Here is a 56,346-nt window from a genome sequence, read left to right on the forward strand (position 1 = left end):
TTTTGAGGACAAACAATGAAAAAACCCCGCCTTTTTTAGACGGGGTTTTGTTTTTTAGGCTTTTTAGACAGCCTCTTTTTGTTGTATCTCGAAAGGGCATTTTTTCTTTCGTCCACATTGCAATTATGTTTTACCTGTTATTCTTTATTTAATTCGTCTATTGTTAATTCTACTGCTTTTTCATTAGTTGTTGGTTTAAATCCAAAGGCTTTAGTAAACTTCGTGCTATCAAAAAAGTAGTCTCTATCATATTGATAAAGCATTTCGTAAGTTTCGGCAATAAATAAATCCTGCTTACCATACTCTTTTATATCCGCTTTGGTCAGTATTTGCACATCGCCAGGTTGTTTCATTTTTGAAGCAAAGATATTGATCCAGTCTTTTCCTGTTATCTTTTCCTGCTCAACGGGTAAGTTCCATATCTGATTGAATGCTTTGCTTGAGTTTCCAAGTATAGCTGTTCCCAACGCTAAATCAGGTACATATCCTGTTGTATGGATAACATCAGCATTACATAACCATTGTGCCGTTTTGTTATTGGATAAATTATCATAAATCAAGTTCATCAATAGACTTTTTTCTTTGATTGGCCCGAAAAAATCAGGTGCTCTCGCAATTATGGCATCTATTTTTCCTTTTTCTACGGCTTCTATGATATATTCATCTACCCAAGCTCGTACTCTTCCTTTGTCACTTGTAGGACTTATTGGTGAATTTTCGGTGATGTGTTCAATGTGTTTTTCACCTATGGCATACACATTGTCAAAAAAGACAAGTTTGGTTTGGTTTTTAGCACAAGCTTCTACAACATCTTGTATGAGTTTCGTCCATTTCTCTTTCCAAACTTTGGCTTCATACTCAAATCCAACCGTTAGATAACAGACCTGGCTCCCTGCAATAGCTGCTTTTACTTCATCTGTTTTGGTCAAATCCGCAGAAAAGAGTAGATCTGTGTCCTTAATTTTCTTGGGATTTCTACTCACAAGTTTGATTTCATCTGTAAATTGTATTAAGGCTTTGGCTAATTCTATTCCGATTGCTCCGCCTGATCCTAATATAGTTTGCATAATTGGTTATATTTAATTTGAGTCAAAAGTATCTCTATATTTTACTTTTGGCAAGTATGTACTTTTTTGTACCTTACGAACCAAAAAGAATGTAATATTGATAATGTGTTACTTAGGATGGAAAATAAAGTAGAAATATGTCCGCCAAACTGTTCTGTTGATTATGCTTTCAAACGCATAGGTGGAAAATACAAGGGAAGAATACTTTGGTACTTGTACGAAAACGAGTGTTTACGCTATGGTGAGTTGAAGCGAATTTTGTATGATGTTACCACCAAAATGCTCACGCAAACTTTGCGTGAATTGGAAGCTGATCACTTAATCAACAGAAAAGTTTATCACGAAGTACCGCCCAAAGTAGAGTATTCTTTGACTGAAACGGGGAAAGAGTTAATTCCTTTTATTGATTATCTAAGACAATGGGGCGACAAGCAAATTGAGAAAGAAAAGAATAAATCTTAATTGTGATCACCACCTCCTGTCTTGTTTTTATTTTTCGGCCATCTTCAAAAGAAAAGCTAAGAATCTCAGCAAAAAAAGTTAAGCTAAACTAGCCTATTGAAATAAGTTCTAACTACAACAAATACACAACAAGTAGTTAAAGACGGACTTTTAAATACAAGGAATATGTGCTGTTTTTTCTAGCTACAAAAGCTTGGATGTCAGATTCCTGAAATAATACGGTTCCTAACGGAAAATGCTAGAAATAAATTGAAGATTATTTTGTTTTTTTATATTTTAAATCAAATAAATATCTTAAAAAATACCACCAGGATTGAAAACAATAAACTTCCTAAAATATAGGCAAATAATATCTTTACATAGTTTGCGGGCTTCGTTCTCTCAAAAAAATCAGCGATGGCAAAGGTGGTATATGCTATAACTGAAAAGCTCGAAATTCCCAACAAGTCAAAATGTATGAGTTCTTGTAAAAGTGCAAATACGGTAAAGATTAACATTCCAACTCCCATTATATAACACAGTAAGATTAGAATTTCATAAAAGTTATAATTGTATTTTCTAAAAAACAATTTAACGAAAAATGCAATCAACACACCCAGCAATATATTGGAATACCCGACGTGGTCTTGCATCCACTTTTGTATAATCTCTGTTTTTTGTAGTTTTAAATTTTCATATTGACCATCAATGTTAAAATATTGATTTACTAAGGTGTAAATAAGAGAAGTTACAATGATGAAAGTAATCGGCTTCATGTACTTGCTTCTGTTTTCAGTTAAAAACGTTCTTACACTTTGACCGGGTCTGAGTAGAAGTTCCCTTATTGTATAGAAAAATCCTTTTTCAAAATGGAAAAGATGTTGGATTTCGTATTTAATATAATGCCCATTAATTCTTTCAAGTTGGGCTTTTTGACCACAATTTGGACAAAACTTTGAAATTACTTCTATGTTACAACTTTTGCAATTCATTTATTCGTCAATATTTTGTCTGTTTGTTTTTTTACGCAACAAAAAACGGCGTAATTTCGTAACATCACAATTCTATGCGTATTTAGTTAAATTTCCGACTAATATAATTAGTTTTTTGTAATAAGGATAACGAAATAAAATTAGCTAAAAAAACTTTATTTAAGTCTGGATTGAATCCATTACTTAATTTCAAAAAATTAAATGAAGATATATGTCTGTTTTTGACCGAAATAGGTGGCACGGTCTGACCGAAATAACCAACTTTTTTTATAATTCCTTACTATTCCTTGGTATTTTTGAATGATTATAAGTTATACACAAGCAAAAGGGGAACTCCTTATCATAGAATAGGCGCGTATTCATCTGTTTTTTTAATCGTTTCACCGAAGTAAAATGTTATACCTCCCCCGATGCAATAAATCACATCCTAGTATTCATAGGGATTCATCGTCCATTTTTGTGTTTTTGTACCACACTTTTTTCAAAGGAATTCAAACGAAAATCAACGGTGTTTCTTTAGCAGATTAATGGGAGGAAAAAAAGGAATTTACATTTCAAATTATCATCAGTATTTTTTTAGTATTTGCTTTTTATAGCTCGATTTGTTTCATTTTATTTAGAACGATCAACTTGTAGTTTTCTTTGTATTCCTCTGTCAAAAAACTATGATCAATAAAATCATATACTTTTTCAATTTGTTTAGTAAAATCCACATAGATATTATTTCTTACAATCGCTGTTATACCTAAGCTTATAGCAAGTTGATCAAAATCAGCACGCTTTATTTTTCTTTTGCGTCCGTTTAATGTTAAGGCTAGGTCCTCTTTGTCTTCAGGAAAGATTAGATTCACATTTAAAAGATCATACGCTGGTGAAAATAAAATTCCTTGATCCGTATGCATCAAAGAGAAGTTCTTTAAGTGCATGTCATTATTGCCTGTTATAAAGCTAAATAAGACAAGTCTAAAGTATTTAATTCCATCTAATCCCGAATTGGTCGTATAGTATTTAATAAGCCTTCCTACGCGTTCGTATGAGCTTTTGTATTTTTGTTCCGTTAACAAGTCTGATAACTGACATAAATCTTCTACATGAATTTTCTTGCCTTTCACTCGATCAAAACGCTTGGTAATATAAGCGAGGTCTCCTGTTGACGTTCGAATCAAGGCATGAGCTGCGGTATCGATTTTAAATAGCTTGGCTAAATGCATGGTCAAGTCTTCTACCTCAGGCATAAAAGCAAAATTAGGAGATTGGGGCTTGAGGATATAATCCCCCCATAAACCAACTAAAGTCAATCGTTTACTACCGTTTTCACTGTTTAAACTTAAGGATATTTTAGGTTGTACTCCTGTTAAGGCTAATCGTTCATTTACTGTAATTTGGGCTAATTGATCTAATTTTTCTTTATCTAGTTCTAATATCGGAACTTGTGTGGTACCAAAGAATTTTTTTGAACAAGCAGGATGATAGTCGCCGGTTTCGACAGGCTGATAACAAAATAAACAGTTATTCATGATTTGCCGCCTCCATCGGATAAACGGAGACCGCTCCAATCGTGTCTCTACATAAGTTGATTAATAATTCAAATCGATCACGAGGATTGAGCTTCCAATGTTTTTCTCCGATATCCAATAACCACCCTTCGGGAATTAGTCCATCAAAAAAAGGGAAGAGTACATTGCTTTGATACGTTTCTTCAGATAGAGGTAAGGTTAAGCTAATTGGCTTAGAAAAAGGTGCTTCTAGGTAATCTTGATGATAGTAAAACGAATATCCATCATCTCCTTCAAGTAGATAACCTGCTAGTTGATCTTGAAAGTATATTTTCGCTTGTCGTGCCATTATGCTCTAGTTTTATCAATTACACCAACCTCTTTACCAAATAAAGCTAATACATCGTTTACTTTATCTAAACGTAGTGTTTTCTTCCCTTGTTCTAAATCGCGTACAAAACGCAAACCTACACCAGCATTTAGTGCTAAATCTTCTTGTGTAAGCTTTAATTCTTTTCGCTTTTGCTTTACAAATACTTGTATTGAATCCATATCTATACCTTTTCAGGTATAAATATACGTAAATAATCTAAATAATACCTTATCGGGTATAATGTTATGTGTGTCTTCTTTGATTATACCCTAAAAGGTATAATTATTTAATATTGACATTTACTGATGAATAAAAAGTACTTTAAGTATTGTGGTTTATTCCCTACAATTGCAATTGAAAATATTACAAACTAGCATGAGCTGTCATTTTGGGTAACAGAAAACTAGGAATCTTTCCAATACACCAAAAATCAACAAACTTATGTTCCTGTTTTATATTTGCGTAGGCTGAGTTTGCCTCGCTGTTGAGTTATTACAGAGCTCTGCAATAACCATGAAGGTAGTTCTGCACTTTTTTAACTATAAACCAAGATACTATAAAATCTATTCGTATAAATAATCCTACTGTTGATTATTCCAATAAAGGCAAGGTGAAAAAAGTAAGTAACAGAAGGAAACCTATAGCGAATAGAAAATTTCAATAAAAAAAGCCAAGAAATACTTGCGTATCCCTTGGCTTTGGTCTTTTATTTAGCATCAGAAGTAACCTACTTTCTCGATACAATATCTTATATGTATTGATTTACAGGATATTGAAAGGATTATGTGATGCGGATGTGGTGAGATTTAGTTGGGAAAGAAAGTTTTCATAATTTTGATTTGTTTCATTGTAACTTCTATAGCCTCGTTTATATCAGATAGTTTTTCTGAATCATTTAATTTGTAACATATATAATCTGTTTTATCTTCGTGAGAGCTAAACTTATTACTACCAATTTCATTTAATATCTCAACTCTTTTAGCAGTATCTTTTATATAATAATATACAGAAATATAGAATTTAGTATCATTACTAAAAACTAAGGTAACATTACTCAAATCATTAAGAGGATATGCTCTTATAGCGATTTCATTTTCACCCCAATCCTTATTTATTATATTAATACTTGCTAAACTAGCATCTTCAAGGATTTTATTTGCTATATTCTTTATTGTAATATCTAAAACTTTCTTAGATTTCAAGATTGTAATAAAATTTTTTCCAATAAAATCAATGTCTTCTTGTTCCATAATGTAGATGTCTTTATTTTTAAAATGGTTTATAAAATCTGTAATATAATAGTCCCAGGATGAAGATTTGAGTTGACCATTAATTACATCAAATATATTGTCAAAAGTCTCTTTTATTGATACAAATTTCCAAAGACCTGATTCTTTTTCTTCTTTATAAGATAAAATTAGAAATTTCTTGTTATCAACATGTGGGAAGTATCGATTTATCTCTGTTTCATAATCATCAAGCGGATTATTTAATACATGATTGATTTTAACTTCTATAGCTACAACAATGTTTTCGTTATATAATATCAGGTCGATACGATTGCCTTCTAGTGTTCGATGTTCTAATTTTACTTTGCAATTTGCTTTTAGAAGATCAATATCAGTTGCAACACATATACCATTTAATAATTCTTCTAATATAACTTCTCTAAAATTTGATTTACAAGTATCGGAAAGTATGAAAGACAGTATTTTTGTGAAAGGATTTTCGTAATAAGCCTTTGCACTCATAGAAAAGAAATTATCTGAAGAATTATCTTTGTTTAATTTTTCATATATTCTGTCTATATCTTCAATAATGGTTTGAAATATCTTTTTAGTTCTTATCATGGCATATTTACATTGGAATTATAGCTTCAGTGATATCAATCTTTGGGTTTATTGAACTAATAATTTTTTTAATAAATTCTTTATCATTATAGCTCATTTTACTTCCTAATATTACCTCACATACTTCAACTTGAATAAACTTTTTACTTCGTATAAAAGCTCTTACTTCTTTCTCATACTCCCAAATTTCAAGTTTACGACTAAGTATATCGATTACAGATTGAGATGTGTAATCTTGATCTTTTAAAGTAGTTAGGCCAGAATAATTAATATCCTTTATTTTCAATGAGGGGTCTTGATCAGTAATCTTTACGCCAATTGCTACTCCTTCATGACCGTTGGCATAATGTGACCACATTAATTGGTTGTCGTGTGTTTTTGATAAAGAACATATTTTATAATTTTCTTTTTCGCTATATAATTTGTCCCGAGTTTCTTTCTGTAGCTCACCTTCTATATAATAATATTGACCTTCTTGAGGATCATTTAAGTCTTTATAGTACGCAGCATATAAACGATTGTTTAAAATGATATCTAAAAAGTTTTTTAGATTATCTATACTACGGTATTTATATAATGTTTCCATATTATTAGTTAATTATAGTTTCAGTAGGATTAATACTTGTATCACTTTCAATCCCCATCATCATTTCATAATGACCGATATTATTTGTATGGACAAAAATATCTTTAAATACTTTCAAATAAGTTTCAATTGATTGATCTGGTAGTTCAACAAATAAGTCATCAGGTAATGTATGTGAGCCTTCATTAATCCAACTGAGCAGTGATCTAAATATTTCTTTTTCTTGTGGGTTTTCAAATTTAGATAGGAGAGTATCATCTCTTTTACTCCCAAGAATACTAAAGTAATTTTCTATAACCCTTCTCATGGCATTTTGAACTGTTATTCCAGAGTTGTTACTGTATTCCTTTATTTCATTCCAAAGTAATTCATATGAAGATGAAATAGGGTTCTTTTCATTATATGGAAAAATATTAGTTATAGAATTTATCTTTCTTAAAATATAATAGTTGTTTTTTTCTCCTTTACCTCTGTTTAATCCCTCAAATGAAGCTTCTTTATGAAAATAAATATTGTGAGTTAATAAAATAACTTGTTTTATATTTCCTTTATCTAAACGAATGTCTTTTAAAATTTCTTTAATCAAGGTACTTACGATAAATAATACGTTACTATCTAAACTTGAAATAGGATCATCAATAATTAAAATACGTTCTTCATTCACTGAGTTTTCATCATGTCCACCTTTAGTAAGTTGAAGATAATATAGAAAAGTAATAAATGTAACTTCTCCTTCACTTAACGTATGCTCAGCAATTTCACCGTTTTCTCTTTCAATTTGATAAAAGCCAGATTCTGTTGAAGGTACAATTTTGAAATTTGTAAAACCATACGATAACAACAATCTATTTATTTCATCAATTGTAGGTTGAATACTTGTTACATTTTTACTTAATTCTTTTATTTCTAGATCTAAAGTTTTGTATTTAGCTAATTCTTGATTTAATTGAGTTTCTAACTTTGCTATACCTGTCTCTAAACCTCCTTTTATTGATGTAAATTGATTAATTTCAGTTTTATATTCTTCAACAAGAAATTTCCAAATAGAATTAATTAAATTACTTTTTTCCTTAATAAAATTAGCTACTATGTCATTATGTTTTACTATTTCAATATTAGCATTTGAAATTAATGCTTTAATTAGGTCGAGTTGTTCTTTTAAAAGTGTCATTTCGACAATTCTACTTGGCTCTTTTATTTTATTATTTAGAAACTCATTATTAATACTTATTTGACTTATCAATGTTTTCAGATAAGCTGAAAATTTATCTGTATCTAACTTTGTCTCTTTAGAACTTTTTTCTCTTCGCTCAATCTCATTAAGTTGATTAATCAAATTTTCAGTTAGTGAGTTATATTCGCGTTTGTAGTCTCTAATAGAATTAATATCGTTTAAATAGTTTTCATCAAAATAAGTTTCTAGTTGGTTCTTGAAATCTTTAGTAATAGTTTGTTGTTGACAAAAAGGACAAGTATTATCACCTTCTTGAATATAACTTCTTCCTTGATTTATCCAGTCATTAGTATTAAGTTTCTGAATTAACTTTGCTATATCTACATCTGCTTTACCTACAATTATTTTTTTCCAGATTAAATTACTTTCTATTTCAATTACTCTATCATAATCGATTAAGTTTATTAAAGAGATATTTTGGGGGACAGCTCCAAAAATAGTTTTTGCTTTGTCTCTCAAATTTTCTATTGGTTCCAAAGTTGCTATATTAGTAGAAGATTCGTTCAATAATCTACTTTTAAATAACTCTTTTGACTTCATTGAACCCACAAAGGCTTCCTTAAATTCTTTATCGTACTTTTTAAAAAGTTTATTCCAACAACTTTCTGTAAACTCATTTTCTAATACTTCCTTTTTCTGAATTTGAGCTTTTTGTACATCACGTTTTTTAGTTCCCTCTTCTTTTAGTTTTTTTAGTTTTTCTGTTTTATCTTCAATAACCTGAATTTGATCTGTTGTAGCTTGTCCAAGAGTAAAAACGCCATTTAATTTTCCGTTACCAAAATTCCGTTTTCTAAATTCCTTGTTATAAACTAAGGTTTTAAGATGGGTTTCATTCTTCCATTCTATCGAACAGTTCATAAATTTTTCATCACTTGGATTTAAAAGGAAGTTGGACAGAGTTGTTTTTCCACATCCATTTGTTCCATATATAAAATTTATTTTTTTTAAATTATCTATCGTAACTCCATTTGTAGAGTCATAGGTAGCTATATTTTTTATAGTAATTGATTTTATCATATTTTAAGTTTTAAAAAGTATTTTATCGATGTATTTTTCCTATTTTAAAACCTCTGCAATATGCCAAACTAAACGTTCTCTTGTGCCTAAATCTAAGGCCCTCTGGCCACTAAGCATGCTTGTAAAGAAAATCTTAGTTCCTTTTAATTCTGCTGGCTCAGATACAACATGTGTTCCGATAGTTTTATCAAACTCAGTTTTAATCCAATTACCTAACCAAACAGCAACCTGGTGTCTGTTCAATCCTAAAAAGGTTCTTATTAAAGCATTACTAGCCACAATTACTTTTGGTTTTGTACGCAATAGTCTTTCTTTTAGAATTTCGAGCTGTTGAAAAAGAAAAACACGTCCTTCTTCATTATTCATAAATAGCTTTTCGATGTTGGCTTGTTTGGTTTCTCTAAAAACAAATAAGTCATAATGAGTCCAATTAATATCCATATTATATTGAGACTTAAGCTCTTCTTCAATGGTGAAAAAAGGTTTAAAATAACTTAAAGTTTCTGAGTATTGTCGTGTCCAAGGTAATATACCGTCAATTACTCCATTTATAAATGATGGATTCATTCCAAGAAAAAGCAGATCAGCATCTTTTTCATCCTCATCATATTGAAAAGTAATACCTCTTTTTAAAATTTCTTGAATTTCATTACTCAAATGATTGGTACAAATAGTAATTGATTTATATTTCTCAATTAACTCTTCTAAATTTTTATACATATTCTACGTTAAATAAAGTGACGTGTTTTAACGTAAAAATATCAAAACAAAACATAAGAAACTAAAAGAAAACAGTGAACACTCTATAATTCTGAGTAAAAACAACAACAGCCTTCTATTCGAAGGCTGTTATTAATGTTAAAATACATTTAAACTATATGATTTTGTATTTTTTTATAAATTATTTTTTATCTGTTTGTTACATATGTGTCTTAAGACATAATCTAAACCGCTATCTATATCAAATTTTTTTATTTACCTTATTTTTTAAATTCTAAATAATCTTTTAATTTTTGATACTCTTGATATTTCATATACTGCTCCATATACTCGTAGTCTGGAGAACCTTCTGCTGTTATTGGTAGCATGATTTTTTCTTTACTAAGCCTTGTATCGTTAATTTCACGATTAAAAGAATATTTTTCACTTAAACGTGTTAGCATAGAAGCCATAAATAGATATACATATTTATTGAATGTCTTGTTTTGTAACATCGTAACATGGTCACTGGCAATTACTTTAAAAGGTTGATAAAAAGTACATCCTACGCTACCACTATTAGCTAATGTCAAGCAATTGTCAAATAACCTAACACCAATTTCATTACCAATAAAATCATCAATACCGTTATTTAAAGAAGTAGAAGAAGCATAAGGTACTTCACCCATAATATGGTCATCTTTTTTTAAACGCTTCCCTCTTTGAATCATATCAAAAATAGTAGTTGTTTTAAACACTTCCCACTCTTTTTCTTCTAAAGCAATAGGCTTTGGTGTATTGGCTAATTGCGTTACGCGGTTTTGTATGTAAGCTAAATATTCGTCTTGTTTTTGTTGAAAAATTTTTTTACTATATGATTCCATATACTCATAATCAGGCATACGGTCTGCTTGTGTTGGAAGAAGGATATTTGATTTTATCATCCTTTTAGGCCTCCATTTTCGTGCATATTCAAAGCATACCTTTTGTTGCTCTATACATGTAATAATGAATGATCCTAAAAAAACATTTAATTTTCTACCTTTTAAATATAGAGGATTAATGTCATGAGAGCATGTATAAGGGATATGCTGATAATAACTATGACCAACACTGCCATTATTGGTAACCACAATCGATTTGCCTTCAAAAATTTTTCTATTTAAATCTTCATTCTTACCGTAACCTACTTTGGATGCTTCGTCAATATCTTTTATATTATAAAAAGTAGATATTCCATTATTAAAGGCTGTTGCACCTAAGAATGGTATGGTAGGATTATTATGTTTATTATCAGGTTTTTTATTATAGAATCCTTTCTTGATTATGAAAATTTTCGGGAAAAGAAATTTAACCCAATTATTTAGTTTACTCTTCTCCATTTTCAAACAAATATTTACGTCCTTGCATTACCATACTAAACTCAAAAGTTAGGTAATCGCCAATTGTCTTTTCAAAATCAGCTTGTGTTGGTATTTCGTCGTTAAAGTAATAAAAAGAGTGTAACCATTCATCGTCTGCATCTACCGTTGTTGTTACACAAAACTTTGTAGGTGCTTCTAGTCGATTAAACCAAACATCTAATAAATGTTGTTTTTTGTCTTTAGCCTGAATAGTTTCTACTAAACCTCGGTGTTTTTGTACCTCAAATCCATCAGCTTCAAAGTTAATAAACTTCACTTCTTTATCAGCATCATGTGGTACACCGGCAGTAAAAACTGCAATACAAGGGTTGGTACCTACACCGTAAAAAGTGTTTTTGTTTAGGGTGATTACTCCATCAAGAGTATGATGTTTTAGAATATTAGCTTTTATTGCTTGTTCTTCTTTGGTTTTGCCTGTCATCGAAGATTGCGGTACAATAACAATTACTTTACCGTAAGGCACTATACTATTTAATAAATGCTCGGTAAAGTTTATTTCATACAAACTAGGATTAGCTTTTGTACCCATGGAATACGGTGGATTCATCATCCCAACATTACAACCTTTTTCTTGTAAAACAGCTGGGTTTTGCTTCAAGAAATCTTCTTGTTCTAGGTTACTTTTACCATCGCCACGCAATATCATATTGGTAGTAGCAATGGTAAACATATAAGGTTGCAGTTCTAAACCGTGCAATTGTTCTCTACGAATTCGTCGTTTATCGGCTTCTTTATCTACTTGTTGTAGCATATTGTGCATTGCTGCAATCAGAAAACCTGCAGTGCCACAGCAGCTATCCAACACCTTGTCGGTAGGTTTTAACTCTGCTAAATCGCAAAACAATTCAGTAATATGTTTGGGTGTAAGTACAATACCTAAGTTTTGTCCATCTCCTCCTGAATACGACATAAATTCGCCATAGAAGCGTCCCAAATAGTCTTCGGCAGAATGTATGTATTTAATATTATTGTAAATATTTTTAAACAAAAACTCTGTATAATGTTTTAAAGGTGTTTTACCTAAGTACTCATTAACCTCATTTATAGCTTTTGTGTCTTTAATTACTAAAAACTGACTTAATAGCTTATCTCGCTTAACTTCTGGGCTAACATCAGCACGACGTAAATTTCGTTCTATAGCTTGATAAATAATATCTCCATCTGTAGTAATGTTATCACCTATTAAAGAATCTATATTAAATCCTTTTGTTTCCGTCTCTCGCAAAGCAAGTAAAATACCCGAAACAATTAAAGGTTTGTCTTTGTCTTGTATAGTACCATAGTTACGTAAATCCTCATGCAACTGTTTGGCGTCTTTTAGAATTTCTTCTGTTGTTTTTTCTTGCGGTGTTGCTTCTTTTAGTATGATAGTTGTATAAAATTCATCAATATTATGCTTATTAAATAAAGTAAAAGTTTCTACTTCATCTAATTCTTTATAACCACCGCGATCATCAACAAAAAGAGGGGATATGCGATGTTTTTTTTCATCACCAGAAATGCCAAAAGCTAATACTTTTTTATATGAAGTATTTTTTGCTAAATGTTTACCATAGAATAAAGCACCATTAACAGCATAATCTTTAACACTTTTAGTATCAGAAGCAATTACGTCTTGTTCTGTTCGTTTTATATGTTTTGATAAATCAGCTTTATTTTCAATGACTATCAGAAAATCTTTTATTACCCCTGTAAATTCAGGAAATCCAACATTTCCTTTTCCTGATTTAGAAGCTGTCTTAAGAGCTTCATTAATTTCTTTAATAGTACTTCCTTGAGGATCTAAATTGATATTAGCTTCTTTTAATAGGTCATACACCCAGAGGTCTGTTGCAGCTTCTTTTTTTGCCATTTTGAATCGTGTGAACTTTGTAATATAATTTGGGATTAAATATACAGCGTAAAAAATAAGTTAACAAAGGAAACTAAAAGAAAACACTAACATTCAAATATTCCCCACCATCAATCCCCATATAGCCACAACCACATCGAATGAAATCGTGTGTATGAGTAGAAGTCAGTATTTCTAAACATTTAGGGCATATCCGTTGATTTTTAGCCAGTCCTTTATCTCGATACAAGCGATCAATTTCTGCGAATTTAGCCTCTTCTTCAGGACTGAGTTTTCTAGCCGTTTGAAGTTGTTTCATAAAATCATTCATAAGCCAGTTGTTTAATTGGTTGTATAATAAGTTGAAATATAGCGTTCTATTCCATTGATATCTGAAGTACAGCTGTCTTTTTCAATGTTTAAAACCAATGCAGTAATTTCCGAAATAAAGATACCCAGGTTTTTCCATTCTTGAGAAAGAGTAGGGTGATTGTCTAAAAGTATTTCCTCCACCTGGTTGAAGAGCGGATTACTATAGTTAGCGGCTAGCCATGCAGCTAATTCAATTCTTTGAAGATTAGCGGATAACGGAGGAGATTGATTTTCTATTCTACTTAAAATTGTAGTTGGATCTATTGTAGCCGTTGGATTATTTTCTAAAAACCAATTGTTGATGTATTGTTTTGCTTGCATAGTATTTGATTTTTTTCTTTTCTAAGATAAGGATTGTCTGTTTGAATTAACTAGATATTCTCTACATTTGTATTTGAAAATATTACGAACACGCGTGAGCTATCGTTTGGGTTAACTGAAATTGCGACCTTCATTAAACAACCTAGAAACGATGGGCTTGTGCCTGTGCCTTATACTGGCGTAGGCGGAGTCTATTGGGTTGTTGGGTTGTCGCAAACCTCAGTTAACAGTAGTACCGAGCTTGCGCCTTTTTATTTGGCTATGAAAACCATTCCTTTACTCTCCGTATTCAATCAGCTCTTATTCAATCGCTCAACGGTTACTTTTGAAACTAATGATCATCTAGACTTGTCAGCGGATTTTATCCAAAACATTCCATTGCTGTTGAAGCATCAAGTTTCTTCTTATTGGCTTTTACAAATTCATCAATTACTTCAAAATTTAGATTCTAATACAAAGACCGAAGTACTCCAATACACTTTAAATAGAGAATTGCACCAAGTCGTTATGGCCAAAGCTATATTTGGAGTATATCCCGAGTCTATTGGAATTGTTGATTTTGATTTAGCAAAAGATGGATATGCGTTTGTTTATAAAAATGAAGTATCGGATGCTTTGTTGTACTTAGTGTATGAGGTTCTTTTTAAATGTTTATACGATTCTATTTCCGCTGACGATCAATTCGTATCAAAAGAAAAATATACTGTGTTTTGCCTTCGTTTGTCCGAATCGTACCATCTCTAGTTAATTCGTTTTGACATTACAGCATTATAACTTCTGATAAAAAATTCATATTCGTCTCTACTGATTAGAGTACTTAGTTTCTCAACAAAAGCATCCTGGTTCAACTGGCACGACTGTAAAAGTAAAATCAGGTTTTTGATTACAAAATCATAGTGAAATTCTAAGGGATGAGAAATTGTATCGTCATCTGGATCTACTTTGAAAATAATATCACGTCGGGTGTTTTCTACTTTTTTATCAAGCGTCTTTATAAAACCAATAACTGTATTGGTTCGCTCTTTCATCATATTTGCTAATTCCTTTTTTTGCTCTTGTAAGGAGTTTGTTAGCAGCTCTCGATAATTGATGGGTTTTGTTTTGGCTTCCAAATCCAAATCTTTGACAAAATCATTGGCTATAAATGTATTGACAATCGTACTCACGATATGTAAAATAGGTTTGCCTGTTTCCTTGGAAAGCTGTTCTAAGTGTTTGTATGTTTCACTGTATATTTTAACTGTTTTTCGGGTGTGGTTACTCATAAGTGATTGTTTTTTAAGTTGTTAATATATTTAGACTACTATGTGTTAATTTTTAATCTGTGATTTTGAGTTGCAATTAATTGATTTTTAATCGATTACCTCCCGAATGGGCAAGTTGGGTCGAACTTTTGTACGACGCCGTCTTGCTCTATTGCATAGAAGTGTTTTATACCTGGAAAAGGAATTCGGAGGAAAAGAAAAAAGATAAAGTATGGGGTAAGCTAGGAGGGGGAAATAAGAGTTGAAGCTGCTTTTAATTTATCCTATTGATTCGCTTTTAAATAGTTCTATCTATCAAATTTTGACTAGAATCCCTTTAATTTTCTTTAGTTCCTAAATGATCCAAAATGGTAATTGTGTTTGTCGTAATTATTTCTCTATATTATATCCTCTGCTCTAAAACGTATATTTTACTTACCTAGATACCTAATGGATTTAATTTATTGATTATTAAGTGTTTATAATCAAAGGTAAGTTGTTTTTTGTGTTACCTTCTTACCTAAATAGCAGTAAATAGGTAAGTAGAAATTTATCTTACCTACCTAAGTAAGTTGTTGTAAATCAAATTAATATAAGGCTTTAGGTAAGTAGGTAAGATAAATTGGGGTATTGAGCAATTATTCCTTAAAGCCCCATGGAGAGTCTGTAAATTTTGCTTTAGCCAAATATCCATATACTTGTCTTTTTGCATGCTTAATTCTATTAAATCCGTGTTTTCTTAAAGCAGTTCCAATTTGCTTATGATTGAGTTTATGTCCCATGACAGAAAGTTCTGTTATTATCTCTGTTGCTGTTCTAAAATCTTCTGAATCTTCACTTGGTTCATAGAATCGGAGGACAAATTCACTTTCAACCGTTTGAATAGTAAACCGTTCATTTCTTTTTTCATTAGCCATCACTTCTTCTACAGAGAGATCTGACTTAAAAGTAGGCTGATGTTTATAGATATGATAGGCTTGTGCCCAAAAGTGATCTATGTTGAATTCTTGGCTATACGCAAAATTGATTCGACCGATAACATCAAATACAATCCAACGTACACTACCCGTTTCGTCATTTAGAAATTCAAGTTTATTTGTGCTTCCAACAAAGCTGCAAATGCGATACAGTAAAGAGGATTTTTCTGCATAGGGTAAACGCTCGTTTACTGTAGTCTGGGAGATAATTGACTTAATGGAATTGATGTCATATTTTCCCAGGATATCCAATTCTTCAATGTTAATGATAAACGCTTTACACAGTTTAATGCGATCGTCTTTGCTGACTCCTATGTTTTCATAGTAGTAACGTTTTAATGGTTTAGGACAAAGATTTTCCAGATAGGTTGATTTACCCGCATTTTGCTCTCCATTTCCCAAGATAAGGCAATGCTTGTTAATCTGTTCCGGGTGAATGATTGTTTTTACAGCTCGAACGGCCCACTTTACCAGATGATGAGCGAAGAGCGCATTGTCATCCGTATTGACATAAGAAGCATAATGCTTAATGTGGTCTTTGCCATCCCAGGTAGGTAATTCTTCAAAGTAATCGACAATCGGATTATATTGCTCGATGAAATGGCTTTTTAAATACGTTTTTAAAGCCTGTGGACTGACATTTAGCTTTTCTCGGTGTAAATGGATCAGTAAAGATGATTCGTTAAATTCAAGGGTTTTATGTGATTTTGAACTGAATATCTCAAATTCCAAAGAGATCTCGTTGAATTTTATTGTGAAATACTTGCTGAGTTCTTCGTGAATTTTATCATACACAGAGTCCTTGCGTGATGATACGTCATATACGCTTGCTTCTTCCATTAAATAAATAGTTGATTGATAAGAGTATAATGTGTACATTTGCACCATACTCTTAGGAGTGAGACAATAGTAATCTGAAGCGTTCAAAGGGCAAATTTGAACGCTTTATTTTTTTCTATTTTTGAAGGAGTATTCGAGGGCTTGTTTTTCAAGCTGAGATACGGATTGGCTTTTATTCTGAAGTAGCCATTCGTCTATTTCTGACTTTAAAAAGAACAGAAATTTACCATTGGGTTTGGAGTAAGGGATCACATTTTTATGCACTAGCTTGTAAATGTGCGAACGTGTGAAGCCTGTGTAGTTGATTAGATCCTCTACATTAAGTATTTCTTTTGTTGAATCAACGATTAATCGCTCTAATCGATTTAACTTTTCTAGAATCATTTGATTTTCCATTACTTTCTTTTTTTAAGATTATGAAAGCAAATGAAAGCAAAAACTACCATGACAATCAATAGTAAACCCTGACTAGTCATGGTATTGGTCTAAAAAGTCATGGTTTTACTGAATAAACATTTCTTCGAATAATTCTTTATGTAAAGGATAGGGTTGAAGAACGCCATTTTTTACTGTACCATAAAGAAACGATTTACCATCTTTTCGTTTAAAGTAGGTTATGAACTTAATAAGTGTAATGGAAAGCGGACACTGTTTCATAAAGTGCTTTTCAAATACTTTATGAAAGTAATAAAGAGAAGGACCGTGTAAGTTTATTTGTAACTCCTTCTTAAGAAGGTTTCTTTTAAAATTATCAAAGGACAAATCTTTTATAATACCTTCTTCACGGAAACTTGAATACATTTTTTTTAAATCATCTTCTTGAAGATATTGAAAAAAATTATCATTCGAGTTTTGATCCTTAGGCGTGTGCGGATCTTCGTTGTTTGTTTTAGAATGTTCTTCTTTTTGTTCTTTGATAAAATTAATAGTTGCCTGAATTTTCTCCTGGTATTCTTTTACTTTTTGTTCAAAGCGAATCTCTTCTTGTTCCAGGGCGATTTGCTCTTTAATTTGCTCTTCTATCTTTTTCTTTTCTTCCGAATTTTCTGCCAAAGAGGGCGTGTTGAATAACATTTTATTTCGGCTATAGATGATGTAAAATAATATATTACTGACTAACAGAATAGCGTATAGTATAATATTTAGTGCTTTAAAAACAGTTCCAGCTGCCCAAATACTTTGAAAAGAGAAATAAGCGAAAAAGAGTGTAGTTAAACCAAGCATAAGTTTTAAGCGGTCGTTTTGTTTGTCCCAAAGAATTGTTTTTCCAAGTAAATAAGGATAAATCTTGTTGAAATAATACTGTCCAAAATTTAGTAGTAAACAGGTAAATAATACAGTTGCTGTTGCAATTAAAAATACGATCATAATCTTAAAAGTTTAGTTCAGGGATTAAATTAGAAGCTTCTTTCATTTTCTCATCTACGATCTTCGCATAGATAGCAGTAGTACGGATTTCACGGTGTCCTAAGCGTTTAGATACCGTATAGATATCCGCTCCGTTCTCAAGGAGTAGGACAGCGTTTGTATGTCTCGCACTATGAAAAGTAATATGCTTTGAAATACCAGCTTTATTACACCACAGCACAATAGCGTTGTTGTAAACAGCCGAGTATCGTAAACCAATAAATACCCGATCTCGATTGCCCTTGCGTTCTCCTAATAGCTCTCTAGCTTGTGTAGAAATGTAAAGATACTCAACACCATCAGTTTTCTCTTGTCTGAAGTTTACTCGACTTGAATCATCTTCATCGCGTACTTCAGACCAGGTCATGTTGTGGATGTCTGACCAACGCAAACCTGTAAGACAGGAAAACAAGAACGCGCGTTTTAATACTTCATATTTACATTCTGTATTGGCTAGTTGTTGTACTTCATTAAACGTTAGGTATTCTCGTTGGCTTTCTGCCTGTTCAAATGACTTGATTTTAGCTGCATAGTTCAGAGCTAAATAACCCTCATCAAAAGCTGCACGCAAACAAGCTTTAAACTTATTAAAGTAGGAGTATTTGGAGTTTAGGGATAGAGGAAGATCACTCTTAGTACGGGCTTCCTTGTCAAAATAAGTACGTACCCGTTTTATAAACTTCTCATCTATATCGTCAAAGATTGTGTTAGGGGAGATACAACGCTTTAAGTGGATCATTGTTGCCGTCCAATTACCATAGTTTTTAGGACTGTCAGATTTCTCTTCCGTTTTCTCGTGAAAGTAGTCTAAAAAGGTTCTTTTGCCTTTGGTGGTATTCTTTAGTTCAAAGCGACCTTGGTAAAACTCAGCTTCACGAATTGCTAAGATTTGTTTGGCAAGTGCCAGGGTTTCTTTATTCTCTTTTCTTTCACCAGTATTCTTAGGTTCGCTATGTAAGAAGAGTTTTAAGTTTTCGTAATCTCTAACGGTTTTGCGTTTACCGTTCGGTTGTTGTATGGTGCCTTTATAGTATTCTATAGATAGGTTGATTTTACCACTGGGCAATAGACGTTCTCTTAGTGTAATTTTCATTATGTGATGCAATTTGCTACATATCTAAAATATGTGATGATTTTGTTGCAACGAATATACTAAGAAAGGAACATAAAAGAAAAGACTATCAGTGTTAATTTACTGATAGTCAATTAAAAGAAAGTATATCTTAACAAGGGAAACGTAATTTATTTACCGATACAAAAATTAGCAAAAATATTCCCTAGTAACTCATCATTGGTCACTTGACCAGTGATTTCTCCGAAGAAGTAGAGTGCTTGGCGGATATCGATAGCCATAAGATCGGCGGATAGATTCGTTTGCAGTCCCCATTTCACCTTTTCGATTTCCTCAAGTGCTTTGAGGAGGGAATCGTAGTGGCGGGCATTGGTCACGATGGTTTCATTATTGCGGAGGGCACCTGTATTTACAAAGCCTAGTAGGGTTTGTTTCAGCTCTTCAATACCGAGGTTGGCTTTGGCCGACATCAACATCAGGTTGTCGATTTGCGATTGGAATAAAGCAATTTGGTCCGCAGTGAGCAAATCTTGTTTGTTGCACACCACCAATAGCGGTTTGAGTGGATATTTGTTTTTTAGTTTTTCCAGCTCAACGTTGATTTGTTCGATCGACTGATCCGTTAATTTGCCGCCATCAATCAAGTAGATCACCACTTGAGCTGCTTCGATTTTCTCAAAGGTTTTTTGAATACCGATGCTTTCTACCACGTCTTTCGTATCGCGGATTCCAGCCGTATCGATAAAGCGGAAGCCGATACCGTCGATGACTAACTCATCCTCAATCGTATCACGGGTTGTTCCTGCAATATCGGAAACGATCGCGCGTTCCTCGTTTAATAAGGCATTGAGTAAGGTCGATTTCCCTACATTGGGTTCCCCTACAATAGCCACGGGAATCCCGTTTTTGATGACATTTCCAACGGCAAAGGAGTCGATAAGGCGTTTGAGTACAAACTCAATACGCTCTACAAGAGCTTTAAATTGAGTGCGATCTGCAAATTCCACATCCTCTTCGGAGAAGTCCAATTCCAGTTCGATTAGCGAAGCAAAGTTGAGTAATTGCTCACGGAGTAGGGCGATCTCATTGGAGAATCCCCCGCGCATTTGCTGCATGGCAATTTGGTGACTCGCCTCGTTATCAGAGGCGATTAAATCCGCTACAGCTTCTGCCTGTGACAAATCGAGCTTGCCATTTAAGAAAGCGCGCATGGTAAATTCGCCCGGTTGCGCCATCTTTGCCCCATGGCGTAGACAAAGTTGGATGATTTGCTGTTGAATGAAGGTCGAACCGTGACACGAAATCTCAATCGTATCTTCTCCTGTATAGGAATTCGGACCTTTAAAAACAGAAACCAATACCTGATCGAGCATGCGCTCTCCATCCACGATATGCCCCAGGTGTAGAGTATGCGTTTTTTGTTTGGTTAAATCTTTGTTTTTGATCGATTTAAAGATGCCGTTTACCAAAGTAATGGCGTCTTTTCCCGATACGCGTATAATAGCAATGGCACCTGCTCCCGAAGGAGTCGCTAAGGCGACAATAGTATCTTGTAATATCATGGTATACCTCTATAATAAGGGACAAAGATAATACTTATTGAGCAATCTCAGCGAGGAAGATGAATGGTGGACGTGAATGACCTAGGGGGGGGGAGACTTAGCTAGGAGATAACATAGAGAAAGAGAATAAATAAAAAGGAGAACCGCTATTTTTTGGCGACTGGAAACTAAAAACTTAATCTTAATTGCGTACCTTTATAAAAATCAAAATTTACGCTACTATGAAAAAAATACTTTTTCCAACGGACTTTTCGGAAACAGCAAATAACGCTTTAATCTACGCCTTAAAAATGGCTGAAAGCCAAAACGCAACACTTTTTGTACTGCATGCGTATGAGATGCCTGTTATTTCTGCAACTGCAAATCCCGTAATGGTTCAAGATGTTTACAAATCAATCGAATTGAGCAACTTCGAGAACTTTAAAGATCAGGTGCCATTTATCCGCGATATTGCCAAAGAAAACAATTTAGATCACGTGCCAATGCACTTCATCTTAGAAGAGGGATTCTTGAATACCATTCTAAAGAAAAGAGTAGAAGAGGAAGAAATTGATTTGGTGGTAATGGGGACAAATGGAAACTCAGGTTGGGATAGAAAACTACTAGGATCCAATACCGTTAATGCTATTAACTCCTTGAAAGCTCCTGTATTAAGTGTACCGCATGACGCTGTGTTTAACGGAATCAATTCTATCGCTTTCTCTACCTTATTCAATACAAGCGACAAAATCGTATTGGATAAATTAGTGAAAATTGCAAAAGGATATGATGCAACAATCAAGTGTATTCACGTGATTGAAGACGTGGAAAAAGTAAATCAAGAAGTGGTAGAAAGCTGGTTAGAATACTACGATGGAAATCCAATTACGTTTACTTTGGTAGAAGGAAAAGATGTAGAAAAAGAAATCTTCTCTTTCTTAGATCGCGAAAATATTGACCTTCTTGTATCAGTGAAGCGAAATAGAAGTTTCTTAGATAAATTGTTCACTTCGAGTATGACCAAAAAATTAAGCTATCACAAGCATGTGCCAATCATTGCTTTTCACGAAGAATAAAAACATAAAAAAAGTCGTAAAGTTAGTGCCTTACGACTTTTTTAGTTTATACTCCAGTAAAATAGCATTAATCTATTTTGTTTTTGTTGATCTCATCTTGAAGTTGTCTTCTGATTTTTTGCTCTCGCTCTAAAGATGATTTGCGGAACTCCTCCAGTTCTTCGTCCGTATCCTGTAGCTTACGAAGCGCCTCTTTGGTATCTACATTTGATTTTTTAAAACGGTAGTAAAAAACACCTGTCATAGCCAATAGAAAAGCAATAAGCGCTAGAATAAGGGTCTGAAATGTGTTTTTATCCGCTGCAATACCCAAAAACTTAAAGTTTTCCTCTTTGGCTAATGATGTTTTTAACTCCTGCTCCGCAGTTTCTAGTTTCTGACTAACGCCCGCCAACTCTTTCTTATGTTGGGCAACAAGTGCTTCTCCTTCAGCAAGCTTACTCTTGTATTGGCCAATCGAATCTTCTACATTTTGTTGAAGATCGAGTAAACTTTGTTTGTCGACAATTTTATAATTTTGGTAATTCGAAGATTTATTAAATAAAGAAGAGAATTGATTGTTGATGGTTTTAACATTGCCTTGCGCAAAAACTGTACTTGTCAGTGCTAGGGTGGCAACCAGTAAAATACGTTTTGTTCTTTTCATTGAGTCGCTATGTTTTATTACAAATTTTTCTAGAGCTCTAATATAAGTTATTTATTAGGATAAAAAAGCGTAGGTAAATAGATTTTTTAAGAAAATTTTATTTTTATTTTTTAGTCTATTAGTAAAATAAGTGTTATTAATATAAAAAATGAGATATTGTGTTTGATTATTTAATTGATTGAATAAAATAAGTGCGACTTTTATACCATTTTTTATCCTAAAGCGTTAGTTTAGAAGTAAAATTGAGAACAAATGAGAGTAAACTATTTTTCCACGGTGCTTTTACAGCTATTTTGTGTCCTTCTATTCTTCCTGGGATCAGGGACACACTACGGTCAATCTTTAAATCAAGATGAGGTAACTGCTGTAAAAATGTGGTTAGATGAAGATGGAGACAATAGTCTATATATTAACGTTAAGGCGGCTTGTAATAATTATGACAGTAAAAGAGCTTTTGAATACATCGGTTTACCTTCCTCAATTACACTAAAGCTAAAGAACGACCTCACCGATACGACTTTTGTTTACGAACATCCGCGTTATGATTCTTCCATGTTGATGTTTTACAGTGAATCGGTTTGGTTTAAAAATTACGGATGGAAGCAAGCAATCTTTATACCCTTATTTTACTGCAGTCAAAAACACGGAGCGACTATGCCCTTGACGTACCTTATTTTATTTGATCAACAAATGAAAGTCGTTCACCTGTCCTTTCAATGTAAACCGGAAGTGTGGGGGAGTTGTACGCCTTTTTTTAAGAAACGAGCAATAAAGTCGCAACTAGCTTCATTACCAGAGGCTCTACAAGTGGATTTTATTCAATATATTGAGAAGACCTATACCACACGAGAGGATCTCTATCCCAATCATATGACGTTTAAACAAAAAAAGTACAAGGATTGGAATTTAGCTTCTGTTGTATCAATTGTAGAAGCGAGCTATCCACATGAACTTTTACATCGATTGCACACCTTTATTGAAGACCAAAAATGGGAGCTTGCTACGGCTTATCTCAAAGAATTTGAGTATCTCTATGTCGATGCAGAGGGAATTGTCGTAATCGCAGGTTTTCGCACGAGTAAGCAAACGTTTAAAGAGCAGGCAGAGCGTCTAGCAAAGCAAGTAAGTGCACAAGAAGAACAAGTAGTTGCAAAGGCAGCATACGCTGTTGAACAAGGTGATTTTCAGCAGGCCTATAGTTTGTATAAAGCCATTCTAGAAGAAATAAAGCCGTAATTTTTGTCAACCAGTTCAAAGGCGTATCGTTTAACTAAATGAGAAAGAATCAAAAGACAACCAAAAATAAATAGTGACATGCAAAAAGCAATTCAAGATCTATATCCAGAAAATTTAGCCCATTGTTATGGGTGTGGTAAATTAAATCCTGCGGGACATCAATTGAAAACCTATGTAGAGGGAAAAGAAGAAACAATCGCACATTTTACACCAAAGGCCGAACATACTGCATTGGCAGGAAGTGTGTATGGTGGACTAATTGCCTCTTTATTAGATTGTCATGGAACGGGATCTGCGGCCGCATTTAGCTGTATGGCAGAAGGTTTACCCCTCGAAGAACCCCTTGGTGTTCGTTGTGTAACCGCTTCTTTAAAAGTTGATTTCAAGGCCATGACCCCCATGGGAGTGCCCTTAGTACTCAAGGGAAAATTGAGAAGTATAGAAGGGAGAAAAGTCTGGGTAGATATGACAATGTCTGCGAATAATGTGATCTGTGCAACAGGAGAAATCCTCGCTATTCGATTAAAAGAGGAGTAAAAATAAAAACGAGCGATGGAAAACTATCGCTCGTTTTAGTAACATTATGGATGGTCTACTATTTAGTAGGAAGTGTTCGCGTTAACCAACCTCTTCGATTGGCTGTTACAATCGCATAAGGTGTGATCCAAAATAGGGTGAATGTATAGAAAATACTATAGGTATACGCCCAAAATGAATCTTTAATGGTGTATTTATTGGCATAGAAAATAACTTGAATCGATGAGAAAATTAGAATCCCAGCCAAAGCACTACTGATAAACATAATCGGGTAGCTCAGGATCAGATAAAGCATTAACATCATCATCGGATAGGCTAAAATTACTTTGAGCCATTGATTCAGTAGCAAAATACGCGGACCAACTGTTGATCCTTTTCTGAACTTTGTAAAGGCGAATTTACTCATCATAATATTCTCGCGTACATTACTGCGTTCCCAACGAATGAACATTTTGTATAATCCCTTAAAGCTATTTGGAGTATCCGTTAACACATAGGCATTCTTTTGAAACAATACATGATATCCCTGTTTTAGAATCATATTCGTCATGGCGCGATCTTCTCCAATATCGGAAGGATTTCCCATAAAAGTTTGCGTAATCCATTGTTCTAAACAGTTCATCACTGCCTCTCTACGGTAAGCAGCCAAGGCACCAGGGGTACACAATACGGTATTCAATGCACTTTGAGCAGAGCGAATAAATTCAAAACTGAACACAAAACTCACATTGAGCATTTTGGGAATAATACCCTCTTCTGTATTTAGAACGAGTACATTACCACCAACAGCACCACATTGTGCATTGTTTACAAAGGGACTAACAAGCTGTCTTAGAGTGTCTTCTTTTACAATCGAATCACTGTCAACGGTAACAAAAACTTCTCCTTTACCCAGTTTGAACCCACGGTAAAGCGCATGTCTTTTTCCCATGTTTTTCGGTTGTTGATAAATCGTTACCCGATCACCTAATACTGCTTTGGCTTTTTGCATCCAAGCCCAAGTATCATCTTTACTACCATCGTCAAAGGAAATGATCTCCAATTTATCCGCAGGAAAATCACTTTGTGCTAAACTGATAAGTGTATCATACACCAAACGCCCTTCGTTATAGGCAGGTACAAGCACCGTACAGGTAGGTAATTCTTCATCTGATACGGGAGGTACAGGTTTGTATTTAAAGTATTGATAAAAGATATACAGCAAGAATAGAACTTGTACAGCTAGTAACCCCATGCTGATACCAAAGAATACTTGACCGCCAAAACCTTCTAAACGTTTCAACTGAATATTTGCAAAATAGGGCTGAAAACGATAGAGTATAATTACGCTACTGAATAGCAAGATAAAGGTAAGGGCTAAAACGAAATAGTCCGTTAAACTAAAACGCTTTTTCTTATTCAATTGCTGCGAGGATTCGCTATCTGAATAGGTTACATTGGGGACTTGGTTTGTTTTCATAATTTTGAGTTTTAAGGGAGAAGGGACTGAAATAAAGGCGATAAACAAGGTGTCTACTCGCGATTATCTTCTTCACTTATATCAGTGCAAGATGCATGCCAAGTGAATTTGCTGGGCTCAAGGCCCCTTTTTAATCTCAAACTTCCACACATTGTTGAATTGGACAACACTTTTATAGGGATAAAAGGAATTTGTTGTGTTTCTTTAGACATAAAATCACGCAATAGCCTCCCTTTCTCTATTATTTGCGATATAGGAGTCAATTGACTAAGGCAAAAGGAGAAGTTCCAAGGGGTTAGGCCACCACCTCTACTAGGGTATACAACCTTAAGCCCACGCTCTAGGTAATACAAATCTCAATGGGATCGTCCTCGTCGTCGTTTATTTTCAATCCGTTCTCCAATTAAAACCTTGGTGAAGTTATTTGATTTTGCATGGAAATTTGAAAATAAAACTGCTTAAAATCTGTTATCTTTGGATATTATATTAAATGTATCACATGAAAATACTAGTGACCGGTGGTCTAGGATTTATAGGTTCTCATACAGTTGTAGCTCTACAGCAAAAAGGATATGAAGTAGTTATCATTGACGATTTGTCGAATGCTTCTGTTGATGTAGTCCAAGGCATTAAGGCCATCACAGGGGTTCAGCCAACCTTTTATCAAATAGACCTAAGAGAGAAGCAAGCAGTGTTTGATTTTTTTGAACAGCACACAGACCTTGCAGGAGTTATTCATTTTGCCGCTTCTAAGGCTGTAGGAGAGAGTATGGCTAAACCCTTGCTATATTATGAAAATAACTTTTTCTCTTTAATTAATGTATTATCTGCCCTGCAACACTATGGGATAAAGAAATTCTTATTTAGTTCCTCCTGTACCGTATATGGACAAGGGGAGGTAATGCCCATCACAGAAGAGGAGTCGATTAAATCTGCTCTTTCACCTTATGGCAATACCAAACAAGTAGGTGAGGAGATCATCGTTGATTTGGCAAAGGTATTTCCTTTACAAGCCGTTTTGTTGCGTTATTTCAACCCGATAGGGGCACATGAATCAGGACATATTGGAGAATCACCACTAGGGGTTCCCTATAATCTGATTCCCTATATTACCCAAACAGCAGTGGGAATACGCGAGTATTTATCCATTTATGGGCAGGATTACGATACGCCTGATGGTACCTGTGTACGCGATTATATCCACGTAGTAGACCTTGCTGATGCTCATGTACGCGCAATGGAATACCTCATTCAAGAAAAAAACCAGCAGCAAGTAGAAGCATTTAATGTTGGCAATGGTCAAGGGTATTCTGTCTTGGAACTGCTACATTCGTTTGAACGCGTTAGTGGCTTAAAAATCAACTATAAAATAGTAGAACGCCGTCCAGGTGATGTGGATAAGGCATGGGCCAATACGGATAAAATTCAACGCGTATTAGGGTGGAAACCAACAAAAACATTGGATGATATGTTAGCCAGTGCCTGGAAATGGGAACAAAAGTCAAGAAATAACAACAATTGATCGAAGGAAACCAATGAATAAAATTAGCATTGAAATAAAGTGGGGAATTATCTTTTCCCTTGTGGGATTACTGTGGATGGTACTCGAAAAACTAAGTGGCTTACACGATACCTACCTCGATTATCACCTGTATTTAACCAATTTATTTGCGATTCCCGCTATCATCGTCATGGTTTTAGCACTAAAGGATAAAAAGAAAAACTTCTATGATGGCGATATGACCTATAGCGAAGGAATGCTTTCAGGAGTTGTCTTGTCTTTGGTGATCGCCATTCTCAGTCCACTAACTCAATGGATTACCTCTTATGTGATCACGCCCGACTTTTTTCCTCTTGTTATCAAGCGATCTGTCGAACTGGGATTTTATGAAACAGAACAAGATGCAGCTAGTTATTTTAACTATGGCAATTACGCCAAACAAGGGTTCTTAATGTCGCTTATGATGGGCGTAATTACAACCGCGATTTGCATGATCTTTATTAGATCAAAAGCAAAAAAAGAGTAAGTAAATTCTTTTTCTAAATATAAAACACTGGTCTATCTTAGATTGGTGTTTTTTTTCACTTTTTCTAAAATAATTGTTAAATAATTTTATTTAACTACCTTTGCCAAGTTGTTTTTAAAAATGCTAAAAAAGGGCAAAAGATAGCGCGTACACTGGTGATGTATGACTGGAATATACGCTAAATTAATTCTCTTGTTGGTATTTTGATATTTTCACCTTATGTCTGTAAATAAAAAAAGAAAAGAAACCTATCTTTTACTCCTTTTGTTTGTGTTGGTCTTTTTGCCCAACATTTTTTATTTTCTCCACTATACGATGTTGGAGTTTCGAATGTTCTTGAATAATGTCGTGTTTTTATGTCTGATCTTACTCTGCTGGAAAATACCGAAAATAGGAGCGGGAATAGGAGCGTTGTTACTCCTTGTTTTTACGCTAAATAACGGATTGAGTATTATGAGTTTTCTCATGTATAAGGAGGCATTTAATGTGGCGTTGGCTTATAATTTCTTAACGACAAATAAATCGGAAGCCCTAGAAGCCTTGCTGACATTTAAAACGGTGATTGTACTGCTTACCTTGTACTATTTTGCGCTAGGGTATCTTGTATATCAGGTGGCTAAACGGCAATGGAAAACGAAATATCTACTGTTGGTGGCTGTGGCCTTGTTGATTTATCCCATTGGATTTAAGTCCTATAGCTTTTATAAAAAAGACAAAGAATTAACAGGTGAATCCTTCGGATGGATGGCCAAGTATAACCTATGGACCAATACTCCTTTGTACAATATGGCCTCTTTTTATGAAGCCAATCGCTTTATAAAAGAGTTAGCCCTTATTAAAAAACAAAAAATGACTTATCCAGCCTTTGATGTTGAAGAGACTGATCTGGAGACCATTGTCGTTGTTTTAGGCGAGTCGGTTCGAAAAGATGTAATGGGAATTTATGGAGCTCAACAAGAGACGACTCCTTTACTTGAGAAGCGGATATCTAACCTCTTGGTTTATGAGGAAGCAGTTGCTCCGAGTTCTTTTACCAATACAGCCCTGACGTTTATGTTGTCTAAATCCATTCCTGTAGAGAAAAAAGATTTTCAATTGCAGCAGTTAAATGACAATATCATTGGATTGGCTAATAGTACAAATCTATGGAATACGTATTGGCTATCTAACCAAGACGAAATAGGAATCTATGAAAACCTCTATAGCATTATCACAAAAGACGCACAATATAGACAACATACAAAAGAAAAGAGCTATGACGAAGTCGTACTTCCTATGCTTGAACAAGCGTTAGGTGATTCAAATCAAAAACGCCTCATTTTTATTCATTTACAGGGAAGCCACATGAAAGTAAGCGAGCGTTATCCTGAAGCGTTTGAACGCTTTAAAATCGACGATCGCCCGTTGGTTAATGCCTACTTTAATAGCGTATTATACACAGATTATGTTTTAGATCAGATTATAAAAAAGGTCGAAAATAAAAAGAGTGTAGTTTTGTATTTGTCTGACCATGGACAAACGATGAAAAAGGATAAATATATTCACGGGTTTACCAAAAAAGGCTTAGAAGTACCTTTTGTGATTTGGCATAGTGATGCAGTGTCAGAACAATACAAAGTAACAGGTAGGGTGAACACCCCACTGTCCACAACAAACCTATATGCGATACTCAGTGATCTATTGGGAGTAAAAGGACTTGAAAAAAAGAATCCCAATACGGAATTAAGAGCACTTTCTCCTCGTTTTGAAATAGTGAGATACGATGAGGTAGAAAGTGATTAACTATTTTATTTAAGTGAAATTAATACTGAAATTGTTTATTTTTTTAAAATTGGTGAAATAAAATCAAAACTATTTCACAACCTATAATAAAGTTGTATCTTTAAAAGAAAAGAAAACATGAGCAGTATTATCTTAAATCGTATCAAGCAAAATGTAAAGCATTGGTATCTTCCAGTAATTCTAGGTGTAGTGTTTATTATCGCTGGAATCTTTATTATGATGACGCCCGTTGCGTCTTACCTATCCTTAGCCTTGTTATTTAGTTGGCTTTTCTTCTTTGCAGGAATCGCGGAAATAGCATTTGCCCTGAGTAATAGAAAAGAATTAGATGGCTGGGGTTGGATTTTATTTTCAGGTATTGTCGATGTGGTCTTAGGTCTTATATTATTAAGCCAACCAGCAATCACCCTCCAGGTATTGCCTATTTATGTCGGATGTGTTTTACTCTTCCGTTCTGTGCGCAGTTTGAGTATGGCAGTGGAATTAAATCGATATGGGGTAAAGGGAATTTCTTCGCTTGTTCTCTTTGGGATCTTAGGATTACTTTTTGCCATTTTTATGATGACAAACCTCGAAGCAGGAGCCTTTACGATTGTGTATTGGACTGCATTTTCCATTCTAACCTTAGGTTTGTTTAGTATTCTTTACGGTGTAAAACTAAAGAAACTAAAAAATAGAGGCGCTAAGATTAGTGAAGAACTAACTAAAAAGTGGGAAGCTATTCAAGAAGAAGTGAAAAAAGCAATGGATCGAGACTAGAGCAATTGAACATATAAAAAAAATAGGATGTCCCAAAAAGGACATCCTATTTTTTTTATATGTACTAACCGTCAACTGATTAACTGCTAACCTTATTATAAGCATCATAGATTAATTCTTCTATAGCATCGGAAATTTGTTTCTTTCCTTCTTCTGTATTGATATCGATGCCACAAAATTTACTTCCATTGTTTTTGGCGTGTAGGGATAGGTAGTAGATACCACTGATCACCAAGGCAAGGCGCGCTCGGATATCAACAGCGGAATGCTCAAAGTAGGGAATAACCTTAGAGAATAAGTTTTCCCCTAATTCCTCTCGGGCATCTGCTATTTTTCTCAAAATATCATTGTGTTCACCTACTTCCCAGTGAATAATACGCTGTAAAGAACGATCGTTTAACAGCGTATCAAATTGATTTTGCAAGAGCGCATTGATGTCGTTCTTGGTCAATTGATCCGGGTTTAGTAGTAAATGCTGTATACCCTTATTGGTTGTACTTTTGAAAAAGTCTTTTTGACTAATGTAGGCTTCTACTAGATTATCTACACCACCAAAGTACGTCCAAACTAGTTTCTTATCAACACCAGCAGCTTTCGCAATATTAGGCGCTGTAAGTCCTGTATATCCCTTCTTTTGCAGTACCTTACCCACAGCAGCAATCATCTTGTTCATCGTTCTGGATTTATCTCGTATGGGACCAGAAGAAACCTTCCTAACTTTTTCAGGTGTTTCTTTTTTACTTTCTTTTGGGGTGGATTCTTTTTTTCGCATCAGTTGTTGATTTTAAGGGGTAGATCGTGTGCGTTGTACCGTTTTTTTGGAATAGACAAAACAGAATCTACAATTTTATTGTACTTGATTCAAGTGACCAGAATAGTGTTTAAACTACTTCTTGTGACTTTTACTATAAAACTCGAATTTAATGTAAATATAGTTATAATAAAAGCGTTTGCTTTCGCATTTTAGCTGTTTTTTAAGATCAAGATAAAAACCCTTTGATTTTTTAAATAATGTAAAAAAGGTTAAAAAATACTTAAAAATATAAAATTAGTATGCTATTTGTATTGGTTTGGTAAAGTAATCAAAACAATGAACATAAAAAAAAGAATCTATATCATTTTAGATTGGTTAGGTATTGGCATTTTTCTCTTGTTGCTTGTTTTTAAAGGAGGAGCAAGGCGAGAAATTACCGCTGCTCGCTTTTTTGTTGGTCGATATCAGGGTGTTGTCGTATTTGAAGATCAACATCAAAATATTCAATGTGATACCACATTTATTGAGGTCATTAAGATAGGACCTAAAACTTCCTTTGTGTTTTCAGGTGCTATACCGACAATTTCCAAAGTCATCTTTGAAGAAAATAGAGCCAAAAACCTGCTAAATCAAAACGCCTTAGATACCAATTACATCCGAATGGATACCAAAAAATTAGAGATTTTGTTCACAGAAGGAACAAAAAGTTGGACGGTATATGCAGGTCGAAATTAACATCGAGGTTGATGATCTTTCGTTTCTTTTTTAGGTAATAAAGGTATGATTATCAATGGATATAGCGTGTATTTTTGGCGTTAGATCCAAAACATTTCGCTGTTTGATGATGGGGGAAGCCGCAGCGGAAAGACTGTGCTTTCGACCTTCGATCAACTGCTTATCCGTTACTTTTTTGAGTAAAAGTATTTTCTGTTTTTCCTTTTTTAATTCGATGAGTAGGTAATTCACTGTAGGCAAATCACCATTTTTTAAGGGCTGATCATCTGTTATAAATGCCTCCTGCTGGAAGTATAGGTCTTCAATGGATCCTAGAGCAGCTTCCATCTTATTTTTGTTTTTCTCTAACAGCTTTACTAATTGCTTGTTGTATAATAGACTTAAGTGCGTGGATTCATCTCGTGTGAGAAAGAGCGGAGCTATTTTGCAATTGCTGTGGTGAATGGCAAAAACTTGAAGAACAATTGGATCACTGAGATCCAAGAATAATTCGATGGGGCGGGTTAATTCTAATTCTTTCATGGCAATGGGTTTTTTATTTACTCTTAAATATACGTATTTTAATGCGTATTATTCTTATGAAAACGATTTATTTGTTTGGATTATTGTTGTATATATCGGGTAAATGACAAAAAAAACTCAAAAACCTAGTCGTTTTTTGATGCTGACCTACCGTCAAACAAGAAATGGCCCCACCTACTGGGCTTATAGGTTTTTAGGAAGAAAAATTGAATTTAGAACGACAAAACACCCTATTTTGTGCTAAAAAAAAATTGGAATCAAAGGTTTGATTCTCATGAGGTTAGTTTAATGCTACCTTGTTGTATTACGCAATTCGTAAAGCGTATTTCTTTAAATTAACGAAAGTTTGTTAAATATTTGTAAAAGGAAAGACTGCAAATATTTTTCTTGTTATAAAATAACAAATTTATGAGTTAGATTGAAAACACGAAAAGAATATGAGTAATAAATCGTCGATTAAAAAATAGATTCAGGTCCCCAATTTGATTTTTGTGTTACTATATTTGTGTTTGATATTCAGCCTATGTTTTTACATAGGCTTTTTTGAGTTGCTTTAAATGTAATACTCCTCCGGTGAGAACGCATCGAAGAATGTAGCCTATAGCAAAGTAGTACAGTCTATAAATTTCTATTATAATAAATATAAGCCATTCTTATCCTGAATTAGCTTAAAAAGTGCGATTTAATGAACTTTAGAATAATATTTTGTATTCTGGTTACTGTTTCTGGCTACGCTCAAAATAATGCATTCGATAGCCTTTATTTACATACAACGAAGGTTGTTTTGACTGATACACCCCAAGATGTTTTGATGCATATTTCTGATTTAGAACAATTAGCAAGTACGCCTGTGCAACAAATAGAGGTTAGCCTGTTAAAGGCATCTTTACTGCGACAGTACGGGGTGCGGGATAAAGCGATCTTAACCTTAAAAAAGGCGGATAGCCTTGCTGCAAATGCACGTCATATCAATCTGCAAGCGAGAATTCAAGGGGCCTTATCCACCCTGTATCGCGAAAATGGAATCGAAAGTTTAGGTAAGTTGTCCTTGGTGAAAGCCAAACATTGGAGTAAGTTGATGAAAGATCCCTTAGAATTGGCTATTTTAAAGGGAAATCTACAACAAGAACAAGCGTACTACCACATGAGAGGTACACGGTTTGCTGATGCAATCACCTCGTTAAGTAAAGGACGACTCGAATTTGAAAAAGTGGAAAATGTTGAACAGCGCTTTTTTTATCTCGCAAGTACCGATCAATTAATTGGGGAAAACTACATGAAACTCGGAAAAGTGAATCATGCAGTGAAAATACTTGAACAAGCCTTGGCTGAACTGCAAGCTTCTAATAACCCTCAAAGTCCATTAAAAGGCTTTATATACAATAACTTAGGTGTTTCTTATTTAAAAAGCCAAGATTATGAAACGTCCTTATTATTTTTAACTAAGGCTAATGAGGTAGCCGAACAATCAGGTTTTCTCGCTTTGAAAAAACAAGTTTTTGCATCTTTAAAAGAGTATGCAAAACAGATAGAAGATACAGAGCAGTATGTTAAGTACAATGAAAACTATGTGCAACTTGTGGAACAAGAATTTGCCGTACAAGCTAAAATTGCCAATTACCTCGTAGAGTCCTACTATGAGAAAGAAGGCGAAATCTCTGTGGCTTACAAAAACTACGTTTTATATAGCCTATCCATAGGAGGAGGGATTCTGCTGTTTTTATCCTTGTCTTTGTATCACAAGCGGCAGTTGACTAAGCGAAGTCGCAAGAGCCAAGCAGTTGCTGCTGTCGAGCCAGAACCAAGGACGGAGAGCGAAGCAGAACAAGTGAAAAGCGACAAAAGCGTGGATTACAACTATATTTCCAAAGAGATGGAAGAATTGATTCTCCAAGGAATTAAGACCTTTGAACAACAACAGGGATACTTAAAACACGAAATTTCACTGAGTAAACTCGCAAGTCAAATTGGGGTCAATCACCGCTACTTATCCTATGTGATTAAACACCACAAGCATACTGACTTCTCTAGCTATATCAATACGCTTCGCATTGATTATATCGTTGCTGTACTTGAGGCAAATCCCGAGATGCTCAAGTATAAAATTAGCTATTTGGCTGATTTATGTGGATTTGCTTCTCACAGTCGTTTTACCATAACATTTAAGCGAATTAAAGGCCTATCACCTTCCACTTTTATTGAACAAATCAAGGACAAAAACTAGTTTTCTTTTGCAATTGGCCTGTTTCTAGCGTGTTACCAAAAAGTTATCTTATTGTGTAGCCGTTGGTGGTATTGTTTTTTTTGATGAAATTTAGTATATCAAAAGAAAGCATATGGAACAGTATTATAAACATAGTTTTTTTGTGGATGCTGGTGTAAGCATTCCCACTGGCAAGGAAGTCAATAAATTGCAAGTGCGATTTGGATTTTCTGATGAGATGCGAAAATTGTTACTCGTTCAAAGTCAAGGAAAAGGGATGCATAACCTGGTGCGTTCAGCGATTTCCTTGGAAGCAGTAGAGGGGATAGTAGAATGGTATACTTTTGATGGGATAGATGATACACTGGATGTTATTGAACGCAATGAAGACTGTATCCTATCGGACTATTTGTTTGTCTTTGCTCAAGATCATAAAGGAAATCAATATGCCGAAATTACCAAAGGACGATTGACAGGACATATTGTGTGGCTCAATGCCTTGTTTTATGACGATGTGGATAGTCTAGAAGAATTGTTAGAAGAGTATCTCGATTCAGCTGAAACTGAAAGGGGATGTGTCGATGATGAGTTGGTCTTTCAGTTGCTGTATACCAGCCAGCAGCTAGTTGCCATACAAGCTCCTTCATTGGAAATGTTTCTGTGTTAAAAGATAAAAATAAAATTGCTTATTCCTTTGAATAAGAATTGATGCGTTTTTTTAGTTTGTCAAGCCTGTATAATTTTTTTATACAGGCTATTTTGTAAAAAATAAAAGAGAACAGAATCACGTGTTCTAGCTGCTGGTAGAATTGGAAGGGAATGATAGGCAATGGGTCCATACTGAGTCCATACTGAGTCTATTAAAACAAGACTTTTTTATAGTATCACTATGGACTCACTAAGCAGTTACTAGGGAAGTACAAGGGTGCACTACCGAAGATAACTGGTTCATAGGACGGTAAAAAAAGAGGGTGTCCCAAAAGGGCACCCTCTTATGTATATGTTTATTTTGATCGATTAAGGCATTGGTTGAGCCAAGTGATCAAAGAAGTATTGCGCAATTTTTGTATTCAAATGCACGCGATCTAAACCTCTAACATTGTGCTCGTGGTTTGGATACAAGAAATAATCCACTTGCTTATTGGCTTTGATACACGCTTCAATAAACAACATGGAGTGTTGTTGTACCACTACAGGATCTTGTGCCCCATGAATAATCAATAGCTTATTGTCTAGTTTTGAGGCTTTGTTTAATAGACTTGTGCGCTCGTACCCTTCTGGGTTTTCTTGAGGCGTATCCATGTAACGTTCGCCATACATGATTTCGTACATCTTCCAGTCCATTACAGGTCCACCAGCAACACCAACTTTAAAAATAGAAGGGTAGTTCACCGATAAAGTTGTTGTCATGAATCCACCAAAACTCCATCCATATACCCCTATTTTATTCTGATCTACATAAGGTAATGTCTGTAAGTATTTCACCCCAACCAGTTGATCCGCCATTTCATTTTGTCCCAATTGACGGTGAATAACGTGTTCAAAATCTCTTCCTCGGTTAAAGCTTCCTCTGTTATCGACCGTAAATACAAGATAGCCTTGTTGCGCCATATAGTGGAAGAATAACGAAGAACCCGCTAACCACGTATTGGTAATTAACTGCGCATGTGGTCCACCGTACACATAAACCATCACAGGATAGGTTTTGTTGGCATCGAAATTAGCTGGGTAAATCACACGGGCATTTAGCGGTGTTTTTCCATCTGCTGCTGTTAGCGTTACGATTTCTGTTTTAGGTAAGCTAACAACGCCTTGGTAGGGATCTTTGGCTCGAAGTAATTCTACTTCTTTTTGATTGGATGTCTGAACCAAAGCCACGCGATTGGGAACATCATAGCTGTTGAACGCATCGAGGAACAAGCTTTTATCTTGGTTAAATAAAGCCTCATGTGTACCCGAAAGTGTAGTAATTTGCTCCGTTTTTCCCTTTTTGATGTTGACTTTAAAAATTTGTCGATCTAAACCTTGGTTGGTTACTCCCGTGTAGTATATGTTTTTACCCTCGGCATCAAAACCGATCAAATCAGCAACAATCACATCTTCATGACCTAAAGATTTGATTAATTTACCTTCTGTTGAATACAAATACATTTGACGGTATCCGTCTTTCTCAGATAAATAAATAAACGATTTATTGTCTTCTGGATTGAAAACCAATCCTTGTGAAGGCTCAGTATAGGTTGTTGATTTCTCCTCGAATAGCGTCGCTTCTAAAGCACCTGTTGCCGCGTTGTATTTATTGAGTTTTAAGTGGTTTTGCTCGCGATTTAATACCCCTACATAGACGTAATTACCCGATGGATCCCAAGTTACCATGGTCAAAAACTGGTCTTGATCTCCTGTTTGTAAGGTAACTTTGTTCGCTGTGTATACATCATAAATCACAAGAGAAACGCGTTCATTCGCCATACCCGCCATCGGATATTTGATGTTTTTATTTTCCGCTACTCTGGGATCCCATTGTACTAAAGGATAATCCGTTACCTCTGCTTGATCGTTTCTATAGTAGAGTAATTGTTCTTGTTTAGGACTCCACCACATGCCCTTGTTGATGCCAAATTCATTGCGGTGAGTATTGGAACTACCATTGACAATGGCCTTGTCTGTATCTTGCGTTACAGCGATTAGCTGCCCTTTCTTATCCGCAATTTCAATGTTGTTCTCATTTAACCAAGCAACGTATTCTTTATTTCTCGATACAAGGTATTCTTGTCCGTGAACTGGAACCTTTTGAATTAGAGTAACCTTTTGATCTTGGGTGTTATAGTGAAACAACCAGCGGAACTTTTTCGCTGTATCTATTGCAGAAAAAGTTAAAGTACTTTCATTTTTCCAAGCTAAATCACTAGGGAAAGAAGTCAGTTTGAATGTGGCTTCTTGTGTCGAATTAGCGATTGCCGTTTGCAAGTCCGCTATGCGAAGTAAAAAGGTAGGTGTCCAGTTTACCGCTTGTGTACGGATGAATAAGCTGTCTCGTTTTGCATTTAAGTGAGTGAAAGCATGGGTATCCTTCCAGCTCGGTTGTGTTAATTGCTCTGGTGCAAAAGAAGTGTACTGGCCTAACGTCGCTTCTTGCATGGTAAGATTGCGTTGTGCAAAAAGTAAATTACCTGTAAGTAAAGCTAGGGCAAGTAATTGTATTTTTTTCATTCTATGAAGTGATTAATTTTAAAGGTCACTAAGGTAGGGTTTTTCTCTTTTCTGACCAATTAGATTGTGTAGATGTCTTGACCCTTAGGCTAAATATAATAGCGGATAGGCAGTATGAACCCATAGCAAAATGCGATAAAAGAAGTAAATATAGCTTTATTTTAGAAGATTTACTTCTAAATGCAGGAAGAGGTAAAAATATTTTAACGCCTAAATATTCTCGAATTGAGAATAATGAATGGATAATGTTATTTATTTCGTTGTGAAAGGAAATAAGTTTTGGTAAAAAAGAGTCATTATTTTTTAAACACTGAAAATACAGTAAAATTGTTTAAAATTTTAAATTAATATATTTGATACAACAATTCTGATTGATCTTTATATTATTTATTTTTTTACGTTAAAATGAACCACAAACTAATAATTGATTTTATGCATCTGCTCTTTGAGTTTGAAAAGGAGACGAAAGAAGAGTTATTTTCTATCTATGCTCCAACTATCACAGGGTTTAAGCAATGGGTTCGAGATAAAATGACACAGCTACAAGAGGAGGAAATACCAGGAGTAGAAGCTAAAGTAAGTACAGAGCAAAATATAGCACTATCTTTTTTTAAATTGGCCAATTACAGCAAGATGTATTGGCGTTCCGTTTTGGCAGATAGTCCGCTTGCATTACCTGATAATTTAATATTCTTGATGAATTTATGGGTGCATGGTGAAATGACTAAAATGGAGCTAATTCGCAAGAGTACACAAGAAAAACCAACGGGCATGCAAATTGTCAATCGACTGATTGAGTTGAAGTTTGTTTGCCAAAAAGACTCAGAAGTAGATAAGAGAAGTAAGATCGTTGAGATCACAACCTTAGGTGAGCAGGAATTAATGAATAATAGGGAAGATATCCAGAAGATTTCCCAAGTAATCAACGGTAATTTAAAACAGACTGAAAAGCAAAGCTTAGTCCAATTACTGGATAAGCTCCTGTATTTTCACGATGATGTATTTAGCGATACGAAAAACAGAGAAGAGTTGATTTACTTTATTGCTAATCGCGAGAGATAGGATTTGGTTCACAGTTCACTTGACAGTTTACCACTCACCACTCACCACTCACCAATAAAAGTTATCGCTTCAAATCGACATCTTTAAGTGGAATTACTTTGGTTTTATACTTGAATTTGTGGTACAGATAAAAGAACAAGAAAAAGGGAATACCCATATAGGTAATGAATACGCCCTGCCAATCGACAATTCCTTCAAAGATCATCTGGCTATCCTGTCCAATAATGACAAATAGGCAAAGGACGAAAGCGAAGATAGGGCCAAAGGGAAAGAGTTTGGCTTTATAGACTAATTTTTTAGTGTCATAGCCTTGTGCGACATAGGCTTTTCGGAATCGGTAATGGCTGAGAGCAATACCCAACCAAGCGATAAATCCTGTTAATCCTGAAGCGGCGAGGATAAAGTCAACGGCTTGAGGAGTAAACGATTGAATAATAAAGATGATCAATACCACCAATGCAGTGGCTAATAGGGCTATAATGGGCACACCTTGTCCGTTGGTTCGACCAAAAGAACGATGAGCCATTCCGTCTTTTCCCATCGCATAGAGCATACGGGTAGAAGCGTACATTCCTGAATTTCCAGCAGAGAGAATAGAAGTTAAAATAACGGCATTCATCAGAGCAGCTGCAAATGCCCAATGGGCTTTTTCAAAGACTAAGGTAAAGGGGGATTTGGCAATTTCTGTAATATCGGCCCCTAGGAGTTGAGGACTGGTATAGGGAATGATTAACCCGATGACAAAGATAGACAGAATGTAAAAAATAAGAATTCTCCAAAATACTTGTTTGATGGCTTTGGGAATGTTTTTCTCTGGGTTTTCTGATTCACCTGCTGTAATACCGATGAGCTCTGTTCCTTGAAAAGAGAACCCCGCAATTAAGAATACGCCTAGTACAGTTAAAAACTTACCAGAGAATCCCTCTCCTACAAAGGGAGCATCGCCTAGGGTAAAGTTTTTAAAACCAATGTATTCGCCGCCTAGAATACCGAAAATAGTCAACAGCCCAACAGCTAAAAAGACGATAACCGTTACCACTTTGATAAAGGCAAACCAGTATTCAGATTCACCATAGGCCTTTACAGATAAGGTATTTAAACCTAAAATAATGGCAAAGAAGCACAGACTCCACGCCCAAGGAGGCAGAAAGTTCATGGGCTCCCAATAGGAGATAACCAAAGCGGCAATAGAAACATCCACAGCAACTGTAATGACCCAATTAAACCAATAGTTCCATCCTAAGGCATAGCCCAAAGAAGGATCTACAAAGCGAGAGGCATAGGTGCTAAAAGAACCTGATACTGGAAGGTAAGTTGCCATTTCACCTAGAGAAGTCATCAAGAAGTAAACCATAACACCTATGGCTACATAGGCTAATACGGCCCCGCCTGGCCCTGCTTGTTGAATTGCTTCTCCACTTGCCATGAATAGCCCCGTTCCAATACACCCACCAATGGCAATCATGGTAAGGTGACGAGCTTTGAGTTTACGCTGTACGCTTGAGTTATCGTTCTGCTGTTCCGTCATTTTTTTATCCTTTCAAACAAATGTAACGATTAATACGAGTTTTTACTCCTGTTTTCGTCCGTAATATGTGAAAAATTGGAGGAATAGGAAGGTTACATTTGTTTTTTATAGGTGTAAGTCCTGAACAAGCCCGTCAATACGAAGCCTAAATTCCTTATTGCTTTGTTAAAAAATAGCTTTTTCTTAACTTTAAGTGTTTTTGGTTGCTAGTGTTTTTAATTGTTTTATCATAATATTGTTGTGTTAAATGTGTGAAAATGCTAATTATGTTGTGTACGATGAAGTAATGTGTTGGTATTACTGTATAAACCATTAATTTAGTTTATTGATTCAACAATACATAAAAACTAAATATTATGTTAAGGATAAAGTCGAGAATACACGGAATTATACTGGCCTTAGTATTGATTCCAACACTTGTTTTTGCGTCGCCTACTCTTAGTAGTTGGGCGAACAAAATGCAGCTCTATTTTGTCGATACGCTCCCTTTCTTTGATTGGAGTGTAGGAGAAAGAATTGTGCAGCCCCAGCTATTGCTCGCGGATGAGGATTGTGTGCCCATCACCCAATTGCCCTTTACGGAGACATTTGCCAGTGATTCAGAAACAAAACGCTGTTGGACTGTCATCAATAATAATGAAGATGATAGTACGTGGGATTTAACGGATGAGAATAATCCTTTTATAGGGGATCAAGCGGCCGTTATATCAACGGATGGCTTGGATGGAGAAAATGACGATTGGCTGATTTCACCTACTATTGTAGTAACAGGTAATCAGCGACTTCGATACCAGTATCGTGTTGAATCAAGTTTCGAACCCAATGATTTTCGCGTGATGTTGTCCACAACGGGAACTGCTGTTGATGCTTTTGATCAAGAGCTACTTCCTCTGAGAGAATACGATAATACAACCTATAAAGAAGAAATTATTTACCTCAAAGATGCCAATGGCGATCTCCTTGAAGGGGAAATAAACCTTGCGTGGCATGTTCCGCCAGGGGGGGGAGATGGATGGCGTTTATACATTGGGCAAGTTATTGTGGAGGATATTCCCGCTTGTCCTACGCCTGTAAACATACAGCTGTCTAACTATACAACCGTAGGCGTTCAAGTGGATTGGCAACAAGGATATGAGGAAGAAGAGTGGGAGTTAGCCACACGTGCAGTAGGGGCAGCCATGCCTACTTCTGGTACTGTTGTTGATGAAACGACATATACCATAACGGGATTAACGAGTAATACGGAATACGAGGTTTTTATTCGTTCTAAATGCAATGGGGAAGAGGGAAGTGTCGATTCAGAATGGGCAGGTCCTATTCGTTTTAGAACGAATATGACTCCTGCAACTTTACCGTTTCTAGAAGATTTTGAAGGACCGAATGGTTTTGTGTTTGTTGATACCAAAGAAAATAAATGGAACCTGGGTACAGCAGTGAATAACGGTGGGACTCATGCTATGTATATCAGCAATGACGAGGGCGTTTCATATCAATATACCACAGACGATGAGGATTGGGAAAATACCGTATCTCATGCGTATAAGGATTTTGCGATAGACGCAGCTGTCAATGAACTTCAATTGACTTTTGACTGGCGTTGTATGGGAGAAGGCGAGTTTTGGGCCAGTGACTATTTTCGCGTTTGGATCGTTCCTGCTGATTATCAGATCGTACCCAACGAACCGATTGACGAATTTGATGATGGCGTGTTGCCTATTGGAGCCACGGATTATAAATCGAATAATACCTTCGTAAATGAATTGATCTTTTTTGATGGCTCGCCTTATGCGGATGGAACAATTCGCCTTGTTTTTGAATGGATTAATGATGCGGTGAGTGGTATTCAACCTCCAGCGGCTATTGATAATATTGATTTGAGACCGGTGCTTTGTAGTCGACCGCAAGATTTAAGCTTAGACCGCGCAACGGCAACTCAATTTACGGTGAGTTGGACGCCTGCTGTGGACGTGGACGACTATGAGCTTATTATTCGAACGAATCCACTGCCAGCGGTGGTAGATGCAGATGTTCCCACCCATACAGCGGAAGGGAATACGTTTACGTTTACAGAAGTAAACCAAGGATCGTTTTACTACGTTTGGTTGAGAACCGCTTGTGATGCTGACAATAAGAGTAAGTGGATCGGACCTTTAGCCGTAAATGTGCCAAAAATTCCGCCAGTAACCTTGCCGTATAGTGATGACTTTGAAGAGAATGTGTACTTTCAAACTACACTAGGGGAACAAAATAAATGGGTAGCTGGAAATGCAATCGCTGCCAGCGGAACACGATCGTTGTATGTCACGAATGACGAGGGACGTAACAATGCGTATTTTGGAGAGGTTAGCGAGGTTATTCACGTATTTAAAGATTTTGTTATTCCTGCCAATACGCAAGAAGTAGACCTCTCTTTTGAATGGAGAGCCTTTGGAGATACAACAATTGATTGGGATACCTGGGAAGAAATACCGAGTGACTTTATGAAAGTATGGCTTGTGCCAGCGTCATTTACACCAACGGCGGGTACGTTAATTACCCCCGCGGCGAATCGCATTGAACTAGATCCAACGAATCCGTTTTACCAGAAGAGAAACTTTACCCAACAACGCTATATTGTGCCAGCTACGGCTTGGGCAGGACAAAACATGCGCTTAGTGTTTGAATGGACACACAATGATTTTAGCCAAAAACAACCTCCTGCAGCAGTAGACAATTTAGTTGTCAAAGAGTATAGCTGTAAGGACGTAGAAGACTTAACCGTGAGTCGAATAGAAAACACGACTAACTTTGAGGTGACTTGGACGCCAGCGGCAGGTCAAACCAAATGGGAGGTGTTTATTATTGAGAATGGTCAACCTTTTCCGCTATTTAGCGATACGGGAATTGTCGTTGAAGGTGATCCTTCTTATCTCATCGAAAATGTGCCAGAAGGCGATTTCTATAAAGTATTTGTACGTCCTATTTGTTCAGAAACGAGTGTTGGATGGTGGACAGGCCCTGTGGATTATGCTGTTTTCTATCCTCCAGGCTGTGCGAGTATTACCATTGAAGATTTAGATTTGGATGTTTCCGTTGAGGGCGAGTATATTATTTGTTCAGAAGATCCCTATCCCGTGGACCTAAAAGCTGACTTTTACGATATTAAATCAACAACAGAATATGTGGTAGAACCAATCGAATACAAGCCGCCATTTCCGTTCTTTGGCGGTGGTGCAGTCGATTTAATTGATGATGACTATTGGTCTGAAGTTATCGATTTAGGATTTGATTTCTGCTTCTTTGGCAATAGTTATGACAAGGCCTTGATCAATACCAATGGCGCAATTAGCTTTAGTATTGCAGGCGAAGTTGAGGGAGGACGCTATCAGCCAGATAGTGGATCAAGTTGGCAATTTAACGATGAACTGCCGTTTGAAACAGAGGATGATCTATCGCCATTTGTCAATGCCATTTTTGGTGTAATGCAAGATTTGAATCCCGATCCTAGTTCAGGGTCTTCGCCTGATGATTTTTCGGTTAATTACCAAATTATTGGTGAATACCCTTGTCGTGCCTTGGTATTTAATATCTATCACCTGGGCTTGTTTGATCAGCGCTATGATCCTGATGATATAGAAGGATCGACGCAAACCTCGCAAATTGTACTATATGAAATAACGAATATTATTGAAGTCTATGTGAAAAATAGACCGGTAGTAGCAGCAGGTGAACAGGGACACAACGATGGTAGTGGTGTAATTGGTATTCAAAATGAAGATGGTACGGTTGCTTATGTTCCTGAGGGAAGAAATACGGGGACCTGGGTAGCACAGAATGAAGCCTGGCGCTTTACACCCAATGGACCTTCCATTGCTACGTTTGAATGGTTGAGAGATGGAGCGTTCTTCTCAGAAGATACGGATATCTCAGTCACGATTGACGGGTCAACCACCTACACAGGGGTGATTAAATATGCGCACTGTAATGGGGAAGAAATGGTGATTAAGAAAGATTTTGCCTTCTTAAAAGAACCGATGGAATTTACAACACCTAAAAAACTGTTTGACTGTGCGAAGAAACCAGGCTCAACATTTACGTATAACTTGGATGAGAACATCCCTGTAGTTTTAATAGGTTTAGAGGCGGAAGAGTATGAGGTAGCCTACTATAAATCACAAACGGATGCCGATGCCGAAGAAAATGAACTAAATGCAGCATACGAAACACAGACGCCAAATGAAGATACCATCTTCATGAAGATCACTAACAAACTGACGCATTGCTCCAAAGTAATTTCTTTTACCTTAGGAGTGAATGAACAACTAGGGGCAACGCAAGTGAAACCTATGGTTCAATGTAAAGAAGTCACTTTACCTGCTTTAGCTCCTGGAGAAGCTTATTATACCGAACCGTTTGGTGGAGGTATAAAATATGATGCTGGAGCGCGCTATAATGAGGTAGGGTTGCATACGATTTATGTGTATAAGGAGGATGAAAAAGGGTGCTATGGGGAATCTACCTTGACGATCGATATTTTACCCGAGGTTTTTGCCCCAATTATCGAAGATAAGGTGTTTTCTTGTGAGGCCTTTAAATTACCTGTTCCGCCAGAGGGAACGAAGTATTATACAGAACCGAATGAGAAGGGAATTGAACTGCATGCCGATTATGAGGTAATTGTTCCGATGACTATTTATATGGTGACGCGAAATGGAGATCAAAAGGTGTACTGTTATGATGAAAGTAGTTTCAACGTTGATTTTGAAGATTGTCCTATTCCAAAAGGAATTTCACCTAATGGTGATGGAATCAATGACGCTTTTGATTTGAGTAATCACGGGGTAGCTAAGATTCAAATCTTTAATCGATATGGAGTAGAAGTATACACCAAATCGGGTAGCTATAAAAATGAATTTGTTGGAAAAGATAATGCTGGTAATCAATTGCCAAGTGGCACATACTACTATGTCCTGGTCTCTCATGGAAAATTGAAAACAGGATGGGTTCAACTTAATTATTAAATAAAAAAGAGGGTGTCATGACACCCTCTTTTTTTTATCTTTTATTCTTGAAGTAAGAATGTTTTAAAGTCCGTAAAGTTTAGTGGGTGAACCCCGTGTCCTACTGGATACTCTTTATAGGTGTGTTTGATTTTTAACACGTCTAAGATAGGCGAGGTCCTTCTAGCCCAATCTACAGGAATCACTTGATCCACAGTACCGTGGGAAGCAAAGACTTGCAGTTGACTGAAATCACTGTCTTCAAAACCAGCTTTGATAATATTGGCATTAAAATAGCCACTTAGCGCTACGACTTTATTGATTTTTTCAGGATAAGACAAGGCAATAGCATAGCTCAAAATAGCGCCTTGACTGAAACCTACCAAGTTAATGTCTTGCGCATCAATCGGGTATTTTGCTTGTAATTCATCGATGAATTGTACAATCAAATCCCTAGATTCAATCGCTTGTTGATCATCAGAAAACTTATTGGCATCTGCATCAAAGTGAATCGCATACCAAGCATAGCCATAAGGCGGAACAGGGTAGGGTGCTTGTGCAGATACAATATAGTAGTGATCCGGAAGTTCACGAGCAAAAGAAAATAGATCTTCTTCATTACTTCCATAGCCGTGTAAAAGTAAAATAAGCGGATTCTTATCCTTTTTTACCTTAGGCTCTTGAATTAAGTAGTTAATTGAAAGGGATGTCTCCATAATTAAGCCGATAATTTGTCAAACCATTTTTGAAAATAACCGCCGATTCCTGGCAGTACGCGAACTTCTCCTTGTGTAGTACCCAAAAAGCTATAGAACCACAGCACTACAAAACAAATGTAGAAGGGAACCGTAGCAAATAGCGAATCTACATTCGATACAAAGTAACCGAAAACATAAAACATCAGGTGCAAACCAAAGGTTTGTTTGATGTAAAAACCTGCGTATTTATTTTTGGGTTCAATATTCATGAAAATGACAATCATACACCCTAAAATAGTAAGGTGAGAGGCCAATGCCATGTTTTTACCACTTTCGATTTCTTTTGCTGAAAACGTTTTAATCATACTGTTTGAAATAATATAAGTTGTTTTTAGTGGAACTAAAAATTAAATGTTTGCTTGTCTTGACGAATAGCGCCATATACTTTTCCTCGCATGGTTTCTCCTAAAAAGGCGGAGTTTTTAGATTTCGATAGGATGCTGTCTTTGGTAAATGTCCAAGCGCCTTCTGTTGTAAATAAGCTGAGGTTTACTTCATTTCCTTCTGCAATTGATGCGGTAGGTAAACCAAAGATGGTACGTCCTGCTGTTAGTTTCGCTACAACTACCTCAAGCGGTAAAACGGTATTCAAGGCACCAAAGGCAGATTCTAATCCGATAGTTCCCGAAGTAGCCAGGTCAAATTCCAATTTCTTATGTTCAATATCTAAAGGCGTGTGATCCGTCGTAATACAATCGATGGTATGGTCGAGAACACCTGCTAGTAAAGCTTGTCTCGTTGCTTCCTCTCGCAAAGGAGGTGAAACTTTATGACGGCTGTCAAATTCTGTTAATTTAGCATCCGTCAACACCAATTGATGTACAGCTACACTACACGTCACTTGTAATCCTTTGTTTTTTGCTTCTCGGATTAATTCCAGCGATTTAGCTGAAGAAACAGTAGGGATGTGCATTTTGCCACCTGTGTATTCCAACAAGAATAAGTTACGCGCAATTTGCAATTCTTCTGCTAAAGGAGGTATACCCTTTAAACCTAAGGTAGTACTAGTCACACCTTCGTGAACAACACCTTTTCCCTTGATGCTTTTGTCCTGAGCAAATGCCACAACTAATCCATCAAAATCTTGTACATACTGCAAGGCAATCTTTAATACGTTGGCATTGTCAATGGCTTTTTTATAATCGCCAAAAGCAACAGCACCTGCATTTTTCATGTCGTATAACTCAGCCAAATCCGTTCCTTCACTTTTCACAGTTAAGGCTCCAATAGGCAATGCTTCTGTTGTTTGACCCGCTGCTTTTTGTTTGATGAAGGTAACAAGGCTTTGATTGTCTGTGATGGGGTTGTTATTCGATTCGATGGCTACTTGCGTAAATCCACTTCGCGCTGCTACTTCTAATCCATGTACGAGGGTTTCTCTTTCTTCGTAACCTGGTTCACCAAAGGAAACCGAAGTATCAAACCAACCTGGAGAAACACACAAATGATCCAACTGAATTACCGTAGCATCTTCTACTGTAATAGCAGCTGCTATCTTTTCGATTTTTCCATTTTTAAGGTGTAAATCAACAACTTGATTGTTGAAAGAACTTGTAGCATCTATGATTTTTGCAGATTTTAAAATGATATTCATTTTAGTGCGAGAATTAAATTAGTTATGTGTAGTTAATGAGTACAAAAATACTTTTTATTTTTTGCTTTTGCGAGTAAGAAGTCGAAGAAAACCACAAAAAAAATACACCCCTTATTTGGGTGTATGGTTTTGTTTTTTGACTAATATTTTGGAGTTTTCAAAACACTCATTCAGCGCTTGATAAATCTGAAAATCAGTAGCGGTATAAATAAAGCGATCCGTTTGATTGCAGTTTTTAAGCGTTTTGATAATATCTTCTTGGGTAATGCCCAATAGACCACATACAATTTCGCGATCATAACGGGTTTGCATCAAGGCAATCATATTTTGATCCTCTTTGATGTTTTCAATTTTCTTGAGCTCTTTGGATTTGCCTTTGAATAGGTTATATACTGCATCTACAGGGCTAAAGTAGCTTCCGATAGCAATATTGTACGTCGGCATGCTTTGGTGTCTGTAAAAGTCAACCTGAAGTTTATCATTCAATTGAATCAGCTTGGTATCTACTTCGAGAATACCTGTTAGGTCGTATTTCTTGATGAAGATTTCCGCTAGTTCAATGGACTGTTCGGTTAAATACAGTTTTAGATTTTCGTTGTTTAACCAGTCATTGGTTACCTTTAGTTTAATAGGTAAGTAACCAGGAAAGGAAAAGTGGATTGAATCGTTTAGATTGGCTTCAATGGCAAAAGAACCATCGCGTTTACTAACCGTTCCTTTCACTTGTGTTATGTTAATGACGTTAACATCATCAGCAGGTAAAAGAGACTTGTCGTTGTAGATTGTTCCTTTCACTTGTGACCCTTGTTGACTCCACGCCGCGAAAGAGATTAGGCATGTAAATAAAAAAACTGTAAAATTTCTCATCATTTTTAAAATTGCTTAAAAATAGTGGATATTTTACAGTTTTATATCTTATTTGAAAAAAATTAACAGATTAACTTCTTCTAGGACGTCTTGGTGCGCTGCTATCGCCGCTTCGTCTTGAAGAACTACGCTCATTTCTAGGCGCTCTTTCCGTTCTGTTTCCTCCTCTGTCATTGCGATCTGATGTACGAGAACCACGATCAGAACGGTTGCTAGAAGAACGATCGTTTCTTCTGTCACCACCTCTGTCGTTTCTATCTCCGCGATCTCTGCGCTCCGAACGGAAACCTCCATCTCCACGGCCACCACCGCCACCGCGTCTGTTGTGATCTCTTCTTCCTGCGTTTCTTCCGCCGTCATTATTTGAGATTTCAACATTCACACGACGATCTTGGTACGTTTCATTGTTTAAGATAGTCATAATCTTATCCGCATGCTCAGCATCTGTATTAAAGAAAGAGAATCCTTCTTTTACATCTACTTTAAATAAGTCATCACGGCCTAATTCTAACGTATCGCGTAGGTAATCCTTTAAGCTCATCCAGTCGAAACCATCTTTTGCTCCTAAGTTTAAGAAGAAACGAACAGCCCCATCTGAAGGAACGTCTTTGGAAGATCTTCCAGCTCCAGCAACATTCGCCAAGCTATTTGACGCTTTTTGGTAGTACTCCAATAAGTGTTTGAACTCTAGTGAAATTACTTTTTTGATGAGTTCTTCCGTTGTTAAATCTTCTAATAACTCTGTGATAGAAGGTAAAAACGTTTCAATTTCAGCACTCACTTCCGCATTTTTGATGCGATTCGCTAAGTGATACAATTGAATTTCGCAGATTTCCATTCCAGAAGGAATAGGTTTCTCTTCGAATTTCGTTTTCATGATACGCTCGATTTGAGAAATCTTACGTGCCTCACTTTTCGTGATGATCACCATAGAAACCCCTGATTTTCCAGCACGTCCTGTACGACCACTACGGTGGGTATAGGTTTCGATTTCATCTGGAAGTTGGTAGTTTACTACGTGTGTAATATCATCTACGTCAATACCACGTGCTGCAACGTCAGTTGCAACTAACATTTGAATTTGCTTTCCTCTAAAAGCTTTCATTACCCCATCGCGTTGTGCTTGAGATAAATCTCCGTGTAAAGCAGCTGCGTTGTACCCATCTTCAATTAGCTTTTCAGCAATGGCTTGGGTATCTCTTTTTGTTCTACAAAAGATTACAGAAAAGATATCTGGATTGGCATCCGCTAAGCGCTTTAAAGCCAAATAACGGTCTCTTGCAGAAACTAAATAATACTCGTGACTAACATTGGTCGATCCTTGGTTTTTATGTCCTACTGTAATTTCCGCAGGATTAGACATAAATTCTCTTGCGATGCTAGCAACTTCTGCTGGCATAGTTGCCGAGAATAACCATGTACTTTTGTCTTCTGGTGTGTCAGCTAAAATAGAGGTGATGTCCTCGTAAAACCCCATATTCAACATTTCATCTGCCTCATCTAACACACAAAATTCAATATGTTTGATGTCAACCATACCGCGGTTAATCATATCTTGCATTCTACCCGGAGTAGCTACAATAATATGTGCACCACGCTTGATTTCTCTTGCTTGCTCTGTAATACTCGCCCCACCGTATACAGCTACTGTATGAAGTCCTTTTACGTACTTAGAGTATTGTTTGATTTCATTTGCAATTTGCAAGCATAACTCCCTTGTTGGTGATAAGATCAACGCCTGAGTGTGTTTTTTAGACAGGTCAATTTTCTGAATAAGCGGAAAACCAAATGCTGCGGTTTTCCCAGTCCCTGTTTGGGCTAACGCAACAATATCGGTATTTTTTTCTAATAATAAAGGAATTGCTTTTTCCTGGATTTCTGAAGGATTTTCAAATCCTAAATCATTAATTGCAGAGAGTAGCAATTCATTTAAACCTAATAGTTCGAAATTGTTCATATAAATAATAAAATAGGTGCAAAGGTACTACTATTCTTTTATTAAATATTGATTTATCCCCATAAAAAAAATAAAAAAAATGATTTTCGTCACCTTAATTGTTTTTATTATCATTTTATATCGATAAAGACTTGTAAGATTGTGAATTTCTTCGTTTGTAAGGATAAAGTAAAACAACTACAGACATCGTCTAAAAGAAATAGTAAGGTAATTTGCGTCTTTAATGCATGCGATTTTTTCAGTTTGATTAATCGCGTTTTATCCATCAGCCTTTGATTCTAAATTATTTAGAACCAAAAATGCCAGTTGTATTTCCCTGAGAGGGGACAAATGCTGGCTTTACAATTGGAAAAAAAAGCGAAGATGTGCTTTGTTTTTACAAAAGTACTTGTAATTTTGTCTAAGAAGTTTGAAAAAAAATACACAAAACTTAAACGTGTATGACAGTTTTAAGATATCATAAAAATATTAGTGGGGACTAAATATATTATACTGAATTCTTAAAAAATACAAACCCTTCGATAGCCTCAAACTTCTTTATTTGCTATTGAAGGGTTTTTTTATGGTTTACAGTTTGCAGTTTACGGTTTACAGTTCACGCACAGTTCACAGTTCACAACTCACCATTCACAACTTACCATTCACGGTTTACAGTTTGCAGTTCACAACTCACCATTCACAACTCACCATTCACAACTCACCATTCACAACTCACCATTCACAACTCACCATTCACAGTTCACCTACACTGCATTTCGGTTTCCCATCTCCAATCTCCCATTTCCCATTTCCCATTTCCCATCTCCCATCTCCAATCTCCACTAAAGCTGTAACAATTTCTCCATATTTCGGTCAAAAATATTGACAAAAGCTTCCTGTATGCTACCATCTGCATTGAGGATGATACTGCGTTGAATTTTAGTGATAATCCATTTGTCTTTCATATCATTGAAGTCAAGGCAGCGCAGTTCAATGAGATTGGGGTGTTTGTATTGGCTAACTAAATCGCGCCATTCTTCGTGTTCACCATCAATACAAACCGATATGACTTGCATGTTGGGTAATGTTTCCAGCAATTGTAGTGCGCGTTTGTGACTAGCTTCCGCATGGGCTAAGCCATTTTTTGTCCAAACAAACATCAGTGTTTTTTTCTTAATTAGCTTTTTAAATTCAACGGGATGCTCATTGAGATCGACCAGTTCAACATTAGGAAGGCGATTTTCGTACTTTAAGTTTTGAACTGCCGTTTGTATTTTTATAATTTCCTGATGTTGTGTTGTGTCCGTAGAGAGCTTAAAGTATTGCTCAAAGAATTTATCGTTATTATTTAAATTTTGATCTTCCAAGAGGTAGATCAAAGCGATATTATCTAAAATCGTATTTTTAACCTTCTCGTTGCGAATTAAGGTATCCACTACGTTGAGTTTGGTGATATTTTTGTCAAATTTAGTTTGACTGTCAAAGTCGAGTTCTGATTCATCGCTAATGGAGCTCAGCATAATCGCTAAGTATTTGGTAAAAGAAGAATAGCGAATGAGTTTTTCGTTGTTAAAATCGACCTTATCGCGAAAAGCGTAATAATCTGCAGGCAGTTGATCTCGAATATCTTTTTTAGTTCTCACATAGTGTGCAATAGGATAAATCTCCTTTTGGCTATAGAAGTGAAGGTCGAGTTTTGTTTTTGCGTACAAGTCAAATTCGGGTCCCCATCCCACAATTGCTTTGCTGCGTAGATAATAGGTTGTACGTGCGGCATGCGTTGAGTCAATAAAACGCACGAATTGATCCACACCATAGTCGTAGTTCTCGTATCGCGTAGATTCATCCACTAAATTTTTAACCGTAAGGTTCATCAAGAAATTATTCTTTTCTGAACCTCGTCCAGAAAAAATAATAGAGTGATCGAAATCTCTTGAATTCAAACGCAGATGTAAGCTGTCGTTTTTGTCGAAGTATACATACTGAAATTCAGGGTTAATGCGATAGATATAAAGTCCTGGTGTTAAAGAATCAAACTTTTTTTCAAAGTGATTATTCTTATCCAAGAAAATAGTGTCCAATAGTTCATTATCCTTGAAGAATAAGATGTAATTGGCGGTAGGGTTTTGTATTTCGCCACTGAAATAAGCCGAGTAGTCGGTTGCTTCGAATTCCTTTTGACAGGAACAAAGCAAAGCGAGCAATGGCAAAATACCATAGCGAATACTTGTATTTAAAAAGGTACTATACATTGTTTGGGGAATAATGCTAGTTAAAATTTGACGTCAATCACAAAAGTAAGTTTTACCTTTAGTTAATGTTGTTAACAGATGGTTAAAATAAGTAATTCGAATTTGAAATAAATAAGAGGGATTAAATCTCATATATATTTAGTAATTTTGCACAAATTAAATCAAACGAGAAATAATGTTAACAGTTTCAAATCTGTCAGTTCAGTTCGGTAAGCGAATTTTATTTGATGAAGTAAATGTAACCTTTACGCAAGGCAATTGCTATGGAATTATCGGTGCGAATGGTGCGGGTAAATCAACGTTTTTGAAAATATTATCAGGAGAATTTGATCCTACCTCTGGACACGTTATTCTAGAGCCAGGTAAGCGTATGTCTGTGTTAAACCAGAACCACAATATGTTTGATGAGCATACCGTGCTTGAAACAGTGATGATGGGAAATAAAGATCTATTTGCTGTTAAGAAAGAAATGGATGATCTGTATTTAAACTATACAGATGAGAACGCTGATCGTATTGGCGAGCTTCAAATTCGCTTTGATGAGATGAATGGATGGAATGCCGAATCAGATGCAGCTACGATGTTGTCTAACTTAGGTATTTCAGAAGAATTCCACTATACCTTAATGGCGGAGATGGATGCGAAATTAAAAGTTCGCGTCTTATTAGCACAAGCTTTATTTGGTAATCCAGATGTATTGATTATGGATGAGCCGACCAACGACTTGGACTTTGAAACCATTGGTTGGTTAGAGAACTTCTTGGCGAATTACGAAAATACGGTATTGGTAGTATCGCATGACCGTCACTTTTTAGATGCAGTGTGTACACACGTATCGGATATTGACTTTGGTAAGATTACACATTACTCAGGAAACTATACGTTTTGGTATGAATCTAGTCAATTAGCCGCTAAACAAAGAGCGCAACAAAATAAGAAAGCAGAAGAGAAAAAAGCGGAGTTAGAGGAGTTTATTCGTCGTTTTAGTGCGAACGTGGCTAAGTCAAAACAAGCGACATCACGTAAAAAGATGATTGATAAATTGAAGTTGGATGATATTAAGCCTTCTTCTCGTCGCTATCCAGCAATTATCTTCGATCAAGATAGAGAAGCAGGAGATCAGATCTTAAATATCACAGGCTTAGCAAGTTCAATTGATGGTGAAGTGTTGTTTAAAGATGTAGATTTAAACGTGGTAAAAGGGGATAAGATTGTTGTGATCTCTCGTGATTCACGTGCTACAACTGCTTTCTACGAAATTATTAACGACAACCGCAAGGCTGATGCAGGTAAAGTAGAGTGGGGGATTACTACTTCTCAATCGTACTTACCAGCAGAAAACCACGAGTTTTTTGACAATGATTTAACTTTGGTTGATTGGTTGCGTCAGTGGGCAAAAACAGAAGAGGAAAGAGACGAAGTTTATGTACGTGGTTTCTTAGGAAAAATGATCTTCTCTGGTGAAGAGGCCCTAAAAACAGGTAGAGTATTGTCTGGAGGTGAAAAAGTGCGTTGTATGTTGTCTCGTATGATGATGTTAAGAGCGAATGTCTTGATGTTAGATGAGCCTACGAACCACTTAGACTTAGAGTCTATTACAGCGTTTAATAACTCGTTAAAAGGGTTTAAAGGAACTGTTTTATTCACAACACACGATAAAGAATTCGCACAAACCGTTGGAACGCGTATTTTAGAATTAACGCCAAACGGAGTAATTGATCGCTATATGACTTTTGAAGATTATTTGGATGATCCAAAAGTAAAAGAACTAAGAGAAAAAATGTACAAGGAGTAGTTTACGGTTTACAACTCGTACAAAAACAATATAAAACGCCAATCATGCAACATGATTGGCGTTTTTAATTTACGGTTACGGTTAACAGTTTACCACTTACCACTTACCACTTACCACTTACAGTTAAGGGTACAAAAAAAGCCAATCATTACAAATGATTGGCTTTTTTGTGGATATTTACTGTTAGCAGTTAACTGTCAACGGTAAACTAAATTATCTTACACGTCTAACTTCAACTGCGTTTAACCCTTTTTTTCCTTTTTCAACTTCGTAAGTTACTACGTCGTTTTCGCGGATACGGTCAACTAAACCTGAAGTGTGTACAAAAATATCTTCTCCGTTATCGTCTGGTGTGATAAAACCAAACCCTTTAGTTTCATTAAAAAACTTTACTGTTCCTTGTTGCATAATTAATTAAATTTATTGTTCTTTTTTAGCTGCATCTACAGCTCTGATTCCATTTTTACTTTGCTCTAATTTAAAGCTTATTTTCAAACCTTTTTCTAAAGGTACACTCAAATCATTTTGATGAAGGAAAACACTCTCTCTTGTTTGAGAATCAATAACGAATGCATACCCTTTGTCGGTTACATAGCTGATGATTCCTTCGTGATCTTCTTGAGAAACTTTCTCAGTTTTCTTGATCTCTTGCTTTTCTTGTAAAGCTTGTTCTTCCGGAGTAAGATGAGTTAATTGCCCTAGTTTATCAACATATACAAATAAATCTTCTAAATCCTTTCCTTTGTTGTTGTGTGATTTACGCTCTTCTCTGCGTTTTAGTTTCTCTTCTTGCTTCTGTTTCTTTTTTTTGTTGTTTTCTTTCTTAAAAAATGAGTCTGCCATTAATTGATTAAATAGTTAACAAATGCTTTTTTGCAGTTGTAGGTTTGTAAATGGGTGTTGCTTTGCTAAGCAACCAAGAAAAAAATTGATTATTTGATTTGTAGCTACCCCCGAAGGATCTTCCTAAACGAAGGGTACTGAGAAGTTGTTTGAAAATAAACCGACTTACTACGAATGAAAATAAAAAATATTTATCTTTTTGTGATAAATGCAAAAAACAGTAGTAAAGGTTTGAAAAAGATAAGCGCAGTAGTAAGCTGCGATTGAAATTTACCAGGCTATACAATAACTTTAATTGCCGTAATCCCGACAAAGGTATTGTTTTTTTAATTAGAAAAAGGTTTTTTAGCAAAAAATATTTTTTTTATTTAATGGAAAGAACAGTTTGTTCGCGCTTCGTTCTTTGCTCTTTATTTCACTTAGTTGATATTTTGTTTTGGTGTTCAATGAATCTACGCTACGCTTCGATTTGTTCTTCGCGCTTTATCTCACTGATTTTATATTGGTTTTGGTGTTCGATGAATCTACGCTACGCTTCGATTTGTTCTTTGTTTGATTTTCTCTTCATAAGAGATTTTTTTCAACTAGATGTAATCAACCAAAAGCCGAAAGCCGAAAAACAGTTTTTTTGTTCTCTGCTCTTCGCTCTCTGCTCTTCGCTCTCTGCTCTTTGGTGTTTGGAGTTTGTGATTTGTTCGCTCACCACTTTATCTCACCTAGTTTATATTTTGTTTTAGTATTCGATGAACCTACACTTCGTTTCGGTTTGTTCTTTGCTCTTCGCTCTCTGCTCTTCGCTCTTTGGTGTTTGGAGTTTGTGATTTGTTCGTTCACCACTTTATCTCACCTAGTTTATATTTTGTTTTAGTGTTCGATGAACCTACACTTCGTTTCGGTTTCCACTCACCACTCACCATTCACCATGAACGTCCCTAAATATGGTTGACCGTTTTTAAACATTAACTTCATTATTAAATATAGTAATAAATGGTTTGGAAA

The 56,346-nt window shown here is 35.7% G+C and carries 48 protein-coding genes; 15 read left to right on the plus strand and 33 right to left on the minus strand.

All coding sequences use genetic code 11. The annotated features are described in order from the left end of the window. Nucleotides 1-137: 137 nt before the first annotated feature. Nucleotides 138-1,067 (minus strand): NAD-dependent epimerase/dehydratase family protein, encoded by a 930-nt coding sequence (locus tag ACPDHL_RS11265; RefSeq protein WP_430532856.1) that lies wholly within the window; start codon nucleotides 1,065-1,067, stop codon nucleotides 138-140. A 117-nt stretch (nucleotides 1,068-1,184) separates the two neighbouring features. Between ACPDHL_RS11265 and ACPDHL_RS11270 the strand changes: the two genes are divergently transcribed. Next, the gene (locus ACPDHL_RS11270) at nucleotides 1,185-1,529 is read left to right on the plus strand and encodes a winged helix-turn-helix transcriptional regulator (protein WP_430532857.1); all 345 of its coding nucleotides are present in this window, start codon (nucleotides 1,185-1,187) and stop codon (nucleotides 1,527-1,529) included. 281 nt (nucleotides 1,530-1,810) lie between these two features. On the opposite strand, the gene ACPDHL_RS11275 is transcribed toward ACPDHL_RS11270, so the two are convergent. From ACPDHL_RS11275 to ACPDHL_RS11330, 12 genes are all read right to left on the minus strand, one after another. Then, entirely contained in the window at nucleotides 1,811-2,500 is a 690-nt protein-coding gene (locus tag ACPDHL_RS11275; protein WP_430532858.1) for a DUF3667 domain-containing protein, read from the minus strand. A 590-nt stretch (nucleotides 2,501-3,090) separates the two neighbouring features. Beyond that, a complete protein-coding gene (locus ACPDHL_RS11280) occupies nucleotides 3,091-4,017 on the minus strand; it encodes a HipA domain-containing protein (protein ID WP_430532859.1) in 927 nt (308 codons plus the stop codon). After that, nucleotides 4,010-4,345 (minus strand): HipA N-terminal domain-containing protein, encoded by a 336-nt coding sequence (locus ACPDHL_RS11285; protein ID WP_430532860.1) that lies wholly within the window; start codon nucleotides 4,343-4,345, stop codon nucleotides 4,010-4,012. Before ACPDHL_RS11285 ends, ACPDHL_RS11280 begins: the two co-directional genes overlap by 8 nt. Next, nucleotides 4,345-4,548, minus strand: a complete 204-nt coding sequence (locus tag ACPDHL_RS11290) for a helix-turn-helix transcriptional regulator (protein ID WP_430532861.1) — start codon at nucleotides 4,546-4,548, stop codon at nucleotides 4,345-4,347. The genes ACPDHL_RS11285 and ACPDHL_RS11290 overlap by 1 nt, the downstream gene beginning before the upstream one ends. Nucleotides 4,549-5,175: 627 nt before the next feature. Continuing rightward, complete coding sequence (locus ACPDHL_RS11295; RefSeq protein ID WP_430532862.1) at nucleotides 5,176-6,219, minus strand: hypothetical protein; 1,044 nt, start codon at nucleotides 6,217-6,219, stop codon at nucleotides 5,176-5,178. Between the two features lie 7 nt (nucleotides 6,220-6,226). Next, the gene (locus ACPDHL_RS11300; RefSeq protein WP_430532863.1) at nucleotides 6,227-6,805 is read right to left on the minus strand and encodes a DUF2971 domain-containing protein; all 579 of its coding nucleotides are present in this window, start codon (nucleotides 6,803-6,805) and stop codon (nucleotides 6,227-6,229) included. A 4-nt stretch (nucleotides 6,806-6,809) separates the two neighbouring features. Beyond that, the gene (locus ACPDHL_RS11305; RefSeq protein ID WP_430532864.1) at nucleotides 6,810-9,059 is read right to left on the minus strand and encodes an AAA family ATPase; all 2,250 of its coding nucleotides are present in this window, start codon (nucleotides 9,057-9,059) and stop codon (nucleotides 6,810-6,812) included. Between the two features lie 39 nt (nucleotides 9,060-9,098). Further along, entirely contained in the window at nucleotides 9,099-9,779 is a 681-nt protein-coding gene (locus ACPDHL_RS11310) for a hypothetical protein (protein WP_430532865.1), read from the minus strand. A 260-nt stretch (nucleotides 9,780-10,039) separates the two neighbouring features. Continuing rightward, nucleotides 10,040-11,140, minus strand: a complete 1,101-nt coding sequence (locus tag ACPDHL_RS11315) for a restriction endonuclease subunit S (protein WP_430532866.1) — start codon at nucleotides 11,138-11,140, stop codon at nucleotides 10,040-10,042. Continuing rightward, nucleotides 11,127-13,034 carry an HsdM family class I SAM-dependent methyltransferase gene (locus ACPDHL_RS11320; protein WP_430532867.1) on the minus strand — a complete coding sequence of 636 codons (1,908 nt, stop codon included), beginning with the start codon at nucleotides 13,032-13,034 and terminating at the stop codon, nucleotides 11,127-11,129. The genes ACPDHL_RS11315 and ACPDHL_RS11320 overlap by 14 nt, the downstream gene beginning before the upstream one ends. Nucleotides 13,035-13,107: 73 nt before the next feature. Next, nucleotides 13,108-13,344, minus strand: a complete 237-nt coding sequence (locus tag ACPDHL_RS11325; RefSeq protein ID WP_430532868.1) for a DUF7695 domain-containing protein — start codon at nucleotides 13,342-13,344, stop codon at nucleotides 13,108-13,110. 11 nt (nucleotides 13,345-13,355) lie between these two features. Beyond that, nucleotides 13,356-13,706, minus strand: coding sequence for a hypothetical protein (locus tag ACPDHL_RS11330; protein ID WP_430532869.1), 351 nt, complete (start codon nucleotides 13,704-13,706; stop codon nucleotides 13,356-13,358). 159 nt (nucleotides 13,707-13,865) lie between these two features. Here ACPDHL_RS11330 and ACPDHL_RS11335 point away from each other — a divergent pair, with 159 nt between their 5' ends. Beyond that, nucleotides 13,866-14,450 carry a hypothetical protein gene (locus ACPDHL_RS11335; protein WP_430532870.1) on the plus strand — a complete coding sequence of 195 codons (585 nt, stop codon included), beginning with the start codon at nucleotides 13,866-13,868 and terminating at the stop codon, nucleotides 14,448-14,450. Here ACPDHL_RS11335 and ACPDHL_RS11340 read toward each other — a convergent pair. From ACPDHL_RS11340 to mnmE, 6 genes are all read right to left on the minus strand, one after another. Continuing rightward, on the minus strand, nucleotides 14,447-14,971 hold the full coding sequence (locus ACPDHL_RS11340) for a hypothetical protein (protein WP_430532871.1): 525 nt from the start codon (nucleotides 14,969-14,971) through the stop codon (nucleotides 14,447-14,449). The two genes, ACPDHL_RS11335 and ACPDHL_RS11340, sit on opposite strands and share 4 nt — an antisense overlap. Before the next feature lie 617 nt (nucleotides 14,972-15,588). Beyond that, nucleotides 15,589-16,806 (minus strand): VapE domain-containing protein, encoded by a 1,218-nt coding sequence (locus tag ACPDHL_RS11345; protein ID WP_430532872.1) that lies wholly within the window; start codon nucleotides 16,804-16,806, stop codon nucleotides 15,589-15,591. 66 nt (nucleotides 16,807-16,872) lie between these two features. After that, nucleotides 16,873-17,163: a helix-turn-helix transcriptional regulator gene (locus ACPDHL_RS11350; RefSeq protein ID WP_430532873.1), complete on the minus strand. Its 291-nt coding sequence runs from the start codon at nucleotides 17,161-17,163 to the stop codon at nucleotides 16,873-16,875. Between the two features lie 105 nt (nucleotides 17,164-17,268). Further along, nucleotides 17,269-18,135 (minus strand): hypothetical protein, encoded by an 867-nt coding sequence (locus ACPDHL_RS11355; RefSeq protein ID WP_430532874.1) that lies wholly within the window; start codon nucleotides 18,133-18,135, stop codon nucleotides 17,269-17,271. 4 nt (nucleotides 18,136-18,139) lie between these two features. Next, nucleotides 18,140-19,267: a tyrosine-type recombinase/integrase gene (locus tag ACPDHL_RS11360; protein WP_430532875.1), complete on the minus strand. Its 1,128-nt coding sequence runs from the start codon at nucleotides 19,265-19,267 to the stop codon at nucleotides 18,140-18,142. A 149-nt stretch (nucleotides 19,268-19,416) separates the two neighbouring features. Further along, nucleotides 19,417-20,808, minus strand: a complete 1,392-nt coding sequence (mnmE, locus tag ACPDHL_RS11365; RefSeq protein ID WP_430532876.1) for a tRNA uridine-5-carboxymethylaminomethyl(34) synthesis GTPase MnmE — start codon at nucleotides 20,806-20,808, stop codon at nucleotides 19,417-19,419. Between the two features lie 221 nt (nucleotides 20,809-21,029). Between mnmE and ACPDHL_RS11370 the strand changes: the two genes are divergently transcribed. Next, nucleotides 21,030-21,863: a universal stress protein gene (locus ACPDHL_RS11370; protein ID WP_430532877.1), complete on the plus strand. Its 834-nt coding sequence runs from the start codon at nucleotides 21,030-21,032 to the stop codon at nucleotides 21,861-21,863. 67 nt (nucleotides 21,864-21,930) lie between these two features. On the opposite strand, the gene ACPDHL_RS11375 is transcribed toward ACPDHL_RS11370, so the two are convergent. Beyond that, complete coding sequence (locus tag ACPDHL_RS11375) at nucleotides 21,931-22,509, minus strand: hypothetical protein (RefSeq protein ID WP_430532878.1); 579 nt, start codon at nucleotides 22,507-22,509, stop codon at nucleotides 21,931-21,933. 252 nt (nucleotides 22,510-22,761) lie between these two features. Here ACPDHL_RS11375 and ACPDHL_RS11380 point away from each other — a divergent pair, with 252 nt between their 5' ends. Together ACPDHL_RS11380 and ACPDHL_RS11385 are read left to right on the plus strand one after the other, a co-directional pair. Next, a complete protein-coding gene (locus ACPDHL_RS11380; protein ID WP_430532879.1) occupies nucleotides 22,762-23,745 on the plus strand; it encodes a hypothetical protein in 984 nt (327 codons plus the stop codon). 78 nt (nucleotides 23,746-23,823) lie between these two features. After that, nucleotides 23,824-24,282 (plus strand): PaaI family thioesterase, encoded by a 459-nt coding sequence (locus ACPDHL_RS11385; protein WP_430532880.1) that lies wholly within the window; start codon nucleotides 23,824-23,826, stop codon nucleotides 24,280-24,282. A 58-nt stretch (nucleotides 24,283-24,340) separates the two neighbouring features. On the opposite strand, the gene ACPDHL_RS11390 is transcribed toward ACPDHL_RS11385, so the two are convergent. Continuing rightward, a complete protein-coding gene (locus ACPDHL_RS11390) occupies nucleotides 24,341-25,741 on the minus strand; it encodes a glycosyltransferase (RefSeq protein WP_430532881.1) in 1,401 nt (466 codons plus the stop codon). Nucleotides 25,742-26,240: 499 nt separating this feature from the next. Here ACPDHL_RS11390 and galE point away from each other — a divergent pair, with 499 nt between their 5' ends. From galE to ACPDHL_RS11410, 4 genes are all read left to right on the plus strand, one after another. Then, nucleotides 26,241-27,263, plus strand: a complete 1,023-nt coding sequence (gene galE / locus ACPDHL_RS11395) for a UDP-glucose 4-epimerase GalE (RefSeq protein ID WP_430532882.1) — start codon at nucleotides 26,241-26,243, stop codon at nucleotides 27,261-27,263. Nucleotides 27,264-27,276: 13 nt separating this feature from the next. Then, nucleotides 27,277-27,768 carry a DUF4199 domain-containing protein gene (locus ACPDHL_RS11400; RefSeq protein WP_430532883.1) on the plus strand — a complete coding sequence of 164 codons (492 nt, stop codon included), beginning with the start codon at nucleotides 27,277-27,279 and terminating at the stop codon, nucleotides 27,766-27,768. 219 nt (nucleotides 27,769-27,987) lie between these two features. Then, nucleotides 27,988-29,550: a phosphoethanolamine transferase gene (locus ACPDHL_RS11405; RefSeq protein ID WP_430532884.1), complete on the plus strand. Its 1,563-nt coding sequence runs from the start codon at nucleotides 27,988-27,990 to the stop codon at nucleotides 29,548-29,550. Nucleotides 29,551-29,667: 117 nt separating this feature from the next. Then, nucleotides 29,668-30,309 (plus strand): HdeD family acid-resistance protein, encoded by a 642-nt coding sequence (locus tag ACPDHL_RS11410; protein ID WP_430532885.1) that lies wholly within the window; start codon nucleotides 29,668-29,670, stop codon nucleotides 30,307-30,309. Nucleotides 30,310-30,388: 79 nt separating this feature from the next. On the opposite strand, the gene ACPDHL_RS11415 is transcribed toward ACPDHL_RS11410, so the two are convergent. Further along, the gene (locus ACPDHL_RS11415) at nucleotides 30,389-31,081 is read right to left on the minus strand and encodes a TetR/AcrR family transcriptional regulator (protein WP_430532886.1); all 693 of its coding nucleotides are present in this window, start codon (nucleotides 31,079-31,081) and stop codon (nucleotides 30,389-30,391) included. Nucleotides 31,082-31,399: 318 nt separating this feature from the next. On the opposite strand from ACPDHL_RS11415, the gene ACPDHL_RS11420 reads away from it, so the two are divergent. After that, the gene (locus ACPDHL_RS11420) at nucleotides 31,400-31,798 is read left to right on the plus strand and encodes a hypothetical protein (RefSeq protein WP_430532887.1); all 399 of its coding nucleotides are present in this window, start codon (nucleotides 31,400-31,402) and stop codon (nucleotides 31,796-31,798) included. 30 nt (nucleotides 31,799-31,828) lie between these two features. Here ACPDHL_RS11420 and ACPDHL_RS11425 read toward each other — a convergent pair whose 3' ends face one another. Then, nucleotides 31,829-32,320 (minus strand): hypothetical protein, encoded by a 492-nt coding sequence (locus tag ACPDHL_RS11425; protein ID WP_430532888.1) that lies wholly within the window; start codon nucleotides 32,318-32,320, stop codon nucleotides 31,829-31,831. Between the two features lie 685 nt (nucleotides 32,321-33,005). On the opposite strand from ACPDHL_RS11425, the gene ACPDHL_RS11430 reads away from it, so the two are divergent. Then, nucleotides 33,006-34,544 (plus strand): helix-turn-helix domain-containing protein, encoded by a 1,539-nt coding sequence (locus ACPDHL_RS11430; protein WP_430532889.1) that lies wholly within the window; start codon nucleotides 33,006-33,008, stop codon nucleotides 34,542-34,544. A 112-nt stretch (nucleotides 34,545-34,656) separates the two neighbouring features. Continuing rightward, nucleotides 34,657-35,190 carry a hypothetical protein gene (locus ACPDHL_RS11435; protein ID WP_430532890.1) on the plus strand — a complete coding sequence of 178 codons (534 nt, stop codon included), beginning with the start codon at nucleotides 34,657-34,659 and terminating at the stop codon, nucleotides 35,188-35,190. Between the two features lie 350 nt (nucleotides 35,191-35,540). On the opposite strand, the gene ACPDHL_RS11440 is transcribed toward ACPDHL_RS11435, so the two are convergent. Beyond that, nucleotides 35,541-37,733 carry a DPP IV N-terminal domain-containing protein gene (locus ACPDHL_RS11440; RefSeq protein ID WP_430532891.1) on the minus strand — a complete coding sequence of 731 codons (2,193 nt, stop codon included), beginning with the start codon at nucleotides 37,731-37,733 and terminating at the stop codon, nucleotides 35,541-35,543. 432 nt (nucleotides 37,734-38,165) lie between these two features. Here ACPDHL_RS11440 and ACPDHL_RS11445 point away from each other — a divergent pair, with 432 nt between their 5' ends. Next, nucleotides 38,166-38,795, plus strand: a complete 630-nt coding sequence (locus ACPDHL_RS11445) for a MarR family winged helix-turn-helix transcriptional regulator (RefSeq protein WP_430532892.1) — start codon at nucleotides 38,166-38,168, stop codon at nucleotides 38,793-38,795. A 61-nt stretch (nucleotides 38,796-38,856) separates the two neighbouring features. Here ACPDHL_RS11445 and ACPDHL_RS11450 read toward each other — a convergent pair whose 3' ends face one another. Then, on the minus strand, nucleotides 38,857-40,323 hold the full coding sequence (locus tag ACPDHL_RS11450; protein ID WP_430532893.1) for an amino acid permease: 1,467 nt from the start codon (nucleotides 40,321-40,323) through the stop codon (nucleotides 38,857-38,859). Nucleotides 40,324-40,679: 356 nt separating this feature from the next. Between ACPDHL_RS11450 and ACPDHL_RS11455 the strand changes: the two genes are divergently transcribed. Continuing rightward, complete coding sequence (locus ACPDHL_RS11455; RefSeq protein WP_430532894.1) at nucleotides 40,680-45,323, plus strand: choice-of-anchor J domain-containing protein; 4,644 nt, start codon at nucleotides 40,680-40,682, stop codon at nucleotides 45,321-45,323. A 41-nt stretch (nucleotides 45,324-45,364) separates the two neighbouring features. On the opposite strand, the gene ACPDHL_RS11460 is transcribed toward ACPDHL_RS11455, so the two are convergent. From ACPDHL_RS11460 to ACPDHL_RS11485, 6 genes are all read right to left on the minus strand, one after another. Beyond that, nucleotides 45,365-46,018 carry an alpha/beta hydrolase gene (locus ACPDHL_RS11460; protein ID WP_430532895.1) on the minus strand — a complete coding sequence of 218 codons (654 nt, stop codon included), beginning with the start codon at nucleotides 46,016-46,018 and terminating at the stop codon, nucleotides 45,365-45,367. Between the two features lie 2 nt (nucleotides 46,019-46,020). Then, nucleotides 46,021-46,365, minus strand: a complete 345-nt coding sequence (locus ACPDHL_RS11465; protein WP_430532896.1) for a hypothetical protein — start codon at nucleotides 46,363-46,365, stop codon at nucleotides 46,021-46,023. Between the two features lie 35 nt (nucleotides 46,366-46,400). Beyond that, complete coding sequence (locus ACPDHL_RS11470) at nucleotides 46,401-47,654, minus strand: dihydroorotase (protein WP_430532897.1); 1,254 nt, start codon at nucleotides 47,652-47,654, stop codon at nucleotides 46,401-46,403. Between the two features lie 111 nt (nucleotides 47,655-47,765). Beyond that, nucleotides 47,766-48,524: a carboxypeptidase-like regulatory domain-containing protein gene (locus tag ACPDHL_RS11475; RefSeq protein WP_430532898.1), complete on the minus strand. Its 759-nt coding sequence runs from the start codon at nucleotides 48,522-48,524 to the stop codon at nucleotides 47,766-47,768. A 67-nt stretch (nucleotides 48,525-48,591) separates the two neighbouring features. Beyond that, nucleotides 48,592-50,478, minus strand: a complete 1,887-nt coding sequence (locus tag ACPDHL_RS11480; RefSeq protein ID WP_430532899.1) for a DEAD/DEAH box helicase — start codon at nucleotides 50,476-50,478, stop codon at nucleotides 48,592-48,594. 821 nt (nucleotides 50,479-51,299) lie between these two features. Continuing rightward, the gene (locus tag ACPDHL_RS11485) at nucleotides 51,300-52,709 is read right to left on the minus strand and encodes a hypothetical protein (protein WP_430532900.1); all 1,410 of its coding nucleotides are present in this window, start codon (nucleotides 52,707-52,709) and stop codon (nucleotides 51,300-51,302) included. 175 nt (nucleotides 52,710-52,884) lie between these two features. Between ACPDHL_RS11485 and ACPDHL_RS11490 the strand changes: the two genes are divergently transcribed. Continuing rightward, nucleotides 52,885-54,504, plus strand: a complete 1,620-nt coding sequence (locus tag ACPDHL_RS11490) for an ABC-F family ATP-binding cassette domain-containing protein (protein WP_430532901.1) — start codon at nucleotides 52,885-52,887, stop codon at nucleotides 54,502-54,504. 213 nt (nucleotides 54,505-54,717) lie between these two features. On the opposite strand, the gene ACPDHL_RS11495 is transcribed toward ACPDHL_RS11490, so the two are convergent. Further along, nucleotides 54,718-54,912 (minus strand): cold-shock protein, encoded by a 195-nt coding sequence (locus ACPDHL_RS11495; protein ID WP_182626507.1) that lies wholly within the window; start codon nucleotides 54,910-54,912, stop codon nucleotides 54,718-54,720. Between the two features lie 12 nt (nucleotides 54,913-54,924). Further along, the gene (locus ACPDHL_RS11500; protein WP_430532902.1) at nucleotides 54,925-55,347 is read right to left on the minus strand and encodes a cold-shock protein; all 423 of its coding nucleotides are present in this window, start codon (nucleotides 55,345-55,347) and stop codon (nucleotides 54,925-54,927) included. Nucleotides 55,348-56,346 lie beyond the last annotated feature (999 nt).

This window comes from Myroides sp. C15-4, assembly GCF_050522745.1.
Classification (GTDB): Bacteria; Bacteroidota; Bacteroidia; order Flavobacteriales; family Flavobacteriaceae; genus Flavobacterium.

Excerpts from the sequence above, each read along its gene's own strand:
- ACPDHL_RS11455 (WP_430532894.1), top strand. The coding sequence starts at position 40,680 with ATGTTAAGGATAAAGTCGAGAATACACGGAATTATACTGGCCTTAGTA.
- ACPDHL_RS11330 (WP_430532869.1), bottom strand. The coding sequence starts at position 13,706 with ATGCAAGCAAAACAATACATCAACAATTGGTTTTTAGAAAATAATCCA.
- ACPDHL_RS11420 (WP_430532887.1), top strand. The coding sequence starts at position 31,400 with ATGAACATAAAAAAAAGAATCTATATCATTTTAGATTGGTTAGGTATT.
- ACPDHL_RS11375 (WP_430532878.1), bottom strand. The coding sequence starts at position 22,509 with ATGAAAAGAACAAAACGTATTTTACTGGTTGCCACCCTAGCACTGACA.
- mnmE (WP_430532876.1), bottom strand. The coding sequence starts at position 20,808 with ATGATATTACAAGATACTATTGTCGCCTTAGCGACTCCTTCGGGAGCA.
- ACPDHL_RS11500 (WP_430532902.1), bottom strand. The coding sequence starts at position 55,347 with ATGGCAGACTCATTTTTTAAGAAAGAAAACAACAAAAAAAAGAAACAG.
- ACPDHL_RS11440 (WP_430532891.1), bottom strand. The coding sequence starts at position 37,733 with ATGAAAAAAATACAATTACTTGCCCTAGCTTTACTTACAGGTAATTTA.
- ACPDHL_RS11285 (WP_430532860.1), bottom strand. The coding sequence starts at position 4,345 with ATGGCACGACAAGCGAAAATATACTTTCAAGATCAACTAGCAGGTTAT.
- ACPDHL_RS11425 (WP_430532888.1), bottom strand. The coding sequence starts at position 32,320 with ATGAAAGAATTAGAATTAACCCGCCCCATCGAATTATTCTTGGATCTC.
- ACPDHL_RS11270 (WP_430532857.1), top strand. The coding sequence starts at position 1,185 with ATGGAAAATAAAGTAGAAATATGTCCGCCAAACTGTTCTGTTGATTAT.
- ACPDHL_RS11430 (WP_430532889.1), top strand. The coding sequence starts at position 33,006 with ATGAACTTTAGAATAATATTTTGTATTCTGGTTACTGTTTCTGGCTAC.
- ACPDHL_RS11495 (WP_182626507.1), bottom strand. The coding sequence starts at position 54,912 with ATGCAACAAGGAACAGTAAAGTTTTTTAATGAAACTAAAGGGTTTGGT.
- ACPDHL_RS11310 (WP_430532865.1), bottom strand. The coding sequence starts at position 9,779 with ATGTATAAAAATTTAGAAGAGTTAATTGAGAAATATAAATCAATTACT.
- ACPDHL_RS11275 (WP_430532858.1), bottom strand. The coding sequence starts at position 2,500 with ATGAATTGCAAAAGTTGTAACATAGAAGTAATTTCAAAGTTTTGTCCA.
- ACPDHL_RS11385 (WP_430532880.1), top strand. The coding sequence starts at position 23,824 with ATGCAAAAAGCAATTCAAGATCTATATCCAGAAAATTTAGCCCATTGT.
- ACPDHL_RS11320 (WP_430532867.1), bottom strand. The coding sequence starts at position 13,034 with ATGGCAAAAAAAGAAGCTGCAACAGACCTCTGGGTGTATGACCTATTA.
- ACPDHL_RS11350 (WP_430532873.1), bottom strand. The coding sequence starts at position 17,163 with ATGGAAAATCAAATGATTCTAGAAAAGTTAAATCGATTAGAGCGATTA.
- ACPDHL_RS11355 (WP_430532874.1), bottom strand. The coding sequence starts at position 18,135 with ATGATCGTATTTTTAATTGCAACAGCAACTGTATTATTTACCTGTTTA.
- ACPDHL_RS11345 (WP_430532872.1), bottom strand. The coding sequence starts at position 16,806 with ATGTACACATTATACTCTTATCAATCAACTATTTATTTAATGGAAGAA.
- ACPDHL_RS11475 (WP_430532898.1), bottom strand. The coding sequence starts at position 48,524 with ATGATGAGAAATTTTACAGTTTTTTTATTTACATGCCTAATCTCTTTC.
- galE (WP_430532882.1), top strand. The coding sequence starts at position 26,241 with ATGAAAATACTAGTGACCGGTGGTCTAGGATTTATAGGTTCTCATACA.
- ACPDHL_RS11290 (WP_430532861.1), bottom strand. The coding sequence starts at position 4,548 with ATGGATTCAATACAAGTATTTGTAAAGCAAAAGCGAAAAGAATTAAAG.
- ACPDHL_RS11460 (WP_430532895.1), bottom strand. The coding sequence starts at position 46,018 with ATGGAGACATCCCTTTCAATTAACTACTTAATTCAAGAGCCTAAGGTA.
- ACPDHL_RS11370 (WP_430532877.1), top strand. The coding sequence starts at position 21,030 with ATGAAAAAAATACTTTTTCCAACGGACTTTTCGGAAACAGCAAATAAC.
- ACPDHL_RS11315 (WP_430532866.1), bottom strand. The coding sequence starts at position 11,140 with ATGGAGAAGAGTAAACTAAATAATTGGGTTAAATTTCTTTTCCCGAAA.
- ACPDHL_RS11400 (WP_430532883.1), top strand. The coding sequence starts at position 27,277 with ATGAATAAAATTAGCATTGAAATAAAGTGGGGAATTATCTTTTCCCTT.
- ACPDHL_RS11360 (WP_430532875.1), bottom strand. The coding sequence starts at position 19,267 with ATGAAAATTACACTAAGAGAACGTCTATTGCCCAGTGGTAAAATCAAC.
- ACPDHL_RS11325 (WP_430532868.1), bottom strand. The coding sequence starts at position 13,344 with ATGAATGATTTTATGAAACAACTTCAAACGGCTAGAAAACTCAGTCCT.
- ACPDHL_RS11405 (WP_430532884.1), top strand. The coding sequence starts at position 27,988 with ATGTCTGTAAATAAAAAAAGAAAAGAAACCTATCTTTTACTCCTTTTG.
- ACPDHL_RS11295 (WP_430532862.1), bottom strand. The coding sequence starts at position 6,219 with ATGATAAGAACTAAAAAGATATTTCAAACCATTATTGAAGATATAGAC.
- ACPDHL_RS11490 (WP_430532901.1), top strand. The coding sequence starts at position 52,885 with ATGTTAACAGTTTCAAATCTGTCAGTTCAGTTCGGTAAGCGAATTTTA.
- ACPDHL_RS11415 (WP_430532886.1), bottom strand. The coding sequence starts at position 31,081 with ATGCGAAAAAAAGAATCCACCCCAAAAGAAAGTAAAAAAGAAACACCT.
- ACPDHL_RS11265 (WP_430532856.1), bottom strand. The coding sequence starts at position 1,067 with ATGCAAACTATATTAGGATCAGGCGGAGCAATCGGAATAGAATTAGCC.
- ACPDHL_RS11390 (WP_430532881.1), bottom strand. The coding sequence starts at position 25,741 with ATGAAAACAAACCAAGTCCCCAATGTAACCTATTCAGATAGCGAATCC.
- ACPDHL_RS11300 (WP_430532863.1), bottom strand. The coding sequence starts at position 6,805 with ATGGAAACATTATATAAATACCGTAGTATAGATAATCTAAAAAACTTT.
- ACPDHL_RS11465 (WP_430532896.1), bottom strand. The coding sequence starts at position 46,365 with ATGATTAAAACGTTTTCAGCAAAAGAAATCGAAAGTGGTAAAAACATG.
- ACPDHL_RS11340 (WP_430532871.1), bottom strand. The coding sequence starts at position 14,971 with ATGAGTAACCACACCCGAAAAACAGTTAAAATATACAGTGAAACATAC.
- ACPDHL_RS11485 (WP_430532900.1), bottom strand. The coding sequence starts at position 52,709 with ATGTATAGTACCTTTTTAAATACAAGTATTCGCTATGGTATTTTGCCA.
- ACPDHL_RS11450 (WP_430532893.1), bottom strand. The coding sequence starts at position 40,323 with ATGACGGAACAGCAGAACGATAACTCAAGCGTACAGCGTAAACTCAAA.
- ACPDHL_RS11280 (WP_430532859.1), bottom strand. The coding sequence starts at position 4,017 with ATGAATAACTGTTTATTTTGTTATCAGCCTGTCGAAACCGGCGACTAT.
- ACPDHL_RS11445 (WP_430532892.1), top strand. The coding sequence starts at position 38,166 with ATGCATCTGCTCTTTGAGTTTGAAAAGGAGACGAAAGAAGAGTTATTT.
- ACPDHL_RS11470 (WP_430532897.1), bottom strand. The coding sequence starts at position 47,654 with ATGAATATCATTTTAAAATCTGCAAAAATCATAGATGCTACAAGTTCT.
- ACPDHL_RS11480 (WP_430532899.1), bottom strand. The coding sequence starts at position 50,478 with ATGAACAATTTCGAACTATTAGGTTTAAATGAATTGCTACTCTCTGCA.
- ACPDHL_RS11305 (WP_430532864.1), bottom strand. The coding sequence starts at position 9,059 with ATGATAAAATCAATTACTATAAAAAATATAGCTACCTATGACTCTACA.
- ACPDHL_RS11410 (WP_430532885.1), top strand. The coding sequence starts at position 29,668 with ATGAGCAGTATTATCTTAAATCGTATCAAGCAAAATGTAAAGCATTGG.
- ACPDHL_RS11435 (WP_430532890.1), top strand. The coding sequence starts at position 34,657 with ATGGAACAGTATTATAAACATAGTTTTTTTGTGGATGCTGGTGTAAGC.
- ACPDHL_RS11380 (WP_430532879.1), top strand. The coding sequence starts at position 22,762 with ATGAGAGTAAACTATTTTTCCACGGTGCTTTTACAGCTATTTTGTGTC.